This is a genomic window from Chromobacterium sp. ATCC 53434 (assembly GCF_002848345.1).
GTDB lineage: Bacteria > Pseudomonadota > Gammaproteobacteria > Burkholderiales > Chromobacteriaceae > Chromobacterium.
The window spans coordinates 2,299,283-2,352,058 of the sequence record NZ_CP025429.1; the positions used below are offsets into that span (position 1 = coordinate 2,299,283).

68 protein-coding genes and 3 pseudogenes (2 of these 71 only partly in view) are annotated in these 52,776 nt (G+C 60.8%); 12 read left to right on the forward strand and 59 right to left on the reverse strand.

Features of this window, described 5'->3' with window-relative positions; all coding sequences use genetic code 11:
* The 10 genes and pseudogenes from CXB49_RS10435 to CXB49_RS10480 form a co-directional block, all read right to left on the reverse strand.
* A protein-coding gene (locus tag CXB49_RS10435; protein WP_199406826.1) for a toprim domain-containing protein crosses the window boundary here: on the reverse strand, nt 1-270 show its start. It extends 2,535 nt beyond the left edge of the window; only the first 270 of its 2,805 coding nucleotides appear in the window; its start codon is at nt 268-270; its stop codon lies off the left edge, out of view.
* Between the two features lie 11 nt (nt 271-281).
* Complete coding sequence (locus CXB49_RS23445; RefSeq protein WP_158300742.1) at nt 282-671, reverse strand: hypothetical protein; 390 nt, start codon at nt 669-671, stop codon at nt 282-284.
* 16 nt (nt 672-687) lie between these two features.
* Entirely contained in the window at nt 688-1,236 is a 549-nt protein-coding gene (locus CXB49_RS10445) for a phosphohydrolase (protein ID WP_101708334.1), read from the reverse strand.
* 292 nt (nt 1,237-1,528) lie between these two features.
* Nucleotides 1,529-1,721: pseudogene (locus tag CXB49_RS10450) on the reverse strand (helix-turn-helix domain-containing protein); the annotation flags it as partial.
* A gap of 15 nt (nt 1,722-1,736) precedes the next feature.
* Nucleotides 1,737-2,063 (reverse strand): hypothetical protein, encoded by a 327-nt coding sequence (locus CXB49_RS10455; protein ID WP_101708335.1) that lies wholly within the window; start codon nt 2,061-2,063, stop codon nt 1,737-1,739.
* Entirely contained in the window at nt 2,060-2,248 is a 189-nt protein-coding gene (locus tag CXB49_RS10460; protein WP_101708336.1) for a hypothetical protein, read from the reverse strand. Before CXB49_RS10460 ends, CXB49_RS10455 begins: the two co-directional genes overlap by 4 nt.
* Entirely contained in the window at nt 2,248-2,889 is a 642-nt protein-coding gene (locus CXB49_RS10465) for a tyrosine-type recombinase/integrase (RefSeq protein ID WP_101708337.1), read from the reverse strand. The genes CXB49_RS10460 and CXB49_RS10465 overlap by 1 nt, the downstream gene beginning before the upstream one ends.
* 19 nt (nt 2,890-2,908) lie before the next feature.
* Entirely contained in the window at nt 2,909-3,244 is a 336-nt protein-coding gene (locus CXB49_RS10470; protein WP_101708338.1) for a hypothetical protein, read from the reverse strand.
* Nucleotides 3,245-3,374: 130 nt separating this feature from the next.
* A complete protein-coding gene (locus CXB49_RS10475; protein ID WP_101708339.1) occupies nt 3,375-3,899 on the reverse strand; it encodes a phage regulatory CII family protein in 525 nt (174 codons plus the stop codon).
* 123 nt (nt 3,900-4,022) lie between these two features.
* Nucleotides 4,023-4,214: a helix-turn-helix transcriptional regulator gene (locus tag CXB49_RS10480; protein ID WP_158300743.1), complete on the reverse strand. Its 192-nt coding sequence runs from the start codon at nt 4,212-4,214 to the stop codon at nt 4,023-4,025.
* Between the two features lie 112 nt (nt 4,215-4,326).
* On the opposite strand from CXB49_RS10480, the gene CXB49_RS10485 reads away from it, so the two are divergent.
* Both CXB49_RS10485 and CXB49_RS10490 read left to right on the forward strand, forming a co-directional pair.
* A complete protein-coding gene (locus CXB49_RS10485) occupies nt 4,327-4,671 on the forward strand; it encodes a helix-turn-helix domain-containing protein (protein ID WP_158300744.1) in 345 nt (114 codons plus the stop codon).
* On the forward strand, nt 4,668-5,024 hold the full coding sequence (locus tag CXB49_RS10490) for a hypothetical protein (RefSeq protein ID WP_101708342.1): 357 nt from the start codon (nt 4,668-4,670) through the stop codon (nt 5,022-5,024). The genes CXB49_RS10485 and CXB49_RS10490 overlap by 4 nt, the downstream gene beginning before the upstream one ends.
* 111 nt (nt 5,025-5,135) lie before the next feature.
* Here the strand turns inward: CXB49_RS10490 and CXB49_RS10495 are convergent, their stop codons facing one another.
* From CXB49_RS10495 to CXB49_RS10560, 15 genes and pseudogenes are all read right to left on the reverse strand, one after another.
* Nucleotides 5,136-5,858, reverse strand: coding sequence for a LuxR C-terminal-related transcriptional regulator (locus tag CXB49_RS10495; protein ID WP_101708343.1), 723 nt, complete (start codon nt 5,856-5,858; stop codon nt 5,136-5,138).
* A 93-nt stretch (nt 5,859-5,951) separates the two neighbouring features.
* Nucleotides 5,952-6,353, reverse strand: a complete 402-nt coding sequence (locus CXB49_RS10500) for a phage tail assembly chaperone (protein WP_101708344.1) — start codon at nt 6,351-6,353, stop codon at nt 5,952-5,954.
* A 12-nt stretch (nt 6,354-6,365) separates the two neighbouring features.
* Entirely contained in the window at nt 6,366-7,340 is a 975-nt protein-coding gene (locus tag CXB49_RS10505) for a hypothetical protein (protein ID WP_101708345.1), read from the reverse strand.
* Nucleotides 7,337-7,933 (reverse strand): YmfQ family protein, encoded by a 597-nt coding sequence (locus CXB49_RS10510; RefSeq protein WP_101708346.1) that lies wholly within the window; start codon nt 7,931-7,933, stop codon nt 7,337-7,339. The genes CXB49_RS10505 and CXB49_RS10510 overlap by 4 nt, the downstream gene beginning before the upstream one ends.
* Nucleotides 7,924-9,003 carry a baseplate J/gp47 family protein gene (locus CXB49_RS10515; RefSeq protein ID WP_101708347.1) on the reverse strand — a complete coding sequence of 360 codons (1,080 nt, stop codon included), beginning with the start codon at nt 9,001-9,003 and terminating at the stop codon, nt 7,924-7,926. Before CXB49_RS10515 ends, CXB49_RS10510 begins: the two co-directional genes overlap by 10 nt.
* Nucleotides 9,000-9,395 carry a phage GP46 family protein gene (locus tag CXB49_RS10520; protein ID WP_101708348.1) on the reverse strand — a complete coding sequence of 132 codons (396 nt, stop codon included), beginning with the start codon at nt 9,393-9,395 and terminating at the stop codon, nt 9,000-9,002. Before CXB49_RS10520 ends, CXB49_RS10515 begins: the two co-directional genes overlap by 4 nt.
* The gene (locus CXB49_RS10525) at nt 9,392-9,976 is read right to left on the reverse strand and encodes a phage baseplate assembly protein V (RefSeq protein ID WP_101708349.1); all 585 of its coding nucleotides are present in this window, start codon (nt 9,974-9,976) and stop codon (nt 9,392-9,394) included. The genes CXB49_RS10520 and CXB49_RS10525 overlap by 4 nt, the downstream gene beginning before the upstream one ends.
* Nucleotides 9,973-11,100 (reverse strand): phage baseplate assembly protein, encoded by a 1,128-nt coding sequence (locus tag CXB49_RS10530; RefSeq protein WP_101708350.1) that lies wholly within the window; start codon nt 11,098-11,100, stop codon nt 9,973-9,975. Before CXB49_RS10530 ends, CXB49_RS10525 begins: the two co-directional genes overlap by 4 nt.
* Nucleotides 11,093-12,415, reverse strand: a complete 1,323-nt coding sequence (locus CXB49_RS10535; RefSeq protein ID WP_101708351.1) for a DNA circularization protein — start codon at nt 12,413-12,415, stop codon at nt 11,093-11,095. The genes CXB49_RS10530 and CXB49_RS10535 overlap by 8 nt, the downstream gene beginning before the upstream one ends.
* Entirely contained in the window at nt 12,415-14,601 is a 2,187-nt protein-coding gene (locus tag CXB49_RS10540) for a phage tail tape measure protein (protein WP_101708352.1), read from the reverse strand. Before CXB49_RS10540 ends, CXB49_RS10535 begins: the two co-directional genes overlap by 1 nt.
* 138 nt (nt 14,602-14,739) lie before the next feature.
* The gene (locus tag CXB49_RS23450; RefSeq protein WP_158300746.1) at nt 14,740-15,024 is read right to left on the reverse strand and encodes a phage tail assembly protein; all 285 of its coding nucleotides are present in this window, start codon (nt 15,022-15,024) and stop codon (nt 14,740-14,742) included.
* A 357-nt stretch (nt 15,025-15,381) separates the two neighbouring features.
* On the reverse strand, nt 15,382-16,227 hold the full coding sequence (locus CXB49_RS10550; protein WP_101708354.1) for an HNH endonuclease: 846 nt from the start codon (nt 16,225-16,227) through the stop codon (nt 15,382-15,384).
* A 12-nt stretch (nt 16,228-16,239) separates the two neighbouring features.
* The gene (locus CXB49_RS10555; RefSeq protein ID WP_233493041.1) at nt 16,240-17,295 is read right to left on the reverse strand and encodes an AAA family ATPase; all 1,056 of its coding nucleotides are present in this window, start codon (nt 17,293-17,295) and stop codon (nt 16,240-16,242) included.
* A gap of 78 nt (nt 17,296-17,373) precedes the next feature.
* Nucleotides 17,374-17,532, reverse strand: a pseudogene (locus CXB49_RS24435) (AAA family ATPase); the annotation flags it as partial.
* A gap of 188 nt (nt 17,533-17,720) precedes the next feature.
* Nucleotides 17,721-17,876 (reverse strand): phage tail tube protein, encoded by a 156-nt coding sequence (locus CXB49_RS10560; protein ID WP_158300747.1) that lies wholly within the window; start codon nt 17,874-17,876, stop codon nt 17,721-17,723.
* A gap of 59 nt (nt 17,877-17,935) precedes the next feature.
* Here CXB49_RS10560 and CXB49_RS10565 point away from each other — a divergent pair, with 59 nt between their 5' ends.
* Nucleotides 17,936-18,982, forward strand: coding sequence for an IS630 family transposase (locus tag CXB49_RS10565; RefSeq protein WP_101706528.1), 1,047 nt, complete (start codon nt 17,936-17,938; stop codon nt 18,980-18,982).
* Here the strand turns inward: CXB49_RS10565 and CXB49_RS23455 are convergent.
* Genes CXB49_RS23455 through CXB49_RS10620 form a run of 12 tightly spaced genes read right to left on the reverse strand, consistent with a single transcriptional unit; the run spans nt 18,914 to nt 27,159 of the window.
* Nucleotides 18,914-19,198, reverse strand: coding sequence for a phage tail tube protein (locus tag CXB49_RS23455; protein WP_158300748.1), 285 nt, complete (start codon nt 19,196-19,198; stop codon nt 18,914-18,916). The two genes, CXB49_RS10565 and CXB49_RS23455, sit on opposite strands and share 69 nt — an antisense overlap.
* 11 nt (nt 19,199-19,209) lie before the next feature.
* A complete protein-coding gene (locus CXB49_RS10570; RefSeq protein WP_233493045.1) occupies nt 19,210-20,670 on the reverse strand; it encodes a phage tail sheath C-terminal domain-containing protein in 1,461 nt (486 codons plus the stop codon).
* 24 nt (nt 20,671-20,694) lie between these two features.
* On the reverse strand, nt 20,695-20,892 hold the full coding sequence (locus CXB49_RS10575) for a DUF2635 domain-containing protein (protein ID WP_101708357.1): 198 nt from the start codon (nt 20,890-20,892) through the stop codon (nt 20,695-20,697).
* Nucleotides 20,855-21,466, reverse strand: coding sequence for a hypothetical protein (locus CXB49_RS10580; RefSeq protein ID WP_158300749.1), 612 nt, complete (start codon nt 21,464-21,466; stop codon nt 20,855-20,857). The genes CXB49_RS10575 and CXB49_RS10580 overlap by 38 nt, the downstream gene beginning before the upstream one ends.
* Nucleotides 21,463-21,741 carry a hypothetical protein gene (locus CXB49_RS10585; RefSeq protein WP_101708359.1) on the reverse strand — a complete coding sequence of 93 codons (279 nt, stop codon included), beginning with the start codon at nt 21,739-21,741 and terminating at the stop codon, nt 21,463-21,465. Before CXB49_RS10585 ends, CXB49_RS10580 begins: the two co-directional genes overlap by 4 nt.
* Nucleotides 21,731-22,294, reverse strand: coding sequence for a hypothetical protein (locus CXB49_RS10590; RefSeq protein ID WP_101708360.1), 564 nt, complete (start codon nt 22,292-22,294; stop codon nt 21,731-21,733). Before CXB49_RS10590 ends, CXB49_RS10585 begins: the two co-directional genes overlap by 11 nt.
* Nucleotides 22,287-22,487, reverse strand: coding sequence for a hypothetical protein (locus tag CXB49_RS10595; protein ID WP_101708361.1), 201 nt, complete (start codon nt 22,485-22,487; stop codon nt 22,287-22,289). The genes CXB49_RS10590 and CXB49_RS10595 overlap by 8 nt, the downstream gene beginning before the upstream one ends.
* Nucleotides 22,487-22,894, reverse strand: coding sequence for a M15 family metallopeptidase (locus CXB49_RS10600; protein ID WP_101708362.1), 408 nt, complete (start codon nt 22,892-22,894; stop codon nt 22,487-22,489). Before CXB49_RS10600 ends, CXB49_RS10595 begins: the two co-directional genes overlap by 1 nt.
* 1 nt (nt 22,895) lies before the next feature.
* Nucleotides 22,896-23,432 (reverse strand): hypothetical protein, encoded by a 537-nt coding sequence (locus CXB49_RS10605; RefSeq protein WP_101708363.1) that lies wholly within the window; start codon nt 23,430-23,432, stop codon nt 22,896-22,898.
* Nucleotides 23,429-24,058, reverse strand: coding sequence for a hypothetical protein (locus tag CXB49_RS10610; protein ID WP_101708364.1), 630 nt, complete (start codon nt 24,056-24,058; stop codon nt 23,429-23,431). The genes CXB49_RS10605 and CXB49_RS10610 overlap by 4 nt, the downstream gene beginning before the upstream one ends.
* Entirely contained in the window at nt 24,055-24,549 is a 495-nt protein-coding gene (locus tag CXB49_RS10615; RefSeq protein ID WP_101708365.1) for a hypothetical protein, read from the reverse strand. Before CXB49_RS10615 ends, CXB49_RS10610 begins: the two co-directional genes overlap by 4 nt.
* Before the next feature lie 45 nt (nt 24,550-24,594).
* On the reverse strand, nt 24,595-27,159 hold the full coding sequence (locus CXB49_RS10620; RefSeq protein ID WP_101708366.1) for a phage protease: 2,565 nt from the start codon (nt 27,157-27,159) through the stop codon (nt 24,595-24,597).
* A 115-nt stretch (nt 27,160-27,274) separates the two neighbouring features.
* Between CXB49_RS10620 and CXB49_RS10625 the strand changes: the two genes are divergently transcribed.
* Entirely contained in the window at nt 27,275-28,675 is a 1,401-nt protein-coding gene (locus tag CXB49_RS10625; protein WP_158300750.1) for an MrcB family domain-containing protein, read from the forward strand.
* 589 nt (nt 28,676-29,264) lie between these two features.
* Here CXB49_RS10625 and CXB49_RS24440 read toward each other — a convergent pair.
* Nucleotides 29,265-30,411: pseudogene (locus CXB49_RS24440) on the reverse strand (ISAs1 family transposase).
* Between the two features lie 22 nt (nt 30,412-30,433).
* Here CXB49_RS24440 and CXB49_RS23460 point away from each other — a divergent pair.
* The gene (locus CXB49_RS23460) at nt 30,434-30,826 is read left to right on the forward strand and encodes a hypothetical protein (RefSeq protein WP_158300752.1); all 393 of its coding nucleotides are present in this window, start codon (nt 30,434-30,436) and stop codon (nt 30,824-30,826) included.
* A gap of 16 nt (nt 30,827-30,842) precedes the next feature.
* Here the strand turns inward: CXB49_RS23460 and CXB49_RS23465 are convergent, their stop codons facing one another.
* The 10 genes from CXB49_RS23465 to CXB49_RS23475 all read right to left on the reverse strand — a co-directional run bounded on the left by CXB49_RS23465 (nt 30,843) and on the right by CXB49_RS23475 (nt 39,661).
* Nucleotides 30,843-31,391: a hypothetical protein gene (locus CXB49_RS23465; protein ID WP_158300753.1), complete on the reverse strand. Its 549-nt coding sequence runs from the start codon at nt 31,389-31,391 to the stop codon at nt 30,843-30,845.
* A 35-nt stretch (nt 31,392-31,426) separates the two neighbouring features.
* The gene (locus tag CXB49_RS10640) at nt 31,427-32,326 is read right to left on the reverse strand and encodes a hypothetical protein (protein ID WP_101708370.1); all 900 of its coding nucleotides are present in this window, start codon (nt 32,324-32,326) and stop codon (nt 31,427-31,429) included.
* Nucleotides 32,316-33,518, reverse strand: coding sequence for a hypothetical protein (locus CXB49_RS10645; protein WP_233493046.1), 1,203 nt, complete (start codon nt 33,516-33,518; stop codon nt 32,316-32,318). Before CXB49_RS10645 ends, CXB49_RS10640 begins: the two co-directional genes overlap by 11 nt.
* Before the next feature lie 196 nt (nt 33,519-33,714).
* On the reverse strand, nt 33,715-33,942 hold the full coding sequence (locus CXB49_RS10650) for a hypothetical protein (RefSeq protein ID WP_101708372.1): 228 nt from the start codon (nt 33,940-33,942) through the stop codon (nt 33,715-33,717).
* Complete coding sequence (locus tag CXB49_RS10655) at nt 33,939-35,597, reverse strand: hypothetical protein (protein ID WP_233493047.1); 1,659 nt, start codon at nt 35,595-35,597, stop codon at nt 33,939-33,941. The genes CXB49_RS10650 and CXB49_RS10655 overlap by 4 nt, the downstream gene beginning before the upstream one ends.
* Nucleotides 35,594-36,553, reverse strand: a complete 960-nt coding sequence (locus tag CXB49_RS10660; RefSeq protein WP_101708373.1) for a hypothetical protein — start codon at nt 36,551-36,553, stop codon at nt 35,594-35,596. Before CXB49_RS10660 ends, CXB49_RS10655 begins: the two co-directional genes overlap by 4 nt.
* A 63-nt stretch (nt 36,554-36,616) precedes the next feature.
* On the reverse strand, nt 36,617-37,507 hold the full coding sequence (locus tag CXB49_RS23470; RefSeq protein WP_158300754.1) for a hypothetical protein: 891 nt from the start codon (nt 37,505-37,507) through the stop codon (nt 36,617-36,619).
* On the reverse strand, nt 37,464-37,814 hold the full coding sequence (locus CXB49_RS10665; protein ID WP_158300755.1) for a hypothetical protein: 351 nt from the start codon (nt 37,812-37,814) through the stop codon (nt 37,464-37,466). The genes CXB49_RS23470 and CXB49_RS10665 overlap by 44 nt, the downstream gene beginning before the upstream one ends.
* Before the next feature lie 348 nt (nt 37,815-38,162).
* The gene (locus tag CXB49_RS10670; RefSeq protein WP_101708375.1) at nt 38,163-39,167 is read right to left on the reverse strand and encodes a tyrosine-type recombinase/integrase; all 1,005 of its coding nucleotides are present in this window, start codon (nt 39,165-39,167) and stop codon (nt 38,163-38,165) included.
* 14 nt (nt 39,168-39,181) lie between these two features.
* A complete protein-coding gene (locus CXB49_RS23475) occupies nt 39,182-39,661 on the reverse strand; it encodes a hypothetical protein (protein WP_158300756.1) in 480 nt (159 codons plus the stop codon).
* A 407-nt stretch (nt 39,662-40,068) separates the two neighbouring features.
* Here CXB49_RS23475 and CXB49_RS10675 point away from each other — a divergent pair, with 407 nt between their 5' ends.
* The 3 genes from CXB49_RS10675 to CXB49_RS10685 are packed head-to-tail and all read left to right on the forward strand — an operon-like array spanning nt 40,069 to nt 42,170.
* Nucleotides 40,069-41,268: an integrase arm-type DNA-binding domain-containing protein gene (locus CXB49_RS10675; protein ID WP_158300757.1), complete on the forward strand. Its 1,200-nt coding sequence runs from the start codon at nt 40,069-40,071 to the stop codon at nt 41,266-41,268.
* 42 nt (nt 41,269-41,310) lie between these two features.
* Nucleotides 41,311-41,928 carry an AAA family ATPase gene (locus CXB49_RS10680; RefSeq protein WP_101708377.1) on the forward strand — a complete coding sequence of 206 codons (618 nt, stop codon included), beginning with the start codon at nt 41,311-41,313 and terminating at the stop codon, nt 41,926-41,928.
* Nucleotides 41,925-42,170, forward strand: coding sequence for a hypothetical protein (locus CXB49_RS10685; protein ID WP_101708378.1), 246 nt, complete (start codon nt 41,925-41,927; stop codon nt 42,168-42,170). Before CXB49_RS10680 ends, CXB49_RS10685 begins: the two co-directional genes overlap by 4 nt.
* Before the next feature lie 165 nt (nt 42,171-42,335).
* Here CXB49_RS10685 and CXB49_RS10690 read toward each other — a convergent pair whose 3' ends face one another.
* Nucleotides 42,336-43,322 (reverse strand): GNAT family N-acetyltransferase, encoded by a 987-nt coding sequence (locus tag CXB49_RS10690; protein ID WP_101708379.1) that lies wholly within the window; start codon nt 43,320-43,322, stop codon nt 42,336-42,338.
* Nucleotides 43,323-43,825: 503 nt separating this feature from the next.
* Here CXB49_RS10690 and CXB49_RS10695 point away from each other — a divergent pair.
* Together CXB49_RS10695 and CXB49_RS23480 are read left to right on the forward strand one after the other, a co-directional pair.
* Nucleotides 43,826-44,971: an RHS repeat-associated core domain-containing protein gene (locus CXB49_RS10695; protein ID WP_101708380.1), complete on the forward strand. Its 1,146-nt coding sequence runs from the start codon at nt 43,826-43,828 to the stop codon at nt 44,969-44,971.
* 113 nt (nt 44,972-45,084) lie between these two features.
* Nucleotides 45,085-45,309 carry a hypothetical protein gene (locus CXB49_RS23480; RefSeq protein WP_158300758.1) on the forward strand — a complete coding sequence of 75 codons (225 nt, stop codon included), beginning with the start codon at nt 45,085-45,087 and terminating at the stop codon, nt 45,307-45,309.
* A 243-nt stretch (nt 45,310-45,552) separates the two neighbouring features.
* On the opposite strand, the gene CXB49_RS10700 is transcribed toward CXB49_RS23480, so the two are convergent.
* Complete coding sequence (locus CXB49_RS10700) at nt 45,553-46,590, reverse strand: IS5 family transposase (RefSeq protein ID WP_101706533.1); 1,038 nt, start codon at nt 46,588-46,590, stop codon at nt 45,553-45,555.
* On the opposite strand from CXB49_RS10700, the gene CXB49_RS23485 reads away from it, so the two are divergent.
* Both CXB49_RS23485 and CXB49_RS23490 read left to right on the forward strand, forming a co-directional pair.
* Nucleotides 46,571-46,897: a hypothetical protein gene (locus CXB49_RS23485; protein ID WP_158300759.1), complete on the forward strand. Its 327-nt coding sequence runs from the start codon at nt 46,571-46,573 to the stop codon at nt 46,895-46,897. The genes CXB49_RS10700 and CXB49_RS23485 overlap by 20 nt on opposite strands.
* 180 nt (nt 46,898-47,077) lie before the next feature.
* Nucleotides 47,078-47,614 carry a hypothetical protein gene (locus tag CXB49_RS23490; protein ID WP_158300760.1) on the forward strand — a complete coding sequence of 179 codons (537 nt, stop codon included), beginning with the start codon at nt 47,078-47,080 and terminating at the stop codon, nt 47,612-47,614.
* 810 nt (nt 47,615-48,424) lie between these two features.
* On the opposite strand, the gene CXB49_RS10720 is transcribed toward CXB49_RS23490, so the two are convergent.
* The 9 genes from CXB49_RS10720 to CXB49_RS10760 all read right to left on the reverse strand — a co-directional run.
* The gene (locus CXB49_RS10720; RefSeq protein ID WP_199406827.1) at nt 48,425-49,150 is read right to left on the reverse strand and encodes a class I SAM-dependent methyltransferase; all 726 of its coding nucleotides are present in this window, start codon (nt 49,148-49,150) and stop codon (nt 48,425-48,427) included.
* Between the two features lie 362 nt (nt 49,151-49,512).
* Entirely contained in the window at nt 49,513-49,704 is a 192-nt protein-coding gene (locus CXB49_RS23495) for a hypothetical protein (protein ID WP_158300761.1), read from the reverse strand.
* A 74-nt stretch (nt 49,705-49,778) separates the two neighbouring features.
* The gene (locus CXB49_RS10730) at nt 49,779-50,252 is read right to left on the reverse strand and encodes a hypothetical protein (RefSeq protein WP_101708384.1); all 474 of its coding nucleotides are present in this window, start codon (nt 50,250-50,252) and stop codon (nt 49,779-49,781) included.
* 2 nt (nt 50,253-50,254) lie between these two features.
* The gene (locus tag CXB49_RS10735) at nt 50,255-50,494 is read right to left on the reverse strand and encodes a hypothetical protein (RefSeq protein ID WP_043573654.1); all 240 of its coding nucleotides are present in this window, start codon (nt 50,492-50,494) and stop codon (nt 50,255-50,257) included.
* Nucleotides 50,495-50,497: 3 nt separating this feature from the next.
* Entirely contained in the window at nt 50,498-51,115 is a 618-nt protein-coding gene (locus tag CXB49_RS10740) for a lytic murein transglycosylase (protein WP_101708385.1), read from the reverse strand.
* Nucleotides 51,100-51,390 carry a hypothetical protein gene (locus CXB49_RS10745; protein WP_101708386.1) on the reverse strand — a complete coding sequence of 97 codons (291 nt, stop codon included), beginning with the start codon at nt 51,388-51,390 and terminating at the stop codon, nt 51,100-51,102. The genes CXB49_RS10740 and CXB49_RS10745 overlap by 16 nt, the downstream gene beginning before the upstream one ends.
* 17 nt (nt 51,391-51,407) lie before the next feature.
* On the reverse strand, nt 51,408-51,692 hold the full coding sequence (locus tag CXB49_RS10750; protein WP_101708387.1) for a DUF5658 family protein: 285 nt from the start codon (nt 51,690-51,692) through the stop codon (nt 51,408-51,410).
* The gene (locus tag CXB49_RS10755; RefSeq protein ID WP_101708388.1) at nt 51,689-51,973 is read right to left on the reverse strand and encodes a hypothetical protein; all 285 of its coding nucleotides are present in this window, start codon (nt 51,971-51,973) and stop codon (nt 51,689-51,691) included. Before CXB49_RS10755 ends, CXB49_RS10750 begins: the two co-directional genes overlap by 4 nt.
* Nucleotides 51,974-51,980: 7 nt before the next feature.
* Nucleotides 51,981-52,776 carry the 3' portion of a hypothetical protein gene (locus CXB49_RS10760; protein ID WP_101708389.1) on the reverse strand. It continues 113 nt past the right edge of the window, so 796 of the gene's 909 nt are visible here — the last part of the coding sequence; its start codon lies off the right edge, out of view — the gene reads right to left on this strand; its stop codon occupies nt 51,981-51,983.

Sequence of the window (52,776 nt, forward strand, 5' to 3'; positions counted from 1 at the left end):
CGCTTCCATATGATCGCCGGCCAGGCCAGCGTAGATCACTAGATCGATGGTTGTGCCGCCCTGCCCCGTGGTGTGATCCTTCCAGCCTGCTCCGTACCGGCCCTTGTCAGCCCCATGGATCGACAAACTGGGCTGTTTTTCCTTGCGCGCGGGGCTGAAGTAGTTGCCTCGGCCACCGTCCTGCCGCATCCCCAAGCGTGCCGCTACTTCATGCAGATCCAGCTCTTTCAGGCGAGCGAACCACTCCGCCATGCGCGGATTCTGTGCCATGGTGTTCTCGCTTATCGGTAGGCAGGTGTGGCGCCGGCCAGCGCCAGGTCGGCGGCGATCGCCACCCGTAGGCCCGAGTCGTGGGCGAACAGCACCGCGCGCAGCGCCGGCAGCGCCGCCATGCGCCAGCCGGACACTGCGACGGTGGCGAGGCGCGCCACCACGTCAGTGAAGTCCTGATTGTCCAGCTCCACCTCGGCACCGGGCACGTCCGCATCGATCACCGCGCACGCCTCGCCCCATGGCACCGGACATCCGTCCACCAGGCCCAGCAGCGATCCATCCAGCGCATGCAGCGGCGCCACCGCCACGAGGCCCCTCTCGGCCACGATCGCGTGGCCAAAGCTGCGGAAGGCGCGCCGGTCGGCGCTGAACGGAAGTAAGGTTTTGATATTCGCCATTGCCACACCTTTTGTTTCATGCGCCGATCAGATCCAGCTGCGCAGTTTCCTCGAACAACGACACGAAGCGCGCCGCGGCCTGCTCCATCGACATCGGTTTGATAAGCTCCGGCAGGGGAGCCACCCCCGCCAGAATCGGCCACTCCACCCCAGACTGCGGCATCAGGTCGCGCCGCTCGGTGGCCAGCAGCACCAGATCGGCGCGGCGGATAGCCGCCCTGTCCTCCTCGCTCAGCTGCAGGCCGTAGCGCGCCTCCACCGCCGCGGCCACCAGGCCCTCCGTGTACTGATAGCTCGGTAGCACCCGCTTCAGCGGCGTTACCACATCGCCGATGTAGGCTTCTTGCGCATCGTGGAGCAGCCCGGCCCGCATCAGCCGCGGCGGCAGGATGCCCGCCACCCGCACCGAATGCTCGGCCACGCTGTAGAACGGCCGGCAGGCGCCGCCAAAGCGGCAGATATGCGCCAGGTGGTGGGCAATATCCTGGATGTCGATGTCGGCCTGCGACGGATGGAGCAGGTCCACTAGGCGGCCGGAAACGGTTTCGATGATGGCGGTGGTCATTCCGCGCGCCCCAGTTCCATGCCGATCGACGCGCCGCGGATGCGGCCCAGCAGCTGGTTGGCGTCGTGGTCAAAATCGTGGGCTTGCTGTTCCAGGCAGTTTGCGGCCAGCACGCGGTCCGCCTCCGTGCCGTCCGTCTCGCCCCGGATGCGGCCCAACAGCTGACTGGCCTCGCGGTCGAATTCCCGGGCCCGTTGCTCCAGGCGGTTGGCGGCCAGCTGGCACTCCATCAGCTCGGACACGTCAAGGTGGCCAGCGAGCAGCGCGCGCACCGCGGCCGCATTCGCCGACGTGATCAGGCCCAGGTCGATCTGGTGGACGTGGACAACATTCAGCAGGGTGCGCACCGGGCGCGGCATGTTGCGGTCGTTTTCGTAGCGGCTGCCGCCTGACTGGGTAACGCCGATGCGGCTCCAGAACTCTTGTTGGTTCAGGCCGGACAGACGACGGATTTCACGGGGGGTACGGGTCAGTTGGGTTTTCATGTGGATCTCCAGTTTTCAATTGGCCAGCAGCAGCTGGATGGATGGGTGTTCTGCTTCGCCGGCGGGCACCAGCAGCCAGTAGTGGCCTTGTGCCACCAGGCGCAGCGAGTGATCGGCGCAGACCGGAATCAGCACGCCGGCCGGCGGCGGGCGGCTGATGCGGATGAAGGCGCCGCCGCCAGGGTGGTAAACCGGCTCGGCCTGCAGCTCTACCGCTCTCGCGTTGATGTCGGCGGCTACCGTGTCGATGCGGTCAAAATGCTCCTGCTGCCGGTCCAGCGCGGTGAGCGTGGCGAGGTGCTGGCGGACGTGGTGCTGAATCGCGTTGCTGTACAGGCTCATGCGTCCTTCCTCCGGGCCTGCCGAATGGCCATGCGCTCCTCAGCGGCGCGGCGGGCGGCCACGCGCTGGCGGTTGAGCACCGCGAGCTTCATGCGGCCGTTCGGATCGATCGGGCTGGCCAGCAGCGCCAGCGGACGGCGGTCGGTGTTGTCGGGCGTCCAGCAGCGGACGTTGGCGTCACGCATCACCCTGCCCTCCGCTGATAGCGGCTGCGCAGCTGGGCCCGAGTGGTGCGCTGGCCGCCATTGCCGTCCAACGCCTCCAGCTCCCGCTCGATCTCCTCGCGGCTCGGGGCCGCATAGATCGCCGTGCTGTTGAGGCTGGAATGGCCCAGGGTGCTCTTGACGATCAGCAGCGGCTCCTTCGCCTCGCTGTTGCGCACAATGTCCATGGCGCGGGTGTGCCGCATCCAGTGCGGGGACACCGGCAGCGTGATGCCCGCCTCCTCCGCCCAGTGCTTGAACCGCAGCTGTACAGCGCGCGCCGTCAGCGCTTCGCCGAAGCGGCCGGCGATCAGCGGATCGGCGCCGTTCTGCGACGGGTTCATGTTGAGCAGCGCCACCAGGTGCATGCGCAGCGGCTTGGTCAGCAGCACGGAATGGTCTTTTGTGCGGCCCTTGCGGTGTTCGGCCGGGATGTAGAGATAGCCGGTCTTCAGTGCATCCCAGGTATCGGCCAGGGACGCGGCCAGGAACTCGCTGATACGGCAGCCGCTGTAGTACAGCGCGCTCATCAGGTGGTAATCCCGTTGGGCCAAATCGTCGTTGGTTTTGTAGGCGGCGCTGAACAGCTGATGCCGTTCCGCCGGCGTGAGATAGCGTTTCATGTGGTTCTCCTCGAAATCGTCAGGCTGTGGCCGGCATGACGATCAGGGCCAGGTCTGCGCCCACTTCTTCCGCGGCATCCACCACCACCTGGGTGGCCGTTACCGCTTGTATCCACAGCAGGAGGCGCTTGCCGCCCACCATGAGCTGGATCTCTTCCCCGGGCATCACCGGCAGGCGTTGCCGGGGCTGCCCCACCGCCATGTGCTCCACCTCCAGGCCCTGCCCTGCTCGGTGGAAGCTGATTGACGCGATATCGGCCGCGCCGTAGATCACCGCGTCTTCGCCTAGGGCGATGCAGAATCGGCCGCTACGGTTCTGGTGGCCGGGGGTAAATAGTTGAATCAGGTTGCTCATCACCGCTTGCTCCTCAACATGGCCAGCGCGATACGCCTGATGCAGATCGCTAGCGCCGGGTTGTCCATTGCGGATTCGAACGATTGCCGCAGCCTGGCGCGCTTATGCGCCACGCGCAGCGCCTGCTCGGTCAGCTCTGCAGTGCCGGGGTCGAGTGGGAGAGCGAGTTGCCGTCGCATGGCTTCACCACCAGGCTGCCGAACCGATTGCGCAACTCGACGATGGCGGCGATCCACTCCATCGTTTCCCGGTTGAACTCGTTGAACTCGTCCTGGGTGACGATGCCGTCAGCCAGCGCATCGTTCATGCAGCTGTGCACGTCGCCAGCTTCGGCGTGGACCTTGTTCACCAGATCCAGCAACGCCGAGTCCGAGACGTTTGCGAGCCGGGGCAGCTGGTAGCGCGCGCTGTCGAACATCCGGCACAACGCGTCCAGCGGAGACAGGTCGCCGGTGGCGTGCAGCACATGGACAAAGTCGTCCAGCGTGGTTTTATGGTGATGGGCGCCAGGCGCCAGCTTGTTGGTCAGCACGCCGGCGGAGACGCGCAGCAAGTTCGCCAGCTTGGTGATGCCAAAAGTTTTGGCCGAGAGGTGCAGCGCGCCAAACACGTCAGCCGGGGCTGACGGCAGGGTTGCCGCCATGGAAGTGTTCATTTGTGTTAACTCCTGTTGGTTCCCACTTGTCGTGGGTCAAACAGGTGCCGATACTGCAGTTGCCACACCGTAGTAACAGCACCACCCGCGCCGCCTGCACCTAGCCCGTGCCGGCGGCGCACTTCATTTGCTCGGGTACAACACGTTGAGCACCGGGATATCCAGCGCAGCAGCAATCCGTCGTGCGAGCTCTGGCGAGGCTTTCCCATTGCCGTTTTCCAGTTGGGCGATGCGCCCCTGGCTGCACCCACATTTCCCCGCCAGCTGCTTTTGGCTCAGCTTCAAAAGCTGGCGAGCCTCTCGTACCGTGTTCATCTGCGCTCTCATGGTTGCCAATGCCATAATTATTAGCGCAGCTAATATACGTAGTCAACAGCAATGCTTATTTTTTTATTTATTAGTCCGCTAATAAAATGAGCTAATGAACATGGGACAACGCATCAAAATGGCCCGTCGGGCACGCAAACGCTCACAAGACTGGCTTGGCGCCGAAGTGGGCGTGAACCAGTCCTCTGTCAGCCAGTGGGAGCACGGCCAGACTGAACCGACGTCGGAAAACCTTTCCCGCATCGCGGACGTACTGCGCATCAGCTACGAATGGCTGGCAACCGGTCGTGGGGAAATGGAACTGAGTTTTTCACCAGTGGAGCTGCACATAGCGGAACCGCTGCTTGACGATGATCAGCGCGAGTTGCTGGCGCTGTTCGAGCAGCTCCCTCGCGGCAAGCGCTCCATCCTGATGCAGTTCATGCGGGACTGGATCAACAAGTGAATTCGGCCGCCCTTTCCCTCCTTGCCCTCTTCATCGCCCTGCCAGCCACAGCGGCGCCGCGGGACGATGCACGCGCGCTGCTGGACTGGCTGCACGTCGCCCGAGACGAGATCAACCGGGCGGGGGAAGCAAAGGATCTGGTGGCTCTGCAGCGGTTGCGGCGCGACACCGAACAACAGCTGAATGCGTGGCCGTCCAGCGCGGGTTTTCCTGACTGCCGCGCCGCGCTGGTGAACATGGTGGATTTCCTGAACGCCTATCAACGCAAGGACTACGCCGGGCGGGACCGGAAGGGCGCGCACTTCCGGCAGGATTTGGCCGACTGCGAGCGAGCAGTGGCCGGTCGTTGGTAAGGTGCTGTATAGCTGGCTCATCACGGTGCCCTCTTGTTATGCCAGCTAATTTTTACCCTCGTTTACGTTCCAGACAATCGCACAACTGACATCATATTTTGCATTTTCTATCTATGCAGATGTCAAATCTGTACTGATATTGAATAGCCTCCCGACCAGTTCCACCCTATTTCTCGCGGAGTGCAACATCCTGATTTTATTCAGCCTATCCCGTACCGTACGTACAGAAACACCCACGGCGCCGGCGATATCCGCATCAGCCAGGCCCTCCAGCATGTGCTGCAGGATGTGACAATCACGTTTATCTAGGCCCGAGAGATCTGGCTGCCGATACCGCAGTCTCAAGGTGACGGCCATCACGGCCGGCGCCAGGGCCTCCATCAGATGCAGTGACAGCGGATCTCGCTCGACCGCGGCGCCGGCGAACGACAGCACCAGCCTCACATCGCCGTGCTGCTCCATCCAGCTGACGCCGTTCAGCATGTTGTTGTTGGCGGCGGCCTGGATGAACCGGCGTAGCGTCGGATCGCTGCTGCCGGCGAGCAGCTTGGACCACAGCAGCAGCTGGCCAGGCTGGCCATGCCATACCGGGTCCAGCTCCTGGGCGCCAATGCGAGCGTAGCCGGCCAGCCACTGCTCATCCCAGCCCACGTTTGCCAGAATGAGGACCGTGCCACCCCGCTCAATGGCCAGAACGGCACGCGTACCGTCAGGCAACACCCGGCCCCACTCGGCAACAAACTGCCGCAGGCCTGCCATGTCATCGACCCACACGAGCTTTTCCAGCAAGGCCATCAGGTGCTCGGTGAGGCGTCCGATTTGTGATATCTGCATAGTGGTTCATCGTGGTTCATAACTCAGTTCTAGTTAAAACTACGTATAAAAAAACCCGCTCGGGAGCGGGTCGGGACAAAAATACATACAGCATCACGCCGGCGCGCGCGGCCAGTCGATTTGCGTAGGGAACTGGCCCTGTTGCGGCACGTCACGCAGCCCTTGTACATAGACGGCCCACTGCTGGGCCTGCTCGTCGGTCAAGGTCGGCGACAGCCCATACCGTTTCTGCTGTTCATGCCGATCCAGAACCGCCAGCGCGGAGTTCAACAGCCCATCCCGCTGCTGCCTGGCCAACGCCGCGAGCTCATCGGCGGTCGCCGCCGGCCGCGGCCGCGCCACCGGTTGGCCTTTGTCGTCCACGCAGATCTCCGCCCCGGCCGTTTGGGCGTTCATCAGAGCCACATACATGGCCTGCGGTATTTCGATTGCATCACTCGGCCGGCACGTGCTCTCGCGATCATAGCAACCACATGTCGAAGCTGAAAAATACATGCCCCTTCCCTCCTACAGCTTGCCAAACGCATAGATGTAAATCGTCCCGGCATCAGGTGGTCCACCATAGACGCCGCGTGTACGCAGTGTGCAGCCCGTTGATGTTGGCGGGGCGGCGAGTAGCGCCATTACTTCCCCCTCCGCATCGAGAACCGATGGCCAGACGCCGTACACCTCGGCCATCGCGGTCGGGAACACTACACTGATCAGCTCGTCCCGCCTGCTGAACGGCACCGAGAACCACTGTTCGACCAGGCCGCCCGGCCGTTTCTGGTAGGGCCGTCCGCCGTCGAACATTGTGACGTCTACCTTGCTGGCCAGCTGCCGGCTCATCGTGGCGCTGAAGGCTGGATCGTTGCCCAATGCCGCCGCCAGCTTCTGCAGATTGTTCATCGCCGCCGGCGCGCCGGCCACCACATTTTGCAGATCGGCCTTGGCCGCAAACTTCTCATGCAGCAAACCATATTGGCGGGCGTACAGCGCCCCATCGTTGGTGATGGCCAGCTGCTCTACGTTGTCGATCTTCAGCATCAGCTTGACCGTCCCGCGGCCGGGCTCGCTTCCTTTCGTGGCAAACAATCCAGTGTCGCCATCGACATCAAACGCGAACCCGACCGGTGCCCCATCGCCACCCAAATCCGCCGGGTCGCCTTTGTTCGCGCGGAATGCGGCGCCCCAGACGCGCCGCTCGGGATCTCGCCACGCGGCATCGGTGATGCCGTAGCCTGCCAAGGTGGTCGGCCGGCTCACAACGCCGCCCCAGGCGATCTGTTGAATCGCCTGCAGCAGCTGGTTGCTCTGCTCGGGCTTCAGCGCGAACCCCGCGCCCTCCACCACGCTGGCCATTTCCTCCTGCCAGCTGTCGAAAAGCTCATAGCCCGGCGTGGTGGCCGGCTGGCCGGTTTGCGGATTGCCAGGGCCGAACCCGTGTTTGCCCTGGCCGAACTTATCCCGCACCGGGTTGCGGTTATCGCCTACTCGCCTCATTGCTCGCCTCCATATGCAATCAAAACCGTGCTGACGGCCGGCGTTTCGCGCCGGATCACGCACTCCATCAACGTATCGCCCCACGTCCGCAGCGGCTCGTCCGCTCCCGACTCCGTCGTCGCCTCCACCACCCGCGTGCCGGCCGGCACATTGAGCCTCCAGGTATGCCGCCAGCCGATATCCTGCAGCGCATCCTCGCAGCTCATTTCGCAGGTGTGGTAACGGAACCGGGTGATGGTGGCGCCGGGATAGCCCAGCCGCGCCGCCAGCTGCAGGAAGCGCGGCACGCGCGCGCCGCCGGCATCGGTGAGTGTGGCCACCACCGCTTGCTGGCGCGCCAGCAGTGTCTGCTCGCCCACGGTGCACGCGTCCGGCAGGCCCAGGCTGGTCTCCCACTCCGGCAGCAGCGCCACCGCGCGGCGTGGGTCGGACTCCTGCAGCAGTAGCTGGGCGCGGGCGTCCGCATCGGCCAGCCTGGCGGCCAGCGCCGCCAACAGCGTGGCCAGCTCGCTGCCGTCCTCCGCCATCAGCGCCAGGCCGGGCGGCAGCAACGCCGCCAGCTGCTGCTGGTAATGCCGCGCCGTCACAGCCATTCCACGCTCCCCATCACCGCCAGCTCGCCCACCCCGCACACCACGTCCGCCGCCGGCGCCAGCAGCTGGTGGTCGTACTCGCCCGGCGCGCCGGATATCTGCTCCGTCAGGTGGCTGCGGGGAATGGTGACGGGTGTGGTGGTGCCGCTTTGCACCGGCGCGGCCTCGCGGGCCAGCAGCGCCGCCAGCGCGTCCGCTACCGCCTGTCGAGTGGCGGGCGTGTCCGGAGTGAGCCGGATTCGGAAATTTACCGGCCGCCGGGCCGGGGCCAGCGCGTAGATCTCGCTGAACGGCGTGCCGGTCTGTTCCAGATGAGCCTGCACCGCGGCCAGCTCGGCGGCGTCCGGGATCAGGTCCGGATCGCCATCACGGACGAAATACACCCCGATCGAGCCCTGCCCCAGCAGCTTGGGCGCCGCCCAGGCGCGCGTCACGCCCGGCACTTCACGCGCCCACAGCTCCCAGTCCTGGGCGCGGCCCACCTGGCCGCTGTTGTAGCGCGCCTCCATCACCCGGGCGCGCAGCTCGTCGATCGACTCCATGTCGGCGCCGCCGGACAGCCCCGGCGTCAGCACCTCCAGTTCGCCGTTGATGCCCGGCACCGGATTGACCAGTCGCAGTCGTGCCCCTGGCTCGGTGTTGCCGGCGGCGCCCGGCTGGATGCAGATCAGCCGCACCGTGGCGGCAGCCGCGCCGGTGTCCGGCAGCGTCACGCCGTCCACGACGGCGAACAGCGCGCCATCGGCCCGCGCCAGTTGTTCGCCGGCGGGCAGTGGCGCCTTGTTGGCGCCGGTGGCGCGCGCGCTGCCGCTGGCGGCGGCCGGCGGCTTGCGCCCTGCCGGCAGCCAGATGGCGGCGTGGACGGAAATCAGCACGTCCTCGTCGCACTCCATCGGGTGGATCTGGCGGGCGATCCAATCCTGATGGCCGTACAGGCCATGCACCGCGCCGGCCAGCGCGCGCGCCAGCGGAGTGAACAGATTGCGCCTCAACGGGTCGCTTGCCGTCTGCAGCGTCAGCTCCGCCTCCACGCGGCGGGCGATCTCGGCCAGGGTTTGGCGGGGAATCACGTGGTCACCTCCAGATTGATGGCGCTGCCGTCCAGGGCGATGGTCAACAGCAGGGTTTCATCGCCGGCGGCGCGGGCGGACACGTCCAGGCTGCGCGCCACGCCGTCGTCCACCATCCACTGCAGCGCCTCCCGGGCATAGTGGGCGGCGTCGCGCAGCGTCTGCGGCGTGTTCTTGGCGCGCTGCGCCAGCAACCACAGGCGAGAGCCCCAGCGGTCATATGGCACGTCGGCCAGCACGTCGCCCCACCAGCCGCGCGGATCGGCCTGCCGGTCGTCCGGCAGCGCGCGGGCATCGCAGAACAGCGACAGCACGATGGCGCTGTCGATCGGGTCGGCAAACAGCGCCAGCGGCAGCGGCGCGGACAGGTCTATCACCAGGCGGCGGCTCATACCGGCAGGCCTGACATGTCGCCGCCCTTTTGCACGCCGCCGTGGGCGTGGCTGTGCAGGGTGATGCCGTTGGAAGTGAAGCCGCCGCCGCTGTGGGTGAAGCCGCCGCTGAATGTACCGGCGCCGGTACCGTTGATGCCCGCTGTGTAGGTGAGTAGCCCGCCTACCGTCACCGCCTGGCTGAAGGTCGCCAGCGGCGTCGTCACCGCCACGCCGTCGCTGGCGTTGACGATGAAGCGGCGGCACGTCAGCGTGGCGTTGCCCTGGTCGTCAAACAGGAACAGCACGCCGGCGGCGTTGTAGGTGGCGCTTTCGCCTGCCTTCAGCCCCTTGGGCCGGTGCTCCTCGTTGTCCACGGCCACCGCCACCAGGTGGTCGCGGCTGCCGCCCACCGCCACCATCACCGGCACGCTGCCGGCTGGCGGGTGGCTGGTGGCGCCGAAGTTTTGCGCCCTCTCAACCTCGTCGCGGGTTTCGCCGTCCAGCGCGGAGATCTGCAGCAGCTGCAGGCCGCCGGCGTCGTTCACCAGATTGACGATGCCCCGCGCCACCATCAGCCGCATTTTTTGTAACGGATTCATAGGCTGCCCCAATCGTCATCGTCTTTTTTCTTCTTGCCGTGCTTGTCGCCCTTGCCGCTGGCCAGGCCGTGCTTGCTGGTGCCGTGCGAGCTCATCTTGGCCGTGCGCACGCCGGACAACAGGTCGAAGGCTCGCGGGTCGGCGATCTCCAGGTCGCACACCGTGCCGTCATTGGCGTTTTTCAGGTAGGTCACGCTGACAATCAGCGCCTCGGCGCGGAGGCGCAGCCGCGGCGCGTTCACCGTCACCCGCAGACCGGGTGCCCATAGCGGCCCAGCGTCGCCGGCCTGCCGCCAGCTCTGCACCCGGATGGTGGCGCGGTTGGCGCGCCCGCGGCGCACCGTGCATTCCCATTGCGCGCGCTCGGCGGCGCTGGGGCCGTGGGCGTTGTCTTCCGCCAGCACGATCAGCGGCCGGTGGCGGGTGACGCTGGCGTCCGTGGCTTTGCCCTTCACCGCGTGTTGGGCGTGGCCGCGCGCCTGGCCTTTGACGATGTATTCGCTGTAGCGCTCGCGCCAGCTGAACCGGCCGTCGGCCCGCAGGATGTTGTCGCCCTCGTTGAGCGCGGTCTGGGCGTGGTCGGTGCCGGGCAGATCGATCACCAGCCGGCCGCGGCCGTCGGTCCACATCATCAGCGCCTGCTGCCGCGCCGCGCGCTCCATGCAGTCGAACACCGTTTCCCCCTCCTCGATGTTGAACGAAGGGATGGCCTGGTTCGCCGCGCCGGCGCGCGCGCCCACCGCCACTTCCACGCCAAACGGCGCCAGCAGGTCGCGGGCGATGCGGGCCAGGCTGGCACCCTTCCACTGGCCGGTTTTGTGGATGGCGCTGCTGTCCACCAGATCCGCCGTTTTGTCCCGGCCGGAAACGTGGAACCAGGTGTTGGACGCGTCGTAGCCCGGGTTGCATTCGTCCACGTAGCCGGTCACCACCGGCTCGCCGTCTATGGTCAGCACCGCGCGCTGCCCAGGCACGATCGGCCGCGGCTGCTCCTGCCCTGGCCATCGCTCCGTCACCTGCAGGCTGAACTGGCCGGCCAGCTGCTCAAGCCCGCGCTGGATCTCGATATCGGTCCAGCCGCCATAAATCTGCCCGCCTACCCGCAGCTCGCACACGTCAGCCATCGCGCAGCACCTCCAGCCGCCCGGCCGGCACAAATCCGGGATGGCGCACGCCGTTGCGCGCCACCAGGTCCTCCGCCACATCCACGCCGCCGGTGGCCTGATAGGCCACCACCAGCGCCGGCAGCGTGGCGTGGGTGGTGATGATGTCCAGCTCCGCCAGCGTCGGCGCCCGCGCCGTCAAGCTGCGCGCCACCGCCTGGCGCAGCGCCTGCATGGCCGGATACAACGTGTCCGGCGCCGCCTGCAGCTCTACGTTCAGCGCGTCCAGGATCACTTCCCGCGCCTGCTGCAGTTCGGCCTTGCTCTCGAACTGCGCGCGTGGAATGGAGCGCGCCGCCTCGATCACCAGCACCCGGCGCACGTAGTCGGTAAGCGAGGGCGGCATCAGCGGCAAGGTCTGCGGGAGGCTGGATTGGCCGGCGCCGCGGCCGGCAGCCGGCATTCCGCCGGAAGATGCGCCGCCGCCAGCGCGCTGCTGGCTGGCGATGCGCTGGGCGGCAGCCACCGCCCAGCCTGGGCGGGAACTGGCCGCGGACGGCGCATCGGCTGGCCGCCGGCCGCGGTTGGGCTCCAGCGTCTGGTACGGGTGCAGCACGTCGCCGCGCAGCAGCTTGCGCCAGCTGGACAGCCCGGAAAACGGATTGCGCAGCCGGCCGATCAGCGACTGAATGCGGCCCTGAATTCGCCCCACCAGCGCCAGCGGCGCGTTGATGATGCGTTGCACGGCGTTGATGATGCGGTCCACCGCAGCCAGCGCCTGGTCCAGCGGCGCCAGGAAACTCTCCAGTGTGGCGCATACCTGCTCCACCACGGCTGCGGCTTCCTCAGCCAGCCCGGCGATGTCGTCCAACCAGCTGCTGGACAGCTCGTCCGCGCTGGTCGCCAGCGCCTCGTCCGCCGCCTCGTCCAGCTGGGCGTCGGTATCGTCCGTAGCGGCCGGCTCCAGGTTCTGGCCGGCCTCCACGAACACCATTTCCACCTCGGTGGCGCCGCCGACAAAATCCGGATCGCGCACCGTCGCCTTGCTCTGCAGCTGGCACAGCAGCCGGCCGTGGTAAGGGTGATCCAGCTCGCCCGGGCCTGGCGCTTCCAGGTCGTCCAGCAGCAGCTGCAGATCCTGCTTGGCCGTGGGGCCGATGAACAACGCGGTGACGCGGTACACCCGCGCCGCGCGGCCCAGATCCTCACCGTAGGGGATGTCCCGGTACGGGTATTCGTGCAGCACGTTGCGCCGGCCGACCTCCGCGCCGGCGCTCTTGAAGTAGAACGGCCGGCCGCGCCAGCTGCCATAGATCGGGTCCGGTTTGGCCGCCATCAGTTGGCCCCCTGCATGGTGCGGCCCACGTTCATGGTGGTGGTCGGGCCCAGCGGCTTGGTGCGGGTTTCCACCTGCAACCCTGGCGGCGCGTGGATCACCACATCCACCGTGCCGCCTATCTTGGTCTGCTTCACCTGGTTCAGCAGCGCCTCGGTCACTTGCTGGTTCTGGCCGAACACCTGGGCCAGATTGTCGCCGCCGACCGGCAGCTGCGGCCCCGGGGTCTTGAGACCAGCAAGCCAGGCCTCATTGCTCTTGCCCTGCTGCTGATCCATCAGGTACTTGCGCACCCATTGCTCTTCTTCGTTGTCAAAGCTGCCCAGTTGGTACCACGGCTTGTAACGGTTCCGTGCAGCCTCCACCAGACCTTTCCCGTATCGCTTCTCCAGGTCCGTGCGCACCTGTGCGCCCTTGTGCAGCTCGTCTTTTTCGTCCTGCGGGGTGTACAGCAAAGCGATCATCGTTTGAATGGCCGCCAGCCAGCCGGCGGCCTTGGCTCCGGCCAATGTCTCGGCCTTCGCGACTGGTTTGACTCCCAGTTGCTCCAGCAGCCCGGGCTTGCGGGCGATGGCTTGCTCCACCGCTGAAGCACCCGCGCCACCTGGAAGTGGCGTGCCCCCCTTCCCTCCCCGCCCTCCAGTGAAAAAAGACAACAGTCCACCACCTACTACTGCCGTACCCAAGACTTGAATGGCAGTAGCTGCTCCATCAGCTGCCGTCGTCAACGTCGGGAACGTGCGTGCATATGGAATTATCTTGTCGACCAGGTCGCCAAACGCCTTGTTCAATGGCGACATAGCATCCTGATTCGCCATGGTCTTCTCGTTTTTCAGCTGATCCGCTTTGAAATCGGGCGTGGCGGCGATCAGGTCGTAATTGGTCTGCCCGGTGCCGGCAGCCTTGGGCAGCTTGGCCTCGATGTCCTTCACGTACTTGCGGTTGTTGATCAGCGCCAATAGCGCCATCATCGCCTGCCGGTCCTGAACCAGCTTGCCCACGATGGAGCCTTGCCGCAGGTTCTGCAGACTCTCCCACACCGCGTCTTGGTCTTCGCCCTTGGCCTTGGCCTGCTGCATCCGCGCGGCGATCTTCTTGGACACCGGGTCCTTCTGCATCAGTCTGTCGATGATGGCGGCGAAAGCATCCACGCCATCCATGCCCTTTTTCAAACGGGCTTGCGCCAGCTCCTTGGGCAGGTTGATGCCGATCTTTTTGGCATCGTGAACCGTGTCCTGGCTATTGATCTTCTGCAGCAGGTTCACCAGGTTATTGCCGGCTTCGTCCTTGGTGCCGGCGGTGATCACCGCCGCCTGGTTGAGCGCCAGCAACTTGCCCAGGCCCGCCATGCCGGACAGGCCGATGGAGCGCCCGGCCGCCATCTGCTGCGGCAGCCATTTGGACATGTCCTTGAGTTCGAAACCGCCTTCCTGGCCGGCCTTGATCGCCATATCCAGCGCCAGCGGCATCTGGTCTTCCTTGATGCCGAAGCTCTGCAACGAGCGGATGGCGATGTTGCCCAGCTCTTTGGAATCCGCGCCGCTAGCTGTCGAGTACTTTTGCAGCGTGGGCAGCAGCTTCATGGCCGTGGCCTGGCTCACTGCTCCGGACGCCAGCAGGTTGTCCAGCGTCTCCGCCGCGCCATCTATCGTGCCGCCACCAACCCGCACCGCGCCGCGAATGGCTTTGTCCAGCTCGCCCATACCTTTCTGGCGGCCAGCCAGATTACGCTCCGCAAACGCCGTATTGGCCATGCCCGCCAGCCGGCGCTCATAACTCATGGTCTCCTTCATCGGCCCGCTCAACGCGTATCCGCCGACAGCCATGCCCACCGCCAAACCGCCCGCCTTGCGCAGCCGCTCGGTGGTTTTTTCCAGCGTGGAAAGCTGGCGCCACGCCTCCCGGCTTTCGCGCCGTACCTTGGAGAGGTCGCCCAGCAATCGGCCGAAATAGCTGCCGCGGCCAAGCTCCGCCATGGCCTGGCCAGCCTGGCGCATGGCGCGGCCAATCGCGCTACCCTGCAGCGTGGCCTCGCGTCCCACCCCGTGCAGCGAGCGGTTCACATTGGCCAGGCTGCGGCCGATGGTGTCGCTGTTGCGACCGGTGGCAGACGTTGCCTGCGCCAGCGCCTTCTCATAGGCGCTGGGGTCGGCAGCGATGCGGACTTTCAGTTCCAAGCTATCCATCGTCGTTTTCTTGAGTCAGCCGTGACAGGTAATGGCGGTAACGCCACTCGGGGAGCGCCAGGATTTCGGACTCGGTCATGCTGGTGCGGGTGAGCAGCAGCAGCACGCCGTCCCAAAACCCGACCCGACGCTCCCCGCTTATTCCCCCGCTTTCTGCAGCGTGTTCAGGCCGTCAGTAAGCAGGTTGAAGTCCTCGGGCTCAAGGTCGCGCAACATGCCCAGGCTGAACGGGCCGGTGAATTCGTCGGCGCTCACGGCCACCTGGGCGATCAGCGCCGTGCGGAACGCAAACAGGTTGCTGGCCGGCGCGTCCTGCTCCGCGTCGATCAGGTCGCCCAACTTCGGCGCGCGCAAGGTAATGGACTTATAGGTGTGCTGGCCGACTTTCAGGCCGTGCTTCAGGGGAATGGTTTTGGTGCTCATGCCAGCTCCGGAAAAGGAAAAGAACAGGCGCGGACGCGCCATGCTGGCATTGTGGGTGGGGTTGGCAGGTGGGATAAGGGGTGGATTTAGACGAAGAAAAGCCCCGCGGATGCGGGGCTCTATGCTGGTACGGCGGGCGTATTCCCCTTGCGGGTATTGTATTAGCCGCACACCCGGCCATAGGGCGCGCATTGTCCCACCGAATGGGCCAATGACAAACTATAGACGTAAAAATACCGCAAAGCTGACGGGTGCGGTATCCGCTGTTTGATTCTTAGGTGTTTTGAGCACCAAGTATAACGATAGCCCGCGTTGGCGGACTATATCAAGTGAGAGTATAGCAGAGAGTCACAAACCTCAGATCGGAACATCCATTAGCTCAGGCGCCTGATTAAAAAGCTGATCAATTTCTGGGAAAAAACGCCTCTGCAAACGCATCTGCCCAAATACAAAGCAGTGCGGACTCCTTCTCAAACTGTCAACCATCTTAAAACGACGTACATTGCTTATATTTTCAATATTTCTAATACGAACATACTCATTCAACCTTGCCATAAAACCATCAAAAGCATTAGCTCGCGCATGCAAGAGCAAATCTCTATTTAGATCAACCGCCCTGATAGTAAACTCCGCTCGAGCAAGGGTAGTTCCAGCTACGCCATACTTGGGAACCACCTCAAAAGTACCCGGTAAAAAATGGCCATTTAAAACCCCACCAATATCCAACTCCAAATACGATGCAGGATCATCCACTCTAGGGTTAATAAAAACCGAATTCGAGAACGGGGGAGGAATCACCGGATCATTGCGTCCCCGATGAAACTCCACGCTATTATTATCATTATCAAAATACGCATACTTATTACCCTTCCTAACATTACACACCCCGCAAGAGAATATATAGTTACTCCAATCAAATGCTAGGTCGGGGAAATAATTTTTGGGATCAACATGTTCAATTTCGTCAGCCGCAGAGTCCCCACAGTACCCGCATCGAACAATTCCCGTGCTCATTATAGATAGTTGGCTTCTCACACTCGAAAAAGCCTTTTTCCAAGCGACCCTATCATTCTTTGCATCCCACAATTGAGATGCTCTTGCAACACGCCGGGAATAATCAAGCTCGGATGCCACCAGTTCACTCAATTGATTCAACGCATCAACTGCATGTGGCGGCAATGGCAAGGCCGTCAGTCTTAACATATAAGTACCTTACTAGCCTGCCACAGTTGAAGACGCTGTTGGCAGAGCCGTGCTCAGCTCAAGCAGACGCTTTTGCTCTTCCTCAGAAAGTTCACCCCTCAATGACTTTCTATTTAATACCGCCAATTCTTGCAACATTTCTTTTGACGCTTCAGACCGTGTAACATTTACACCAAAAAATTCTGTCCCATAAGCATCCATTATCGATCCATAAACAAGTCGACTCAGCTCAGTGCCTTGAATTCTACGTGACAGTTCATTCGAGCCAGGATTGGGAAGGTACCAAACCGAGTCAGCCCCCTGGCAGATTATTGGGCTATGGGTTGAAACAATAAATTGTATTCTCGGAAAACAACTCTTAAACCAAAGGCCAATTTTTTTCTGCCACGATGGGTGCAAATGAGTATCTACCTCATCAATTGCAACCACACCATCCAGCTCCAGGCATTTGTCATGAACATTCAACGAGCTGATTACCTTCTCCATTCCGTACGACTTTGTCATTAATCTAAATATTTCAAATATCATCGACAAGACAGAACGATACCCATCACTCATTTGATCAACACGAACCAATGCACCCGACGCATCTAATATACGAACTGCATCACTAGTCACTTCACTTACTGTTGAGCCATGAGGCAACAGTTTCGAACCATTCAAGAACTCAATAAGTTTATCCAGCAGCCTTCCTTCAATTGCATAATTATTCTCAAGCTGCCTAACTTTCAGATCACTCAACCAACGCAACCCCTCAGTCAATGCGACATCCTCCCCAAAAGCAGAGAGGTGAGGAGCAAGTTTAGGATTTGAATAAAACAATCGATCAAGTGAAGCATCTCCACCTGAAAATCTTCTAAATGGCCCAAAAGATGCAGAGAACCAACCGGGGTTCGTCCCCCATATTGATCGCTCACCAACAATCTTACCCGCCCCACCTGAAACAACCTCAGCGATATCACCGCCAAAACTACGTTCTACTTTCCTAATCTCAATATCAATATCAATTCGACTATTTGCACGCCCCTTTCCAGTGTAAATATCATTCACACCGGCAACCAATTGCAAATTGATCTTCGCTTGATCATGTCCGCGCGGCAACCAATTCTGCCAATCCTGTCGCAAAGCAACAGACTCTCGCGGACCAGCGAAAGCTAAAGCTAACGACCTAATAATGCTTGACTTGCCCGCTCCATTGGCACCAAGAATTACATGCCACCCTGCACATTCCTCATTGAAATTGACCCGAAATTCGAAACTTCGAATAGATCTTACATTTGTCACTGCCAAGCGCCGAACATACATAGGCACCACCTACTTTAAGTTGTGTATATGCGAAGTATTTCATACTTTAAGTTGCATGCCAAAAGAAGAAACCCCAGCCACAAGGCCAGGGTTCAGGTCGGTTGCCACACCGTAGCACTACAAGAGGAGAACGCCATGAAGCGCAGGGTCAGTATGGCCGGCGCCTGGCGGTGCAAACAGGGGTGGAGTCAGATCAGTTCCGCCGGGTCTCCAGCCATGGTCATATCCACCTTGTTGCCCTTCAGCTCCACCTCACCCACCGTGCCGGCATTGGCCACCAGGTAGCGCTGGCCGCTGTCAGTTTCAAAAATCAGCGTCACGTCCTCCAACTGCTGCAACGCCACCACATCCTCGTCACTATTAATCCGGCAGTAATAATCCGTACAGATTGTATACTTCCGGCATGGAAAAAATCGATGTGCGCAAGCTTGAACTGGCCGCCCGTGAGCAGCTGAGGCGTACCGCTATCCGGATGTACAAGCGAGGCCGGTCTCAAGCCAGTATTGCCGAAGAACTCGGGCTGCGCCGCCCCACCATTTCCGCCTGGGTGGTGCGTGAGGCAGCACTAGGTGCGCAGGGATTCAAAGAACAGAAGCGCGGTCGCGCCGAAGGCACCGGCCGTCGGCTGACCGAGGCGCAGGAAGCCCGGATCAAGCAGGACATCGTGGATCGCACGCCAGACCAGATGAAGCTGAGGTTTGCCCTGTGGAGTGCTCAGGCGGTCAAGGCTGTAATCAAGCAGATGTTTCTGATCGATCTGCCGATCCGTACTGTCCGTCTGTACTTGGCCCGCTGGGGCTTTACGCCGCAGCGCCCGCTCAAACGCGCTTATGAGCAGCGACCGGCAGCAGTCGAGAAATGGCTCAAGGAGGAATACCCGGCTATCGTCGCGCGTGCCAAAGCGGAAATGGCTGAAATCAGCTGGGGCGACGAATCGGCGGTGTCGAGTGTTGAGCACTTTCCGCGTGGCTACGCCCCAAAAGGCCAAACCCCAGTTCTGGTGTTATCCCAATCGAAAAGAGCGCGCATCAACTTGATTTCGGCCATTACCAACCAAGGCAAGATGCGCTTCATGCTGTACCGGGAGACCTTGACGGCCCGGGTGCTGATCAAGTTTCTGATGCGGCTGATCCGTGATGCTGGCGGCAAGAAGGTGTTCTTGATCCTCGACAACTTGCGCGTGCATCACAGCAAGCTGGTGCAAGCATGGTTGGAGGAGGAAGAGAACAAGAAGGCGATTGAGTTGTTCTTCCTGCCCAGCTACTCACCGGAACTGAACCCGGATGAATACTTGAACGGCGACCTGAAGGCCAGAATGAGCGCAGGTGAGCCGGTTCGATCAGACGGTCAACTTCAAGGGAAAGTGCTGTCCCATTTACGCTCATTGCAGAAGCAGCCGGCCAGAATCCGGTCGTACTTCCGGCATGAAAAAATCCGCTACGCGGCATGAGCTTTCTGTACGGTATTTGACTGCCGGATTAATAGCATGGCGCAGCGAAAATTTCACCTCTCCGCCGATCACCTCCTTGGTGGCCAGACCGCAGGGGCCGTTGGCGTCCTTGATCTGCTCGCGGATCTTGCCGCCCACCTTCAGGCTGGCGTCGCCCTCGCTACGTTTTTTCTGGCCATTGAGCGTGATGTACACCACGCCGGTCATGCGTGCCATATCGGGTTCCTTTACAGACGGTACTGCACGGAGGCCGCGAAGGTGACGAACTGGTTGACCAGATTGGGCGGCAGCACGGCGTTGACGCGGTCCACGTCGGCGTCGCTGCGCATCACGATCAGGTCCTTCTTGAACTGCTCGGTGTCCTCCACGATGCCGGCGAATTCCAGCTCGCGGTGCAGGGCGATCAGTTCGGCGCGGATGATGGACGGCGTAACCAGGGCCTGGCCGGGGGAAACGTTGATGCCGTCGTTGGCCAGCTTGTGGCGCGGGAAACGCAGGGCGATGCGGCTGCGCACGGCGTAGCGGTAGTAGTCGGCCGTCCACTTGGTTTCCAGGCGCAGCAGGCTTTCGTCATCCACGCCGAAGGGCGATTTCTGGTAAGTGGTGATCACCCGTTCCAGGATGATTTTGCCGCCGCTGTCCACCACGGTGGAGCTGATGCCGTCGCGCAGCAGCAGCTCGCGCTCGTTGCGGCCGAATCGGTCTTTCAACCGCGGCGCCAGCACGCCGGGCACCTCCACCGCGCGCAGCGGCAGCGCGGGATCGATCGCGCCGTGGAATTCGCACACGCAGGCCCAGGCGGCGGCGCGCACCGGCGCCCAGGTGGGGCAGCCCTTCAGGCCCCAGGCGCTGACGTGGGGGCTATTACGTGCCGCGCCCCAGGTCGTGAGCTGGGCGTGGGTGCCGTCCCGCGCGGTGAACACGTGGCCGGTGCGCATGTTCATGCCACTCCAGCGGCCATCCATGTCCGCCTCCAGCGCGGCCAGGCTGGCGCCGTCGCTGTAGGGGCTGACGATGCTGTAAAACCAGTCCTCCGCCACAGCGGCCAGCGCCGCGCCCACATCCGGACTGCCGGCGCCGCCGGCGAGGTTGGCGCAGACGGCGGTGATGCCGTCCGGCAGCACGTCCTCGTCGTAGTAGGCCACGGCCAGTTCCATGCCGTTGCCGGCGTCGCCCTTGTGCCGGCAGGCCACCGATACCACGCCGGCGGCGGCGCTGGCGGTCACGGGCAGATCCGCGTTGGCGTTGATGGCGTCGGCCAGCTTGGCGGCCAGCGCGGCGTTGGTGTCGCCGATGCTGGCGGCCGCACGCACCCGCTCGCCGCCAATCCAGGCAGTGAGCACGCCGGGCGTGGTGACGGCGCCGGTCAGGGTGATGGTTCCGCTGGCGGCCACGCCGGCGGGCAGATCCTCCAGCGCCACGGCGTAAACATCGATCAGGCCATAGCGGGCCTTCACCGCATCAAGGCCGCGCGCCATGGCGTGCAGCATGGAGCCGCGGCCGTACTTGGTGGCGGCGTCGTCGGCGTTGAGGATGCGGGACGGGACCAGCGCCGCGGTCTTGCCGGCAGGCAGGCGCTGGCCCAGAACCAGCAGCTTGCGCTCCATCTGCGGCAGGCCGCGCACGGCCTTGGTGTGGTCGATCTCCACATAGACGCCGCCGGTGCGGACGCCCACGGGGATAGACATGTAGGTGATGTTGTCGGGCATGGCTTATGCCTCCGCTTTCTGTCTCGCCGGCTTGGCCGGTTCGGGCTGAACTTCCATCGCGTCGCCATCGGCGATGCGGCGGCGGTAATAGGCGGTGAGCGGCACGGGCTGGCCAGCGGCCGGCAGGTAGCCGCTGCCGTCCTCCAGCCGTACCAGCAGGCCGTCAGCCGCCGGTTTCAGGTTGATCATGATCGGGTCCATGCTGCTGGGTCTCCAAGGTAAGTTCCGGCCGGCTGGCGCTGTAGTCGCCGTTCAGCCATTTGATGTGCTCGTCGCGGGTTTCGTGGGGCGCCAGATCCACGTCCATGTGGGCGCGCAGTAGGCGGCCGGGCTGCTGGTTGGGCGGATAGGTTTCGCTGTCCGGCGCGTCGGCCTCGTCCAGCGGGCCCATATTCAGCTCCAGCGCCACCCAGCCATAGGGGAATTCCAGCTGGGAACTGAAGCGGGCGCTGCGCAGCGTCAGCCGCGGCACGGCCGGGCCAGGATTGCACAGCCAGGCCCGCAGCTGGCCGTACAGCACCAGCTCGGCCGCTTCCACATCCCGCGGCTGGCTGACATGCTTGCGCACCTGCAGCTGGCCAACCACGCGCAGCCGCAACGTGCTGTCCCAGTCGCCGGGTTCGATCTCCGGCAGCAGCGCCGTCACCACGCCCCGCTCCAGTTCGGCCGGCTGGCGCTGGGGGTGATCCACCAGGGACGCGGAGTGAATGCGATCGGGCAGCGCGGCGGCCAGGCTGGCGCGCAGAGCGCCCATTGCGCGGGCGATGGCGGTCACTTGGCCCGCCCTTGCTGGTACAGCCGCTCCAGCATCTGCGCCAGCTTGGCGTCAATGTCCTTCAAGGTTCCGCGCACCTCTGACAGGCGTTCGTCCTGCTGGCGATCAATCAGCGCTTGCTGCACCTGTTTTTCTTCCAGCACGGTGAGCCGGCGGTCCAGCGTGAGCATGAAGCCCGCCAGGGTGCCCACCAGCGCCAGGGTGGTCAGCACGTCACCCAGGTTGATGCGGCGGTCAAATTGCCAGCCTTGAGGGCGATTGGTATCAGCGGCCATCTTGGGTCCTTTCCAATTTGATCAGCGCGTCACGGCCGGCGGCGACGGACTGGCACCAGGCGCCATAGTCGCGGGCATGGGCGAGGAGGTCCGCGCGTGATACCCCGCTGTCAGCTGGGGTGGCGGCGGCATCGTTCGCGTCAGGTTGTCCGGCAGCCGGGGCGCTGGCGTCGGCGCGCAGACCGAGGGCGTCGTTGTAGACCCGCAGGCCGTCAACAGAGAGCAGGCCAGGATTGTCAGCGCCGGCACGCGGCGCAGGGAGTTGAGCGGCACGGGGTATCCTCCGGGTGAACTGCTCGCGCGCGGCGTCCAGCGCGGTCAGGGTGACATCCAGCTGTCCGGACACGTCGGCCAGCTGGCGGGTTTGCTCGTGGTAGCGTTGCAGGGCGGCGGCGCCGTCGATGCGCCGCTGCTCCGCCACCTGGGCGCGGTAGGTGGCCAGTTCGGTTCTGCCGGAGGCGCGGCCCATCTGAAACGCCCAGCACCCCGCGATTGCCCCAGACGCCAGTCCCACCAGCAAGGGCCACGTCAGGCGCTGAAGAAAATCAGCCATCGCCGTCTCCCTTCCCATCCGGCAATACCGCTCCGACCAACCCCGCCAACGCCAGACCGGCGGTAACGATGGCCTCTTGCTGCTCCGGTGACAGCGCCAGTCCGCAGGCGGTGGCAACCAACACCACGCCGCGCCAGGTAGACGGTTCGCCGGCCCGCGCCAGCAGGTATCGCTTCAGGTTCTGCCAAGCCATCACTGGTAGCCCTTTGCCAGTTCGAAATGGGGAAACTCCCGGAATGGCGCGCCAGGCCGGCCGTACCAGTTCAAACCCAGCGCCATGCCGATCTGGCCGGCGGTTTGCCATGCGGGGTGCGTGTCGTTCCACATGGGCTTGCCGTTCACCAGCGGCACGATGTCGAAGGCGCGCGCCGCCGGTTTGCCGGCGATAGTGGCGTTGTGCGCGCTTTGCCCGGCCCGGGCGTTGGTTACCCGTAGCCCGGGCTGGGTGCGGCCCTGGGCATATAGCGCGTCCTGCTCGGCGCCGCTGCGCCAAGTGCAGGTGATGAGCACGTCCAGGCCGGCGGCCTTGCAGCGGTCCAGAAACTGGCGCGCCAGCGGCTGGAGATCGGGGTGGAGATCATCAATTCTTCTGCTGGGCATATCAGCCTCCATCACTGCCGGTGAATGCATAGTGGCCGCCCACGCCTGTCACAGCGCGCACGCCGGCCTCCGCGCCCTCGCGCAGAATGGCAAACAGCCGGGATTGGGATTCGTCGTATGCGGGTTTGAAAAACGGCGCCGCCTGGGTGCCGTGGTCGCGGAAGTACCGCGCCAGGCCACCGGCGCGGCGGCGGGCTTGCTTCTCGTCCAGCCCGTGCTTGATGCGCAGCCACTCGGCCAGCGGACGGATGGGCGGCAGCCCCCGGTAGCCCGGGGCGGTGCCGTCTTCCACAAAACGGGCGTAGCGCACGCCGGCCACCACGTCGCGCGCCATGGCAAACGGGCGTTGAACGTGAATGGCGTTCATCAGCGTGGTGAAGCCCATGCTGCGGTTGCTGCGCAGCTTCTGGCGCACGGCGCGGTTCAGGTATTGGCCGGCGCGCTCCACCCGCAGCTCCATCGCCCTCGCCATGGCCTGCGGCGCCCGCTCAAACGCGGCGCGCACCACGTCGTCGTTGACGTATACGTTGCCGATCACAGGCAGATCCTCCGCTCGAATTCCTCCATCAGCACCGTGTGCATATAGGATGGCGTGCCGTTGCGCGGGGTGGCGCTGATGCCGTCGTGTACCTGATAAGGCGTGGTAGTGTTGGAGATGGACAGCTCGCGCATGGCCTCGGCCTGGGCGCGCAGCAGCACCAGCGGCTCGTCGCCGGCCGGGATGGTGCTACCCTCCTCGTCCAACGTATGGCGAGCGCGGTAGCGGTAGCTGGCGGCGCTACCCAGCAGGCCGATCTGGCGCGCGGACGGCGCCGGCATCAGGTACAGCACGCGGCGATCGCCATCGCGGCTGACGCGCATGTCCGGCAGGCGACCAGGCCATCCATCCGCCCACACCGGCAGCCGCGCCTTGTCCGCCCGGCCCCAGTCAAACGCCTGCACCGCCACCAGGTCAGCCGGGCAGTCGTACACCACGCGCTCGGCCTCCAGCTGCAGGCGGCCCAGCACGATCAGCGGCCGGCGCCGGCTGTAGTCGTCCAGCGCCACCTGCAGCAGGCGCTGGAACTCCGCCAGACTGCCCCGCTCCGGTTCGCGGTCGAACTCCTCCGCGGCGCCTAGCATGCTGGCGCGCAGGTTCTGGGCCAGGGCGGACAGGGTGGTCACTTTTGCTTGCCCTTGGTGGCCTTGGGCTCAACTACCAGCGCGCCGGCATCGCTCGCCAGGACATTGACGGTCGCGGTATCCGATTCGCCAGCGGCCAGATCCAGGCCCTGGGTCTCGTCAACCTCACCGCCTTCACCCTCCAGTGGAGGCCGGCTTTCGCCCGGCGCGCCCAGCGACTCGCTGGCCAGGGTGAGCAGCCGTTCGGACACGGCCGCCAGCACGTCCTTGCGGCGGCCCTCGGCCTGTTCGCGCTCGCCCAACTGCTCCAGGTCCTCGCGCGCCAGCACCGGAATGGCGGACAACAGCTCGGAAAACGGCCCGGCAAGCAGCGCGTCCACGATATGGACCGGGGCGTCTTCGTCCAGGGCGAGATCTGCCGCGGCATAGTCGGGCAGCATGCTGGCGTCGACTTCGCGGGTTTCGCCAGGCGGCACCAGCATGGTGCCGACCGTCTTGTAATGTTCGGTGTCGTTGTAGTACGGGATTTTCATCTGTCGCATCCGGTGATGCGGCTCGCCGGCGGCGGGCCGGCTGGGTTACAGCGCCGCGCGGGCGGTGCTGGAGTACACGATTACGCTGGTGAAGCGGTTGCGCACCGGACGCGGCACGGCGATGGCGTTGTACTCCTCGCCATAGGCGGCTTTCTTGCCGATCGGATGGCCATCCGGCCCCGTCAGCTCGAACGGCTCACCCGTCACGAACGGCTTGGCGATGGTGTAGCCCAGCACATTGCGCTGGCCCATCAGAATGCGCTCGTCGCCCAAGTCCACGCCTGGCGCGTTGGTGCCGTATGCCGGGATGTCCTTGATCGCCTCCAGGTCGCCCTGGGCGTTGGTGTCGCTTCCGTTGCGCTTTTGGCTCGCCACGAACTGCTCGGCGTTGGTGGCGGTGTCGTTCAAGGTCGGCGACATCAACAGGAATTCCGGCGCCACATAACGCTGGCTGTTCATCATCGCCTTGCGGCTGCCCACCTTTTGAATCAGGCCGTTCAGCCACTTCTCCGTCGTCACGCCGCCCTGCGGATCCAGGTCAAACTTGGTGACGTTCGTCGCCGCGGCGTAGCTGATGGCGTTGGTGCCGGTGGCGGCCGGGGCCACGGGCTGGCCGGCCTGGTCCACGAACTGCAGCGTGCCCAGGTTGAAGCTGAGCACGCGCCAGTAGGTGCCGGCTACCTGCTTGCCGCTGCCGTCCCATTGCTTGATCTGCACGCTATTCAACGTGACGGTGATCGGGTTTTCCGGCAGGCCCACGGCGCTGCCCTGCATGTCCCGCGCCTGGAAGGGACGCACCACCGGCCACTGCGCCAATTTGACCAGCGATTTGCCGCTGCCCAGCTGGGAGGTGAGGTTTTCATTGTTCACCGGCACGGCCAGATAGCTGTCCGATGCGCGCTGCAGCTCGTTGCAGATCCGGCGCGCCACCAGCTCGCGCAGTACGCGGGCGTTACTCTCGATATTGCGGCCCATCGCGTCCCAGTTCAGCGCGGAGGCGCGGGTGAAGAACTGCACCTCGTTGGTGATCGACAGCGCCAGCTTCATCGGGGTGACGGACACCGTATCCATTGCCTGGGTGATGCCGGCAAACGGGATCGACTGGCCCTCGTAGACCACGCCATCGTTCATCACCTGGCTGACGTCGCGCAGTTCATACGGGATCTGCGTGGTCGCGGCGCCGGAGAAGTCGGTCAGGGTCTGCACCAGGGACAGCACGTTGAGGTCCGAAAGTGCTTCGCGGATCACCTCGCGCTGCACGCCCAGCGGCAGCGCGGTGTTGCCCATGTCCAGCGTGCCCTGCCCCTGCGCCAGCACGCGGTATTCCGCGTCCAGCCGCGGCGCGTGGATGCGGTCGTATTCGGCCAGCACGCGCTGGCAGAACGGTGGCAGCGTCTGCTTGGCATCCAGGTGCAGCTGGCCGGCGGCGGACGACTTGGCCAGGTTCTCGCGGAAGAACTCGCTGAGCTTCTTCACGCCGTCGGCGATCACGGTGATCTGCGGCGAGCCGGCAGGGCCGTAACCCAGCTGGGCCAGCTGCCGGGCGGCGGCCACCTCGTTGGCGTTCTTGATCTGCATCTCGGCCAGCGCTCGCACCTGGTCGTCGGTGGTGTCGGCGGTGATCACGCCGGCGGCGGCCTCGGCCAGCGCCTTCTTGGTGGCATCGTCCAGACCTGCGGCGGCGGCGATGGTTTCGGCCAGCAGCTTGCGCTTGCCTTCGGTGGTTTCGGCCAGCTGCTTGGCGGCGGTGTCCCGCTCGGCCAGCGCCTTGGCCACGGCCGCGCCGACGTCGGCCTGGTTCACGCCGCCGACGGACAGCTGGATCACCGGCGCCGGGCCATTCGCCGGCAGCTTGGAAAGCTGCTCGGACAGCTGAATGGCCGCCTGCTCCAGCTGCTCGCACAGCTGCTTGGCCTGGGCTTCGTCGGTGATGCCTTCCAGTTGGGCCTCGGCCAGCGTTTTGACGGCGGCCACCGCCTGCTCGGACAGTTTGCGCGCGGCTAGGGCCTCCAGCAGCGCCTTCAGATACTTGTTCATCGTGGTTTTCGCCTCGGAAAGGAGAGTTCGCGCCAGCTCCGGGTGGAGCAGCAATGGGATGTCCGCGCCGGAATCGCACGACAGCGTGACGGGGTCCAAGCGCTTGATCACCGGACGCACGGTGAGGCCTGCACCCAACAGGACGGGGCCATGGAGCCGGCCCTGTTCGTTGTCCTGCCAGTTTTCGGAGAATTCAGCGGAGAGATAGCGGAAGCCGCGGCCCTTGACCGCATCGCGGCCAAAGTCGGTCCACTCCACCAGCGCGCGCAGCCGGCCGCCCTCCACCGCCAGCCGTAGGATCTTGGCGGCGGCGCCGTCGCCAGGCTGGTGGTTCACGTCCAGGAAGATATCGGTGCCCACCACGCCGGCGTCGAAATTGCGGACCATGGCTAGCAGCATGTCGCGGGAGATATCGAAGCGCCCATAGCGCGGATCGGTAAACGAACCCTCCCGGGTGAGCGTCACCCAGCTGGTGGGCTTGGCGTCCGGCACGTCGGCCATACCGGCCAGCAGGCGGACTACCTGGCTGGGCTGGGTGTTTTCAGAGAGTTGGAAGTGTCGGGGTACTTGCATCGCCTACCTGCCAGAAACGCGCGGATGCGCGGTTTCTAGCAGGGTAAGCATGGGGGGATGGTGGGATAAGGGGGGGATTTGGAGGTATGATGTTTCAATTTTCATGGCTGCTAACATGCCAATCATCGCAGAGCTGCTTTCCTTGCTTGATCGCCAACAAGTGCTTCAAGCCATTCATCGACTGGATGAGGGGACGCTAACTCGCTTTGCCGACTCCACCGCATTTGACCTGCTCTACCAGGGCAAGCGTTATGCGCCCAAAGCCGTCGCGGGTCTAGCGCTGGAGATTGCATACCAGCGCGAGTTTCGGCCATCGGACTTCAAGGGCGGAGAAGGCTCCAGCGCATTTCTCGCGCTGCGCCGCTGCGGTTTCACCATCATCCCCAAGATGGAGAGAAACTTGACCACATCGCTGACAACCACCATTGCAGACATACTCCGCCTGCAGACTCAATATTCCTCCGAAAACAGCAAACCAATGCAAGAGCGCGGAGTATTGGTGCGCACAATATTTCGGGACATTCTCTATTCCCGAATGGAGCAGTTCGAACCACTATTCTCGGAAAAAGGCTATGAGTGCATGGTGGAAGGCCGAGATGGCATCGGCCGTAAAACCATCTCCCCTTGGATCCGCCTTTATGACCCGAAGATGTCCCCGTCTGCCACTCAGGGCTGGTATATCGTAATCCACTTCTCTAGCAAAGGGGATGTCTTCTATCTGACGATTGGCTGCGGCTCCACCATCATCAAAGGCAGCGCCATTATCCATGTAGATTCGGACGTGCTTAAAGAGAAAATCAAGTGGGCAAAAAGCTGCTTCGCCAAAAAACCGCGAGAGTCGAGGTCCTTTTCAAACAAAATTGAATTGCACGGCAACAATCTCTCTGACCAGTTTGAAAAAGCGACCGCATTCGCAAAGCGCTACCCAATCCAAAGTTTCAATGAAAGTGAGTTCTGGCAAGATTTGCAGACCCTTTGCGGCATGTTGGTCACCATTTATGAAGCGGAGCGGCTTGGAAAATCGCCACACTCGGAATCACCGGAAGCGTACGAGCACCAGTTCCAGCTTGCCGAAACCATTAGGCCAAGGAAAAGCGCCAGTCCAGGACAAGGACGGTTCCTCAAACAAGCGGAGAAGAAGGCCGTGGAACTCCATGCCATGGAAGCTGTGCGCACGGCCCTGCCCGACCATGGGTTTACCGACATCCATGACACGTCGGCCAAAGAGTCCTACGACTTCTCAGCGCGCAAGGATGGAAATGACTGGTTTATTGAGGTAAAAGGCACCACCAGCGCCAAGGCCGACTCGTTCCTGTTGACCGCCAACGAGCTAACGCTTCACAGGCAGCACCAAGGCAGAACAGTGCTGGCCATCGTTTACGATATCGATCTGGATCACAGCGCTGATACACCAAAGGCGAGCGGGGGCATGCTGTCTCTAAGCATCCCGTGGGATCCAGAGCAGTGGGACTTCATCCCCACTGTCTATTCCGCATCAAAAAAAATCGCCAATTAAGTCCGTATTTCTTTTGTGATAGGGGGGGGCGGATTACCTTGCCCCAACATACCAAATGAAAGTCGGCGCGTAAGAATAAGCTAGAAAATATGACTAACCGAGACTATGTACTCTCCATGGACAAGATAAAAAATATACTAGAATTTCTTGCCAAAATCGGCCTCCCCATGGGCGCAGCATTTATATGGCTCTATGCAATAAAAATTAATTACTTCCCTAAAGGGATAACTATTGGCGATAGTTTATCCCTTTTAATTCTTGCGCTTACTACTTCAGCCCTACTGCTTGCATATGCTACAGCAACAATCATCGGGTCACTCTCAGCAATCCAACTATTCTCTTTTGCCACCGAAAATTACAAAAAAGGAAAGAGTATTTTTTCAATATTCAAACCTCCCTTATCAATAAATGTCTACGACCCCTTTCTCATAACCACTCTATCCTACGCTGGAATATATAGCCTGTGCGCAGGAGATATCATTGCATTTATTCTGACAGTCACCATTGGAATAACCACCTCCATTCTTATCCAAAAGAAATACTTATCCAACCCTGACTCCATTGGAAATCAGGGCCATTCAACGCTATCTCATGACAGCTTGCATAGCACCAGCAACGGGTCTGGTGACCAAGCCAGCTGCTCGCGTGCCGCTTTGATATTGCGGTGGCCTGCCCAACGCAAGCTGTTCAGTGCCCAGCTACGCAGCTGAGCAAACACGCCAGCATTCACGCTGATCTGACTGGCATCTTCGTTCAAGGTCACGTCGCGAACGTAGTGGCAGCGGTTCTCTATGCCCCAATGATCGCGAACCAACTGACTGGCTTGCTCCGCCGTCAACTCCCGAGTGCAGACATACCAGGCTGTATCCTGGCTTGACCGCCATTGCTGATGTCCAACGTCGAAGCGCTCTACTTTGCGCCCCACGCCAATCAGCGTACGCAGCAAGGTCCAGTCTTCCGGCAGGGTGCCCTCCGCTAGGCGCCAGATACGTGTCTCGCGTCGTTCTATTCGGTTGCGGTGGCCTACATCCTGCGTGGCGCACAGCTCCGCTGCCGCATGTGAGGCAGCGAATTCCAACAACTGCTCGTGAAGCTTGGGCTGGTTGCGCTTGACCTGCACCAGCACGTCACTGCCTATTTTTTTAGCAACTTGCAGCGTTTTTTTGACAGTGCAAGGCATCCAGCGTGTATAGCTGGCCGGACAGCCCCAATTCTTCAATCAGCTGCTGTGCCGCCGCGATTTCGTTGTTCTTGTCGCCATCGCGCCAATGGATCTGCCCCAGCACCAGGTGATCGAGATGGCGGAAGGCGGAGAGCCATTGCAGTGCCGGCGTTTGCGCCGCCTGGTCAAGGCTGCCACGCAGGGTCTTGCCGTCCAAGGCAATGGCGCTGATGCCCTCGTTCTGGGTGAGTTCTGTCAGTTGCGCGGCTTGCTGGCGCAGTGCCTGCTCCAGCGCGGCGGCATCGATGCCGCGCAAAATGGTGTAAAGCGCGGTGTAGCATGGCTTGCGCCGCCAGTTGAGGCCCGTATGTTGGCGAAGCCAGTCCCAGCGGACCTCGATGAAGCGATAGACCGAGCGATAGCTATCCGCGCCGGCGAGTACGGCCAGAATGCTGCACAGAAGCACGTGCGGCAGGTCGAACAAGCGACCTTGACCGCGCCGATGGTCGGGGATAGTGGAGAGGATGGCGAGGGTCAGCATGTGGCATATCGCAAATGAATACGGACCGTTCATTTGCCTACAAGTTCAGCGTTGAATGGCCCTGATTGGAAATGTTGAATTAGACAAGAAGAAAAATGATTCCGCACATATAAATTTCCTAATTTTACTTGTTATAATTTCCGCATACTTCTCCACGAGATCAGACGCCTTCTTTCACTTACTAAAATATGGGACGAAAATCATTCACCTTCGAGAAGAAGCCGCTACCATTTACACAAAAACACCCTATAGCGACATTCTTTCCAAACATATCAAACCAACCAGTGAAATTGGCGAATTCAAAGAATTCAAAAATATCATAGTTCTGTTCAATGGCATTGGATCCATGACCGTCATATCCTTAGACAATAAAGATGGTGGCGCAATACTGGAAATACCAAAGGAACAAATCATCATATCAAACACAGTCACAGGAAAAATAAAATAACCAAACCACTTATAGATCACTCATTAAGACTTGCCAAAAAATCCCACTCCCCAAAATCAAACTTTGGGGTTTTCAAAAAAAGCCTTTCTCTTATTTCAGCTGCAACCCCCCAAGAGTAGCCCCCTCTTTTCTTCAACTGCCTTATTGACTCGTCCATTCCCTCAAAGGGCTCACCCCCGTCACCATAGTAAGCATATGATATCAAGCCATTACTATAATGAACATTTGCTTCAATGCACTGAACTTTCGAATTAATATCAACCCCAAGCAAAACCCAATCAATATCACCTGGAATCTGAAGATCAGGCACTCTTACGAACTTAGCGTACTCATAAGAGGCATACCTGCCAGCTTGATCCTTAGCTTCTATGACATCTCCAATCAAGTGTGCACATGCAATTGCATGTGCTTCAAGACGAGCTGCCAACATTATGGCATCACCCTTTTTTTTCTTTTCATTTTGCTGAGATTTTGAATACCAGTCCTTTCCGATTACCACAATCTGATTCAATGCCGCCCCAAGCAAACCTCCACCTAAAAATTTAAGCCAATCCTCGTAACCCATAGCTAATCACTTCGCAATAGTTTTAACAATCAGCACTATATCCCATCTGCAAATACCAATTCCACATAGCTAAGCGTATTCGGATGCGCCGGCCACGGACAAGCCTCGCGGCTGGGGTACACGCCAGGCCCCAGCCCGTAACGGTCGGCGGTCGCGTGGGTGTCGCACACGTCGCGGACGCGGTGGTTGGGCGACAGCCGAAACCTCACCCCAGCCACGCCATCGACTTGGAAGGCCGCGCCCATATAGGCCTCGCCGTGGGCGCGGTTGATCTCGCTGCGAAACACCCGCTCCGCCTGGTACACCACGCCCTTGCCGTTGACCGGGTCCGCCTCCCCCGTCATCAGGCTGCGCACCCGCCGGCCCAGGTTGCCGCCGCGGGCGCCGTTGTAGGCGCTGGCGATGTCGGCCGGCACGCCCGCCCCGCGGCCCATGCTGCGCAACATCGCCTGGTGGGCGCTCTCGCCGTTGATTACGGCGAACTGGATATGGTCGGTCAGTACCTGGGCGGCGTTGCGGTTCAGCCGCCACAGGCGATCCGACAGCTGTAGGCCGTCGGCAGCGGTGAAGGAACGGACGAATGCGACAGCGGAGTGATTGACGGCGAACAGGGTGGACTCCGGCAGCGCGCCGGCGAACACGCCCGCCCCGACGCATGCGGACTGCTCGATGCGGCGGTACAGCTGGCCGTCTCGCCGCTCTTGCAGCCGGCGCAGCTCCTCGCGGACATGGGACAGCACGTTCTGTAGTTGCTCCAGGCCCACCCTGTCGCCCTGCCCGGCCGCGCGCTCGATATGCTGCACGATCAGGTCGCCGGCGTCGTCGTAGGTCTCGATCAGCTCGTCCACCGCCGTGTCGTTCAACCGGTTCCGCTGTTCTACAGCCGCCAAGGTGGCGGCGCGAATGGTGGCGGCGCGGTCCAGGTTAGTGGGCATGGTCTAGATCCGTGGCCGACTCCCCTTTGCGACCGTTGCCAGGGGTGATTTTGACCGTAGGCGCGGCGCCATCCTCGGGATATGGGTCGTAGTGGGCGGCGTCGCTCTCGCGGCGGGCCTCCACCGTGGCCGGGTTGTAGCCCACCTCCTCCCAAACCATCGATTTCGGCAGGCCCAGCGCAGACAGTTTGAGGGCGCGGTCTACCGTTTGGCTGGCTGTTTCGGTGCGGCGCTCGGCGAAGGTGACTTTGAATTCCTCCGCGTCCGGGTTGATGCCCCGGAGCAGCAGCTGCAGGCGGAATCCGAACTCGTACACCCAGGCCAGCGTGTCCTGCAGCTGGTCCACTTCGTCGTAATAGTCCCGCTTCAGGTCCTCAAGGATGTCCCGCGCCATGCCGTCGGTGTAGCCCATCAAGCCCTTGGGCAGCGGGGTGCCGGCGAAGAACGAATCCAGCAGGTACAGCACGTCCTGGATCTCGCCTAGGGCGGCATCGCCCTGCACAGCGCTGACGGAACCTTTCTTGTTCAGGTAGAAATCGGTCTGGATCAGCTCGGCGTTCGCCTCCACCCGGTCCTGGTAGGCCTGCAACTCCGCCTCCGTGGCCCCTTCCAGCACGTGGGACAGGCGCAGCGGCGCGCGGTGTTTGCGGCGGATCACCATGTCGGTGTCGGTCATTCGCAACTTGCGCCAGATCTCGCGGCTGGCGTCCAGGAACGGCCGGCCCAGCGCGCCCATGTCATCGAAATTTTCCGGGTCCAGTCTGGCCAGGGTGAGCTGCCACAGCGGAAAAGTGGCCAGCTCCAGGCCGTTGGCCAGGTCCATCTGGGTGTAGGCGGCGCGCGGGTCCAGGAACTGGCCGTTGATGCCGACATTGGGCCGCATGGTCTCGGTGGGCATGCGCACGGCAGACACAACGTTGCCGGCGGCATCCAGTACCCACTGCATGGGGAGGTTGCCCTCTTTCAACAGGCCACGGGCGTCGCTTTTCAGCTTCTCCGCCCGGTTCAGTTGCAAGCGGCTGACGAAGCGGCCCCACTCTGCGCGCAGCGGGCTGGTGGGGTCGGTCTGCAGCAGCACCAGCCCGCCGCGGGTGACGTCCCGCGCCACCCTCACATGGATACGTTTCACCCGGCCGTCCGCCAGGTCCATCTGGCGGATGTCCAGGATGGTGGCGCGTAGGTCGTGGTCCACATAGAACTGCCGGTACATGGCCCGGATCTGGTTCTCCGGCGTTGAGCGGCGGCCGCTTTCGCTGGTGACGCCAGCGGGCTCGCCGGGGAGCGTAGGCGTTGAACTTTCCGGGTCCGTCCGTGGCGGCGCTGCAGGCGGAGCGGACTGGCTGGTGGCGGGCGGTGTCTGGCGGCGGCCAAAACGGGCCAGCAGAGAATCAAGAAGCGGCATTGTCGGGAGCCTCGATTGGGGTAACAGACACGACATCGCGCCAGCCGTTGATCATGCCGGCGTCCAGTAGGTCGCGGATCAGTTGGTCGTCGCCAAATGCCTCGCGCCAGGCGTCGCGCATCTGGGCTGCGCGCTGGCGCTGCGCCGGGGTGAGCGGCGGAGGCGGCGGCAAGGTTTCATCCGGGTGGGCCCTCTTGTATTTGCCGTAGCTCATCGCATCCTCAGAAGTTGGTCCGCGGTCATGCCGCGGCTGGTGATCACCGTCGGGGTGTAGCTGGCCACGCCGCGGGTGAGCAGCGCCCAGACGCCGGCGCTGGCGGCGTCGAAAAGGTCGTCGCCAATCTTCGGGTTCGCCATTTTGTAGCTGTTGTAGCTGGCGCCCTGGACGGCCTTCGATTTGATATTGCCCAGCTGGCGAATGAAGCGGCCCCAGTCGCTGGCGTCGGCCTGTACCTGGTCCAGCGCGGACGGGCCCCAGTTTGTGTTGGCGCCGTTCTTGGCGCGCAGCGCGTCGATGCCGTCGTCAACGTAGGGAATGGCGGCCTGGCCGTTGTGGAAGGCGGCGCGCAGCGCGCTGGCCATGCTGTGCTTGGTCATGCCCTCGAATCGGATCGGCGCGAACGGCCAGTGCTGCCAGGTGCTGGCAGTGGACTGGCCCTCGCCGATGCTGCGGCGGTCCACCTCGGTGAGGCCCAGGGCAAACAGGCGGTCATTCAGGCTGGTGAGCATGCCCAGGCCGTAGGCGTCGCCCATGGCGTAGTCGGGGCGGAAGTATTCCCACAGGCCCGCCAGATCGCGCTCCACCACCGCGTCGTCGGTGCCGGCCGGCCAGGTTTTCACATAGGGGAATGTGATGAAGTTGCCCACTTGCTCGCACACCACCAGCGCGGAGCATGAAGCGTGGGCGCTTTCGCCGTGGCCGCTGTGGTCATAGCCGAATGAGAGCAGCCCATTTTTGCGGTAGCGCTGGCCGGGCAGAGGGCCGGCGGCCTGCAGGCCGGCTTGCAGCCCCACCGCCATGGCGCGGCGGATGTATTTTTCCCAGATCCAATTCTGCGCGGCGGCGTTGATGCAAAGGAACTGACGGATGTATTCCGCCTCCGGCAGCTGGCTCTGCATCTCCAGCACGAACGCCTCACTCAGGATGCCCAGCTCGATGCCCAGGTACACGTCCACCGGCGGCAGAATGTGGTAGCCACCGGTTTCGATCAGGTGGCTGAGGACGTCCGCGCCCTTGTGGACGCCGGTAATGCGGATTTGAGGCTTGAAGCTGATGCCCTGGTCCACCCCCAGCCGGCGCGCGGAGCCCAGCATGGGCAGGAACCGGGAAAACAGCCGCTCGGCCGGCATGTCATCGGTTTCTTCCAGGCTGGCGAAGCTGATGCCGTCGCCGTCGATCTGGCTCATGATGCCGTAGCAGCTGGCCTTGCTGCCGTTGGCGAACTGGTATTTCAGATCGGCAATCTGGCGCCGGCCGGACTTGTAGGCGATCCAGCCGGCCAGGATCTCGGAACGGCGGATGGCGTCGAGGTGATAGGTGATGTTGGTTTGGCTCTGCTGCAGCCGCGGCGCGACGATGCCCTCTTCCTGGAATGGCGTCGTGGCCAGGAATTCCAGCGCGTACATCTCTTTGACGGCCGTCTTGCCCGTCCGCCGGCAGCTGAAATCCACCGTGTTGGGGTTGGCGTCCATCTCCAGCATTTTCAGCACCTGCATCGGGTCCAGATCCACGTTGTGAACGTGCTTGGCCCATAACGCATGCGGCCGGATGCCGGTTGCCGGGTCCGGCCGGGCGTAGCGCATCACCTCGGCCTCGGCTCGGTGCTGGATTTTGATGCGCTGGGCGGCGCCGATACGCTCGCCACTCACTGCCCGCTCCCGTTCTGCTGCTGGTATTCGATCAGCACCGGGTCGCGCTGCTTGCGGGCGTTGGCGCGGTCGGCGAGCACACGCAGTGCCTCCAGGCTTGCGGCCTGTTTGGCGGCGTAGTCCTCCAGCAAGATCACCGGCGGCCCGTCTCCGCCTTGCCCCAGCCTGCCCATCTGCTGCTCTTCCTGCTCGATCGCCTTCGGCGTCATGCCCATGTCGGACAGCGCCAGGTTGTTGCGGCTGAGGAATTCCTGCAGCGGCTTGAGCAGCGGGTGCGCCTTCGTCTCCATGATGATGCGCTTTTCGCCGGTATCGAAATCGCTGTACTCGCCGATCACGATGTCACCCTCGCGCGTCACCGCCCAGGCCGGATGCTCGAGCTTCACGCCGTCGGCGATGATGGTCTGCAGGATCTGCTGGATGATGGCGGTGATGCTGGCCTGGATGGACGAATAGATGGGCGTCAGGTGCTTGGGGTTGCGCTGCTCAAACGCCGCGTGATGCACCATAAAAAGCTGGGTTTGCCGAATGCAGGCCGGCTGCGACGCGCAATAGCCGTGGTCCACGTCACAGCTTGAACACGCCGGATATTTCCCCGGCCGGGCCGGGAAGTACTGCGCCGTCTCCGCCGTCATGCCATGTTTCAGGGCGTTGAATCGGGTTCGCAGCGCCTCCTCCGGTGTGGGGTGGCCCTCCAGGTTCTTGGCGCTTGCGGCTTTGCCGGCAGCCGTGCGCGGCCCGGTGGCGCTCGCCCAGGCCTTCACCAGCGACTTGTGGAACGGCGCCTGCGCCGCCTCTTCGCCGCAACGGGAGCAGTTCGCGAAATAGGCGAATGGGTGGTGAGCAAGGTCTGGCTCGTCTTCCACGCGCGTCGGAGCGGCGTCAAACGTGCTCCCGCACGCCGGGCAGCGGAAGGTCAGGGATTCGAGCTGTTTGGAAAGGTCGCGCTTGGCCATGCTGTCATTTCACAGCATGGCCGGTGGTGGAATAAGGGGGGGATTTAGTGATATTGAAAAATATCAATGACCGTATGGGCGATCAAACCACTTGTCAATATTTTTAAATTTTTTATTATCAATATAATAGCGCACCTCCATCAAATCCTCCTCCATGCTCCTTAAAAATTCATCCTTTTCCTCCTCGTGGGAAGATGGAAGATTTCTCACCCAGCGAGTAAAGATACCAACAAAATCTGAATAGTCCACACTATTAAATTCTTCATTCACTTTCTTGATATAGCTAGACAATTCTTTTAACTCATTAATTCTATCCAAATACCCAGGCACAAGATCAATACCTCCCGCATGCCCATAATTTCTCCTCACCAATTCATTTACCTCCTGATTACACACTTGCTCCCGCGCATAAACAAATCCTCTAAGAATTAAAAGGCAGTGATGAGATAGGTCTGATAAATTCATATTATGAAGCGGCTTCATTAATATAGCAATCTCAGCGGCATCCACCTTAAGTACACTCAAAATACTTAACACTTCCTCTGTCAACGCCTCAGTCTCCCGCTTTGGAATTGGTCCATTCATCCTTCCAATCCTCGCCATAAGCTGAGTTGACAAGTGTGAGAAAATTTTCGTCACTCTTACCAATCTACCCATCAACTCATCAGCCTCTTCAATCTTCCTCTCTAACACCCTAGACTTTGCCTCAAACCCAAAACCTTTAATAAATTCAAATTTATCCATACTAAACAGCATCAACATTAAAATCCCCGCTGAAAAACAAGTCACAGCGGAGGATGTCATATCTCTAACTGATAAATATATTCCAGTGCAAAATGAAATTACACCAATCAGCTTTGCAACAGAACCAATTTGAAAAATATTTGCCATCACCCCCCCAAAAAAAGCTCTATTTAATGATTTGCACCACTCGACTCTTTTCCAACCGCTCATCGAACGCCCACTCTAAGCGCAAAGCAATAGTCTTTGCATCACATCCCATACTCGCAAGCTGCTTGATATATGCATTCCGTTGAAACATTCGATACGAACGATAACGCCTCAAAGTTATTTCTAACCCTCCCTTTGAATGATGCCACTGCTCTTCCGCATCTAGGATACGCCACATGACCAAAAAAGCATCCATCCCAATCTCAGTCGCCACCTTCTGCCAGCAATGATGCATGCCCATCGCGCGCAACTCATCCAGCCGCGGATCTCGCACACGATTTCTTTTGGCCTCATCGGGAAGTTTAGACACAGGGTAGACATCCAGGTACCCGCCCCCCCTGCCCGGGCCAGCCATCTGCCCTTGCCTACCCCCCACCCCATAGACTGTCCTACTCGCAATAGAGTCAGCCTGTGCAATTCCCGTGGTTTGACTTCGCTTTTCCATATCGCCACACCCTCCGCACACCGCATGCAACCGTCCAGCCACTTCGCACTTTGTTAGAAGGCGAAGTGGTAGCCCCTGGACAGCCTCCACGCTTTGATTTCGATTTAGCCCGTTTTGAAGGCCACTTTGAGAATCTGCTGCAACCCTCTCGGCACGGCCCTCTCACCTCACAGCCAGTTACCGCCACCCTGGCTTGTAAGAATCAAATCCGCCTCAACGCGCGCCCGTTGGTTTGCGCGTCATCTCGCCCAGCAGCTGGCTGACAGGGGTCGCAATCTTGCCCAGCGGATTCGCCTTGTCCACGCTGCCCGTCAGCTTACGGATTGCCAAGTGGGTGTAGATGCTCGTCGACTTCGGGTCCGCGTGTCCCATCAGCTGCTGGCGCTCCAAGACGTCCACAGCGTCCTCGGCCAGCTCGGTGCCGTAGAGGTGGCGCACAGCGTGGGGGTGCAGTTGCTCCGCAGGAATCCCCGCCGCCAGGCCGTGGCGCCGGAGCATGGCGAACGCTCCACGCGTGGAAAAGCGCCTGCGCTCGCCGTAGTACTCATGCGCCGGGCAGCGCCGGTTCCTTGTGGTCACGAACAGCACCTTGTCGCCGTCCTCGGTGGCGCGATCGATCTCGGCCAGGCCGGGGTGCTCCAGGTACACGCGCAGCAGCAGATCCGCTTCCCGCGGGACGGGAATCAGGCGCTCCTTGTCACCCTTCTCCGTCGGCCGGATCGCCATCCGGGTCTCGCCGTCGATGGTCTGCGTTGTCAGATGCCCCTCGTTCAACCGCACTAGGCCGCTGATCCGGACGCCGCAGCCGATCAGTACCGCCAGCATGGCCGCGTCGCGCACACCCTCGAAACGGTTGAAATCTGGCGCCCACATCAGCCGCTCGGCGTTGCTCAACTCCATCGCAGCCGGCAGCTTGCGCGGCCGGCGCGGATACGGGATCGAGGCCGCGGGATCTCGCGGGAGCAGCCGGCGCACCGACCAGAGGTAGCGATACAGCTCGCGGATGCAGGCGACGTATGGGGTACGGCTCACCGGCGCCAGCTTCAACGCCTTGTGCAGGTATGGCCCGGTGAAGGCCAGCAGCTCGTCGCCGTTGACGGCCAGCAGATCGCGGCCGGCCAGCCATACCTCGAACCGCAGCAGGATGTCGCGGTAAGCCCTGACAGAGCGATCGGAAAGACCGCCATTTTCAGCTTTGAAGAGAAGGAACTCTTCCATCAATCGGATCAATCTCAGCTCCCAAAAAAGGGACCACAGGCAAAATAACCCGTGGAATTGTGGATCGCCGCCAGAATCCGGCCAAAACCCTGTCCAATCAACATTTTACCATTCCACAGAATCCACCAGAACAGGGTTTTTCTGGTTTTGAAACTGTGGGTCAAAAAATAGGCAGCCCTCCGAAACCGTGGATTGCCCTCACCTCCCTTTTTCTCCGCTTTCTTTCTCTTTCTCTTTGATTTTTTAAAAGAAAAAAGAAATAAAACCAAGGACACCGGAAATTGCATTGTGGAGAAATTGGCAATTCCGTGGAATAGAAAATGAAACCGTGGATTAAAAACTGAAACCGTGGGCACAGACTTCAGCAAAATCAAATACTTGCATGAAGCACATGGCCAAATCCACGGAATTTTCTCGATTGCATGGGCCGGATTTTCTTGCCCTAGCCCCGGCGTCTCCAGCCCCTCCTCGCTCACCGGCCAGGGCCCTCCCATGACTGGCATTACCAGGTGACACCGGGCAAATACGCCCACAGAAAAGCGAACTCGATGAGAGGGGAAATCATTTCCGCATTGAAGAATGCGATGCAGCAGTGATAAGGGTTACAGCGGGGAGGAAATTGGCAGGATGCGGAAATGAAATTGAGATAACATATTGAAAAGCTGGATTTTTGGCGTAGACTTGAAAACTGCCGACGGGCAACCGTCCGTGGGTTCGAATCCCACAGCCTCCGCCAAATAGTAGTAAGAAGCCGTCAGCAGTAGTAAGCAAAACCATTGATTTTGCTTGCTATGACTGGCGGCTTTTTCATTTCCCGTAAGCGGCAATCAGCACACATCAATCTGTTTTGATGGTAGCCTTGTTGGTATGACCTTGCGCCGTGATGGTACGGGATTCAAACATGCCCAAACTCGTAGCTCCACTTACCACAACCAGGATTAACGCGGCCAAACCCGGCCTTACCGTCATCAAGCTTTCCGATGGCGGCGGGTTGGCTTTGTGGGTGATGCCCACTGGCAAGAAAGTGTGGCGCCTACAGTACCGCCGACCGGCAGACGGCAAGCAAGATACCGTCACAATCGGAAATTACCCGGAAGTCTCACTTGCATCTGCAAGAGAAAGGCGCGAAGCACTTCGGGCTGACTTGGCGGCCAAGAGAGACCCGAAGCTGGAGGATCGCCGCAGAGAGATGGAGCGGCAATGCTCGGACGCTCTTACCTTCCAGCACGTCTCGCAAGAATGGTGGGACCGCTGGAAAGAGTCTGTCACGGCCGGCTATGCGGATCAGGTCTGGCGCGTCCTTGAGACGAATGTGCTCCAAACCCTGGGCAGCATGCCTGTAGGCGACATTCGGCCGCCACACATCGTGTGGGCATTGTCGCCAATGGAGGCGCGCGGGGCGCTGGTCTACCTCCGGCGCGCTCACAAAACTCTGTCGATGATCTTCGCTTTTGCCATAGCTCGCGGCCTTTTGGAGTACAACCCTGCGTCAGACCTGAATGGCGCGTTCAAGTCGCCCGAAACATCCAACTTCCGCGCCTTGAAGCCTGATCAGCTTGGCCTGCTGCTTTCCGCCTTACACAAGGATGACATCAACTTTCAAACGCGATGCCTTATCAAGTGGCAACTCCTGACGATGTCGCGCCCAAGGGAGGCTGCGTCGACTCGCTGGGATGAGATAGAGGGAGACATCTGGACGATCCCGGCATCCAAGATGAAGCGCCGGCGAGATCACATGGTGCCGCTGTCTCGGCAATCATTGGCGCTTCTTGAAGAAATGCGCCCGCTGAGCGGTCATCTAGAATATGTGTTCCCCCACCGCAACGCCCCGCGCGCGCATGCAAATGAGGGATCAGCGAATGTAGCCCTCAAGCGCCTAGCAGTGCCAACCACGGCGCATGGCCTGCGCGCCCTCGCATCCACCACGCTAAACGAGGAAGGATTTGACAGCCGGGTGGTTGAGATGGCCTTAGCCCATGCCGACCAGAACACCACACGAGCTGCGTACAACCGCGCCGAATATTTAACCCAGCGCCGCGAGATGCTTCAGTGGTGGGCAGATCGAATAGACGACATAGACAAAGAGGCCAACCCTCAATAACCAAACCCGCCACCGGCGGGTTTTTTCATGCCCAGAGGAAACATGAAAACTATCGCCACATTCTCGCAAAAAGGAGGCTCGGGTAAGTCCACCCTTGCTGTCCACCTTGGCGTCGCCGCCGAAGAGGACTCCACCTCCGTAATCATCTTCGACCGAGACGACGCTCAGGCATCCAGCTCGCGCTGGGCCGGCAGCCGCTCTGCCGAATCCCCGGTCGTTCTCCAAACGCCGCCCTCGCAGCTGCAAGCCGCGCTCAAGGCCGGCAGCACCAAGGGATTCGGCCTGGCCATCATCGACGGGCCGCCACACTCCTCTCCCGACTCAGCTGCCATTGCGCGGGTCGCCGACCTCATCCTGATCCCCGTTCGGCCGACAGCATTCGACCTGGCCGCGGTCGGCAACGCGGTGAAGATCGTCACGGCAGCCGGGCGCGCGCCGCTGTTCGTCCTGTCCGCCTGCCCTCCTCGCGTGCCGGAGGTGGCTGACGCGCGCCAGGCGCTGGCCGACTTCGGCGAAGTAGCGCCAGTAGAGATCGGTGAGCGCATCGCATTCTCGCGCGCCATCGCCACCGGCCAGTCGGTGACGGAGTTTGACTCGCGCAGTAAGGCGGCGGCCGAGATCCGCGCGCTATGGCAGTGGATCAAGGAGAAGACGCGATGAGCAAGACCAGTCTGAAGGATTTCTTGGGCGGCGGCGAGGCGGAAGCACCGACCAAGGAAGAAAAGCCGCTGCCGGACTATGTGTGCATCAAGGTCAAAGTCCACCCCGACGATCACCGCCGGCTCTCCGACCTCGCCAAGGCGGAACGCCCGTCCAGCCTGCAAAACCTGGGTGTCGAGGGCTTCAACCGTGTGCTTGCAGAACGTGGTCTGCCACCGCTGCGGCCTTACAAAGAGGGGTAAATGCTCATTTGCGCATTTGCCCTTTTTCTCACCTGCTCATTTTCGCACATGCGCAATTGCTCATTGAATCGGAGAAACCAATGATCAACATCGACGCGAAAACCAGGGCCATTTGCAAGATATCGCAGATGGCCCAGTCTCAGAGAGAGGCAAGGCCCCGGCGTCTTACTTCAGATCGTCGGCGGAAGGCTCCAGCAGTGGCGACAAACGAGTCAACAGCCAGTTCAGCAGTTTTGACTGATGGCGGAAGTAGTTCCAGGTCGGCGCTTGCTCCGCACCCAGGATGCGTTTGAACTCATAACAGGTGGAGCCCAGCTCAATCTCGGCGCAGCCCCTCTGCTGGGCCACCTCCACCGAGCGGATCAGCATGGCGAAGTAGAGCCCATATTCATAAGTATGCTGGTAGTCCAGCCCGGCGAAGGCGCTCATCATCAACTGGTCCTTGCGTAGCAATTGGGTGAAGCCGATCAGTTCGCCCTGCAGATAAAACAGCATGTAGATGCTGCCGTCGCTGGTACGAGTAAAGTAATCGGGACCAAGTCGGCCGAATTTGATCGGCGCTTTCTCCCAGGTCTGCAGATAAAGCGCGTACATCCTGTCCAGCAGATCGGCAGGCAATCCGTCTACCACTTCGTAGCTCAAACCATCCGCTTTCCTCAGTTTGCTCTTGAGCTGGCGGCGGCGGCGGCCTCGCAGAGAAGCGTAGTAATCGCCGTCCAAGCGGATGACGGGAACCGGCAACCCACGCACTCTGGCGTAGCCGTCCAGCGGAAGGCCTTCACCGAATCCCTTCCAGGCGATCAGCCTTCCCTTCTGGCTCAGCCGCCGGGTCACCTCCTCGGCAATTTCGGGTGTCAGCTCCCCCTCGACGCGCCCCAAGTCCGTCACCGGGTTGCCCACGCAAGCCATCTGGATACTCAATTTGGGCAGCAAGGCGAACAACCGTCCCCTGGGCAGCAGGATGTTCAGCTCCAGATCTGTGACGAAGTAAGGAATGCAGCATACGCGTCGCCCGTCCTGTCCAGCGACGAAAAAGCCCTGCTGAAACCCTGGCATGCAGCCATCGGCGAAGGCTCTGTAGAAATTCGTGTCATCGGGATTGTCGCTGGAGAAATCAGCCGGCGGATAAGGCAAATCTGTTATCAATAGCATAACGATCTTAAACCATTGATTTTACTGGACTCATGAATTTTTCCAGCTATTTGACACCCCCATTTGTCCCCCTTTAGCCCCAGAACTCCGTTGTTCATTGCCTTCCCTTCCTCGCACAGTGGAAAGGGTCGCAGTATGTTGCTTTATCAGCATTGCCTTGACCAAGAGCGTGCTGAATAGGAAAATTCCTATTTAGAGCCATCAACAGGGAGCTGCAGCCCAAGCTGCGGGTAAGGAAGCGCCGGCGAAAACGCTGCTTTGATCGGGCGGGGCCTGACGGTGATTTGATCACGCGGGACGCTAGACTTCGCCTGCTCCAGCCCGGCCTGCACATCGGACTAACACACCCATCCGCGCCGCGCAAACTCCAGCCCAACCTACGCTCTCCCCTCTCCCAAATACCGCGGCAGAGGAGTTTTCCTAATTCTGGGCGCCCTTGTTCAGGGCAATGCTGATAAAGCAACATACTGCGACCCTTTCCACTGTGCGAGGAAGGGAAGGCAATGAACAACGGAGTTCTGGGATTCAATGGAGAGCGCCTCGACCCCGTCAGTGGCGCTTTTCATCTGGGCAATGGCTACCGGACCTACAATCCGGCGCTGATGCGCTTCCATTGTCCGGACAATCTGAGTCCGTTTGGTGCCGGCGGAATCAACCTGTACGCCTACTGTGCCGGAGATTCGATCAACCGAGCCGACCCGTCCGGGCATCTAAGCTGGCAGGCCTGGACATCAATAGGCCTGGGAGTGGCCGGCCTGGCGCTGGCGGCGTTTACCGCCGGGACGTCAATTATTGCCTCCGGTGGGGTCATCGCCGCACTGGAAAGCGCCTCGGCCGTCTCGCTGGTGGTGGGCGGAGCCGCCGTGCTGGCCGATGTGACAGCGATCGCTAGCGGAGCGACCGAAGAGAACAATCCGGCGGCGTCGGCGATACTGGGCTGGGCTTCGATTGCTCTGGGCATTTCAGGCGTAGGGGGCAAGTTTGTCCGGACCACGTATAGCGTTGCAGCTTCCATTGGCAATCGCTTGATGAAATCGTTTGCCAGAGGATTAAGCCCCACCGGAAGAAGCGTTTGCATCAATACGCGTCGGTTGATGGCTCTGGATGCTGGGCTTGATACTGCCCCATCGAGGGGATGGATTGCGTTGGATTATTTTACGTCTGAGCAGCGTGCCTATCTGGATTCCCAGCATGTTGGCACGGGAGCGTATCAAGGCCGCTTGTATCGCGGCGATAGCCGGCCACCTCAATACATCTTCAAATATGGTTTCCTGCCCAAAGGAAGTAATCGCGATATGGCTAATCATTTCGCGGGGTTGCCGGACAGCGCGTTTGTGTCTTTTACCAAAAGAAAAGAAGTGGCGGCAAATTTTGCCGGTTTCAGGGCGCTTGATACAAGCGCCGGCCGTATTGGTTTTATTTATAAACTGGACAAGCTGGATTATGCGGCAGATCTCACAGCATCTAGCTTGCGCGTGAACGATTACGCAGAAGTTGTTGCCCTTTCGCCTGTGCCAGGTGACCGTGTGAAAGGCGCTTATATAGTGCGATTTGAAAGTCGATCGAGCGCCTCATATGAGTTTGTCGACTATATCAAGAATCCTGAGTTCGATGAAAACCGTCAGCGATGGTTGTTCTGTTTCTTCTGAGATGTCGAGGTTCAGGTTTGATCTGAAGCACCCCGGGTTTCGCGGAGACTCCCTCACTTGAGAGAATGGCGCCATGAGCAAATCCACCAAGTTTTCCCCAGAAGTCCGCGAGCGTGCTGTACGCATGGTCTTTGACCGCCGCGCCGGCAACTGGTAAGGAATCCTTGCGAGTTCAAGCGGTGCCAGAAAGCGTAGTTGAGGAGGCTGCCAAAAAGCTGGCGGCTGATTTTGATTACCCATGGGAGCACATGCCACAGGCCGGCAAGGATGACTTCAGGCACAAGGTGCGGCGCGTCGCCGCCCTACTCGCCGTCGCCCGTCGCCCGTCGCCCAATTGATACACAACCCACACACAAAATACTTTAAATTTGCGTAATTCACGCACCGTTGCCATGCTAATTGCAAATCAAAGGAGCAATCAGCCATGCGCCTCTACCTCTCCGCCGACCGCTACTACGGGGCATCTCGAATAACCCAAGCTTTTCAGCAAGCCTAACAACAGCATGACGCTTGCGGCCATATTCGGATCGTTTTCTGCAACGGATCACCGCTCAACGCAGCGATTCAGCCCATTTCGGGCGTCAGAAGGCCACGATTCCGGCTTTCCGGAGGAACACCAAGCGCTTTAGGTTGTAACAGGTCGCCATCATCGTCAGCGCAAAGTTCGCGCGCGGTTGGCCAATTGTGCGGACCAACTTGCCTCCCATCTGATCAATCATGGCGAACACGTGTTCGACACGGGCACGAACCTTGGCGATGCGGTGGTTGCGCTGCTGCTGGCACTCGGACAGCGGCTTGTTGGCGTGCCCCTTTCGCTGAATCCGATTCCGAAATCTGTCTTGGGCAAGCTGCGCTCCACGGGCCTCGGACGGATAGCCTCGGTCGGCGTAAACATCCCGGCTTGTATTGCTGGTATCGAAGACGTTGTCGAAATGCTGGCTGTCATGCGTACTGGCCGTATCAGTTTTGAACTTGCGGATCAGCTTGTATTTGTTGTCGACGTTCACCGACAGTTTGTAGCCAAAGTAGGATTTGCCGTGCTTTTTGGTCCAGCTGGCATCCTGGTCCTTCTGGCGCCGCTTCGCGGGTTTCCAATCGGCCGGCGTTGCGCCCTGATCGAGCAGCATCTTCTCGTCGCTGCTGTTGTGCTGCTTCGGCGCTGGCACCAACGTCGCGTCGATGATTTGGCCGCCGCGCGCGATATAGCCTTGCTTGAGCAATTGTGCTGACACGCCATCGAACAGTGCACGGGCCCCGGTTTCGCCGATCCGATTCTCGAAGGTCCAAATCGTGGTGCGGTCAGGGATGTTGACCGCCTGGCCCAGCCCACAGAAACGCTGATAACTCATCCGGTCGAGCAGTTGATACTCCATTTGTTCATCGGACAGGTTGTACAGCCGCTTGAGGACCAGAATCCGCACCATCGTTTCGGTCGGAAACGGCGGGCGGCCGCCCTGCTGGCTGACTGGCCGAGGCGCGACCCGATCGACCTCGGCCGCCAAGGCGGCAAAGTTGATGTGCTTCTCGATCTCGACCAGAGGGTCGCCCAGGTGGTCGATCTTCTGCCGGTGGTGGTCGGCGGCGAACAGGTCTTTCTTGATGGCGTTGCGTGGTTTCATCGGGCTCAAGCTCGGCAAGAGTCTGGACGGTATAATTTTACCAGCTGAGGGCACCCCGGGGTTTTTCGAGGTGCCCTACGCTATCGCCATCCAGCTGGACCTGTTCAACAGGCCGGTGATCGTGCGCGCCTGGGGCGGCCGCGGGAGTCGGCGCGGCGGCATGGCGACTGAGCCGTTCAGCACGGCGCGGCTGAAGGATATTGACCGCCGCCGGCGTCAGCACGGCTACCAACTACTACAAAATCATGTCGATCGACGGCCGGCAAGGGGATCGGAGCGATGCGAAAAGGACGCCGGCAGATTATAATCAGCTAGGAGTAAACTGTTACATTCGGGATGTAAACCTCGCGGGGGTAACGCAGCTCTCCAGGCTCGTCTTAAACGCGGCGATCAATAACCTTTCGATCCTCGACCTCTCCGAGCCAAAATAGAATGGGACTGCCCTGTTGGCGTTGCCTGCCCCAAAACGGAATTAAGGGAAAAAGGCGTGAAGCGTTGGATGATGATGTTGATAGGAGCCACATCAGCGCAGGGAGTTTTTGCGGACCCATCTGCGTATATCTGCACGGTGGAGAAAAGTGCAGGGCTTCACTACGATGGCCAAACTAAGGCGTGGTGGCCTAGAGCTTTTGCACCAGGCAAGCAATATATGCTGCGCAAGCTAACCGAAGAAAACTTGAAAGAACACAAGCACAGAATGTTGCAAAATCTCGACCTGACTAAGCCAAATTGGGCATTTTGGGACAGCAAATTGCTAGTGGCTAGTTGCATTGAAGACACTTCAATCGTTAAGTTCAGCGAACTAATGTGTCGGCCAATTATTGCGATGGTCGATTTTGACAAGGATTCTCGCCGATTTGAGGTTTCCCATCACGGAGCTTATGTCGAGCAAGGATTCTGGCGACAGCTACAGCTGGAAGATTCTGAGCAATATAAACAGGGTCTCATCAATAAACATGGGGGCGATGCTGATCATCCTGACGATGTGTTTGTTGAGGTAGGCACGTGCAGCCCGGATCGTTGACCCTCAATGAGAGCAATGAAAATATAATAAAAATGAGCGGCAGAATTTCTCCCACCATACCCATTAGGGAAGGTCTGAACAATCTGCCGAGCAAATAGAAATGCAATTTCTCTCCGTGCAACGGAAGCCGCTCGTGGAGTTGTTTGAGACCGCCAAGCCTTGCATAAAGTTGACCGGATCTCCGGCGCAATAGGCGTAAGAATTGACGCCGCCGGCGCCGAACGGACTCAGGCTATCCGGACAGTGAAAACGCATCAAGGCGGGTCTGTGCCCGGTAGCCATGGCCCAGATACGTCGCGCAGCTGACGGGGTCGAGACTCTCTCCGTTAAACCCCAGAACACTGTTGTTCATTGCTTTCCCTTTTTGCATGGCAGGCCAGGCAATGCTGCTTTTTTGCGTTGCCCAAGACCAGCCTTGCGTCCGGATATTAGGAAAACTCCTCATGATCACATGCGGTGCCAAATATCGTCTGGTATCGTAGGCCTCAGTGATGGGACGGGTATGGCGTGCTCTTGCCGGAATATTTCGCCAAGATGCGCATTGGGAGGGATGATGTGCTTGAGGCTTATGTATTCCCGATCGGCTCCGCGAAATTTATTGCTCAGCGCGATGGGGAGATAGGACATTATCCGGCGATACGCAGAGCCTATCGCGGATTCGGTATATCCAAGCATTGGCAGCCGTTCGCTGAGTTGCCAGAGGGCGATCCTCATAGATGTTCTGCTGGTCAGCCCCGGCAGTGCTCAGGGCGTTGTGTTGCAGGCCGAAGGACTGAGACCCATCAGCATTGGCAATGCGCCTATAGCCAATTAGCATTTTTTCCATTCCATGATCATGGAAAATGGCATCGCGAGATACCTTTGTACTCTGTCTTGTGGCCCACCGGATGGTCTAGGTTCGTCGAAGAATGTCAGTTTCAGGCCTTCACCAATCAATACAGACATGTAAGTGCTCAGGGGGCGATGCCAGTTTCGCACTCTCAAACCATCCCATTCCAACCACTCTGCCTGTTCACTAAAATAGTTTCCAAGAGGACGGTAAGCGCGACCGTCTTCGCCTTTTATCCACCCAATTGTGCCATTGGAAGTGAAGAAACTAGTGAGGTTTGCGATCAGAATTCTTCCGCCGGGTTTGAGAATGCGAGTGGCTTCTCGAACCGCTGCGTGCATGTCGTCAATGTCGATAAGGCTTAGATAGAAGACTGCAAGGTCGAACTCTCCATTATTGAAAGGCAAATTTTCAGCAAAAGCATTGAGATATTTACCAGCTGGATCGTGGTTTCGAGCTCTTTCAATAAATGGTTCGATTGGATCAACTCCGACAGCATCGATGCCTATCTTCTTTGCCATACGGCAAAACCTCCCTTCGCCGCAGCCTATATCCAACATTTTTGCAGCGGCTGACAATTCGGATCGCTCCAGCATCGGCTTGTCGAGGATGAATTCGCGAGCGAAATCGCCCGCATCTGGCATTCTGTCGATCCAGGCTTGAGAAGAACTAAGCCACCCGTTCTCATCCGGGTCACGTTGGTTCATTGCCTAATACTCCCTGTTTCACAAACGATGGTTTGAGGCAGCTGGACTACCCCGGCTCCTGTAGGCATTCCTGCCTTATGATACGATTCAAGACCTCGGCAGCACTACGGTACCAGAATCTATCGACAATACTCCCTAAAATCGCCGCGCGCGTTCATGGTTATGAAGCGCACACCGGGCGGCAGATGGCGCTTTGGCACGAAGCCATAAGTCGCCACCTGCAACCCGTCGCGGGTGATGATCGGCGCAGCGTAGTTCTGCCAGCAATCAGGCTTCCAGAGACCGTCTTCGACCTCATAGCCAAAGTGCTAGCGGATCTGCTGCGCCGCGGGCGGGGCGAAATTTATGCACATAAAACGAAGCTACTGCACGATTTCCGTGGAAAGAATCCGTTTATGGCCATCGAGCCGTTCAGAATCCACGCTCACTCCTTCTCCAACAGGGTTTGCGCAAAATGATTCAATAGCTTCTTTCGTTGCATGATATTTAGATCTAATGGCTTGGTCTGATACGATGTCGTATTTCTCAAATTGAAACACCGTTACCTCTTCCATCTCAACCTCCTCAAGCCAAAAATGATGAGCATTATATAAACTAGACGCCCCCTCCCTAAGATCAATCAGTAAATCTACTCTATTCTGCTATTTTTAATTACCGCCTGGCAGGCTCTGAGCTGCCGGACAACGTCGTCTGCCTCGCCGGCGAGTCGGAGAGCATCCTCTCCATGCGCTGCAAGAAAGTCGGCTGGCGCGGACGCATCACGTCGGCCGGCGCCGGTGGCAGCTGCGGGCAGATCGCCGCGCCCAGCGGCGGGTTGCTGCTCGCGCAGCCGGAGAGCAGCAGCATGGCGAGCCAAAGCAGCCTGAAGTTCCAATTTCCCATCTTCCAGATCCTTCTCATATGCGGCCGATGTGGCCGCGTCATCTGCTGCCGCCTGGTGCTCGCGCGCCCGGGCGGCCTGGGTGGCCGCTACCTGCTGCTGGGCCAGGCTGGCACGCACCACTGCGGCGTCGCGCTGGGCGATAACGGCCCGCATCTCCCAGCCCAGAAAAGCCAAGGCCGCCACGGCGGCGGCCAGCACGATCTCCCTCCACAGCTGCATGTTCACCCTCCTTTTGCCTTAGCCAGCACTACGATGCCGGCCCAGATCGCGCCCAGCAGGCCAATCACAATGCCGCCGGCCAACGCCTTCAGCACAGCATCCGCTACGCCATCTACTCTCTTGGCCAGCTTCACCGCATCAGCCACTCCAGCCTCGTCCAGCGCCTGGCGCGCGCCGGCCTTGGCCGCCGCCTCCAACAGTGCCCGGAACTCTTCCCGCGGCAGCACGACTTCATCACCCATCCCCTACTCCCCAAAGTAAGCGCGATACTTGCCCCTCCGCACGACCATCACGTTCCTGACGTGCGTATTGGTGATGTCCGCAAACGACTGCCCATAGCCGGCATGCCGCGCTTTCGACTGCGCGCTGCTGTGTTCAAGATTGCCGAACCAGACGCCAGGCTGACAGCCTGACGTGTTGGCGCACTTCCGCCGGCGCTGGATCACCCCCCCGAGACCAGAGTTGTAGGCCGCGTCCATCATGGCCAGCCGGTCTGCATCAGCAGCCGCCCAGCGGATCAGCTGGTAATTGCCACGGTTCTTCAGCACAACAGCCGTCAGCTGGTAGCGTGGGTCGTAAGCATTGCCCCAACTCCAGCCCCGCAGTTCGGGATGTGCAACCACCATCTCTCGAATCGCATCGAAACGCACCGAACCATCTGCCTTGTACGCCTTGGTGAACTGCCCCAGGCCGGCACCCAGCTCGCGCGAAGTCTGCAGCTTTGCGTTGACGCGCCAGCCGCTTTCTTGCTCAACCTGAGCCGCCAGCACCGACCGCGACGGCATATCGGGCCAGTACTGGCCGATGGCCGCCGATAACGCAGGCAGCAACGCCAACGCGCCGGCGCTCAGCCCCGCAGCCATAACACACCGCCAATCACCACAGCAGCCATGAACAGCCGGTCGGCCAGCACCACGAGGGCGGCGCCCGTTGGCGCATGCATGGCGATGTCTGCAGCGGCGGACACGTCGACATGGAACAGCGCTTTGCGCATCAGCAATGCCACACCCAGGAGCACCGGGAGCGCCAGACCGAGCTGCAGCCAGGTTTGAGCAACAACGGAGTCGATCCAGAACAGCGCCAGCGCGGCCGGAATGATCAGCAGGTAGATGCGATAGTCGTGCAGATTTTTCAGCATGGTGTCTCCAGGAATGATTAAGGCCGGTTGTCCCGGCCCTTATTGATTGCCCGCAGGTTGCTGAGCAGGATGAACGCGTAGAACACGCACAGCAGCTGATAGGCCAAAGGCGGCGGCTTGAGCAGACAGCAGGCTAGGAACAAAAGCGCCTTGACCGCCACCAACGCAGGCAGGATGCCAGCGCGCTCGATCAGGCGCCTGACGAACGGGTTCAGCTCCCTGCCACCCAGGTAGGTCAGCGCATAGAAGGTGCTGGCGATGTCCGCCGCTTGGAGCAAAACGAGCAGTGCAATCCAAATCATTTCGCCCCTCCCTGCAATGCAGCCAGTTTGTTCTGCGCATCGGCCAGCTGTAACTGCAAGGCCTGGTTTTGCGTAAGCGCCACCGCCGCCGCTTGGCCCAGCACATCGGCAAGCTTCAGACCGGCCTGGCCATCCGCGACACTCAAGGACTGCGGATCGCTGATATAGGTCTGCAGTTGCTGGCTCAGCGGGTTGGGCTGGTCCGCGGCGAATCGCACGGACGCGCCGGCGATGCCGGCGGCAGACAACCGAATCAGGATTTCATAGGGGTATTGATTCATGTAGACCTCAGACAGGATTTCCGGATCTGACGCTGATCCAGGCGTTTCCGTTTGACCACGCCAGCGCGGCACCGCCGACAGCATCCGTGATGTAGACCGATGCGCCTGCAAACGCTGAAGCGGCCGGCGCGGTTGCTCTGGTGTACGCCGGGGCCGGCGTCGGCGTAGTGTTGAATCCACTGACGGTTAGAACGCTCTGCGGCTGCACGGTCAGGAGATTGCCGGCCGGCAGCCGGCTGCCGGTATTCACCACGTTGGCCACCCAGCCGCCATTCGACGTATCACCAAATGCGCTGCAGCTGCCGGCGCCGGACCATGCCTGCAACTGGACGAACACCGTGTAGGACGTCGGGCTGTTTTGGGAGACCAGAAAGGTGCAGCCCGTGTTGCCGAACACCATGGCGGATGCAGCACCGAAAAATGGACCGCTGGAGCCTGGTTGCTGTGCTCCACCGTTGCTGGTGCAGAACAACAATGTCGCTATGCCCAACTGATTATTGAGGGCGTTGTAGCCATTGCCGAACAAAACATTGAGTGCCAGCTTGGCCCCGTTCTGTCCGCAATTGAACGTCCCCAGCTGCACGTAGGACGCGGTGTCCTTGGTATCAGGAATGCCATCTTGTCGTACCGGCGGATAGCCAAGACCGGCTGCAACCTGCGCCCCCGTCACATTGCTGACCGTGCCGGCGTTACCCGTCACAGAAATTGGCCAGGTTCCGCTGCTATTGGATCCGTCGGAGCGCAGCACGTTACCTGCAGCCGGCACTGTGCGCGTGCTGCCGGTCGCATCCGTCAACGTCACC

Excerpts from the sequence above, each read along its gene's own strand:
- CXB49_RS23445 (WP_158300742.1), bottom strand. The coding sequence starts at position 671 with ATGGCGAATATCAAAACCTTACTTCCGTTCAGCGCCGACCGGCGCGCC.
- CXB49_RS10445 (WP_101708334.1), bottom strand. The coding sequence starts at position 1,236 with ATGACCACCGCCATCATCGAAACCGTTTCCGGCCGCCTAGTGGACCTG.
- CXB49_RS10455 (WP_101708335.1), bottom strand. The coding sequence starts at position 2,063 with ATGAGCCTGTACAGCAACGCGATTCAGCACCACGTCCGCCAGCACCTC.
- CXB49_RS10460 (WP_101708336.1), bottom strand. The coding sequence starts at position 2,248 with ATGCGTGACGCCAACGTCCGCTGCTGGACGCCCGACAACACCGACCGC.
- CXB49_RS10465 (WP_101708337.1), bottom strand. The coding sequence starts at position 2,889 with ATGAAACGCTATCTCACGCCGGCGGAACGGCATCAGCTGTTCAGCGCC.
- CXB49_RS10470 (WP_101708338.1), bottom strand. The coding sequence starts at position 3,244 with ATGAGCAACCTGATTCAACTATTTACCCCCGGCCACCAGAACCGTAGC.
- CXB49_RS10475 (WP_101708339.1), bottom strand. The coding sequence starts at position 3,899 with ATGAACACTTCCATGGCGGCAACCCTGCCGTCAGCCCCGGCTGACGTG.
- CXB49_RS10480 (WP_158300743.1), bottom strand. The coding sequence starts at position 4,214 with ATGAACACGGTACGAGAGGCTCGCCAGCTTTTGAAGCTGAGCCAAAAG.
- CXB49_RS10485 (WP_158300744.1), top strand. The coding sequence starts at position 4,327 with ATGGGACAACGCATCAAAATGGCCCGTCGGGCACGCAAACGCTCACAA.
- CXB49_RS10495 (WP_101708343.1), bottom strand. The coding sequence starts at position 5,858 with ATGCAGATATCACAAATCGGACGCCTCACCGAGCACCTGATGGCCTTG.
- CXB49_RS10500 (WP_101708344.1), bottom strand. The coding sequence starts at position 6,353 with ATGTATTTTTCAGCTTCGACATGTGGTTGCTATGATCGCGAGAGCACG.
- CXB49_RS10505 (WP_101708345.1), bottom strand. The coding sequence starts at position 7,340 with ATGAGGCGAGTAGGCGATAACCGCAACCCGGTGCGGGATAAGTTCGGC.
- CXB49_RS10510 (WP_101708346.1), bottom strand. The coding sequence starts at position 7,933 with ATGGCTGTGACGGCGCGGCATTACCAGCAGCAGCTGGCGGCGTTGCTG.
- CXB49_RS10520 (WP_101708348.1), bottom strand. The coding sequence starts at position 9,395 with ATGAGCCGCCGCCTGGTGATAGACCTGTCCGCGCCGCTGCCGCTGGCG.
- CXB49_RS10525 (WP_101708349.1), bottom strand. The coding sequence starts at position 9,976 with ATGAATCCGTTACAAAAAATGCGGCTGATGGTGGCGCGGGGCATCGTC.
- CXB49_RS10530 (WP_101708350.1), bottom strand. The coding sequence starts at position 11,100 with ATGGCTGACGTGTGCGAGCTGCGGGTAGGCGGGCAGATTTATGGCGGC.
- CXB49_RS10535 (WP_101708351.1), bottom strand. The coding sequence starts at position 12,415 with ATGGCGGCCAAACCGGACCCGATCTATGGCAGCTGGCGCGGCCGGCCG.
- CXB49_RS10540 (WP_101708352.1), bottom strand. The coding sequence starts at position 14,601 with ATGGATAGCTTGGAACTGAAAGTCCGCATCGCTGCCGACCCCAGCGCC.
- CXB49_RS23450 (WP_158300746.1), bottom strand. The coding sequence starts at position 15,024 with ATGAGCACCAAAACCATTCCCCTGAAGCACGGCCTGAAAGTCGGCCAG.
- CXB49_RS10550 (WP_101708354.1), bottom strand. The coding sequence starts at position 16,227 with ATGTTAAGACTGACGGCCTTGCCATTGCCGCCACATGCAGTTGATGCG.
- CXB49_RS10565 (WP_101706528.1), top strand. The coding sequence starts at position 17,936 with ATGGAAAAAATCGATGTGCGCAAGCTTGAACTGGCCGCCCGTGAGCAG.
- CXB49_RS23455 (WP_158300748.1), bottom strand. The coding sequence starts at position 19,198 with ATGGCACGCATGACCGGCGTGGTGTACATCACGCTCAATGGCCAGAAA.
- CXB49_RS10570 (WP_233493045.1), bottom strand. The coding sequence starts at position 20,670 with ATGTCTATCCCCGTGGGCGTCCGCACCGGCGGCGTCTATGTGGAGATC.
- CXB49_RS10575 (WP_101708357.1), bottom strand. The coding sequence starts at position 20,892 with ATGGACCCGATCATGATCAACCTGAAACCGGCGGCTGACGGCCTGCTG.
- CXB49_RS10585 (WP_101708359.1), bottom strand. The coding sequence starts at position 21,741 with ATGGCCGCTGATACCAATCGCCCTCAAGGCTGGCAATTTGACCGCCGC.
- CXB49_RS10590 (WP_101708360.1), bottom strand. The coding sequence starts at position 22,294 with ATGGCTGATTTTCTTCAGCGCCTGACGTGGCCCTTGCTGGTGGGACTG.
- CXB49_RS10595 (WP_101708361.1), bottom strand. The coding sequence starts at position 22,487 with ATGGCTTGGCAGAACCTGAAGCGATACCTGCTGGCGCGGGCCGGCGAA.
- CXB49_RS10600 (WP_101708362.1), bottom strand. The coding sequence starts at position 22,894 with ATGCCCAGCAGAAGAATTGATGATCTCCACCCCGATCTCCAGCCGCTG.
- CXB49_RS10615 (WP_101708365.1), bottom strand. The coding sequence starts at position 24,549 with ATGAAAATCCCGTACTACAACGACACCGAACATTACAAGACGGTCGGC.
- CXB49_RS10620 (WP_101708366.1), bottom strand. The coding sequence starts at position 27,159 with ATGCAAGTACCCCGACACTTCCAACTCTCTGAAAACACCCAGCCCAGC.
- CXB49_RS10625 (WP_158300750.1), top strand. The coding sequence starts at position 27,275 with ATGCCAATCATCGCAGAGCTGCTTTCCTTGCTTGATCGCCAACAAGTG.
- CXB49_RS23460 (WP_158300752.1), top strand. The coding sequence starts at position 30,434 with ATGGCCCTGATTGGAAATGTTGAATTAGACAAGAAGAAAAATGATTCC.
- CXB49_RS23465 (WP_158300753.1), bottom strand. The coding sequence starts at position 31,391 with ATGGGTTACGAGGATTGGCTTAAATTTTTAGGTGGAGGTTTGCTTGGG.
- CXB49_RS10640 (WP_101708370.1), bottom strand. The coding sequence starts at position 32,326 with ATGCCCACTAACCTGGACCGCGCCGCCACCATTCGCGCCGCCACCTTG.
- CXB49_RS10650 (WP_101708372.1), bottom strand. The coding sequence starts at position 33,942 with ATGAGCTACGGCAAATACAAGAGGGCCCACCCGGATGAAACCTTGCCG.
- CXB49_RS10660 (WP_101708373.1), bottom strand. The coding sequence starts at position 36,553 with ATGGCCAAGCGCGACCTTTCCAAACAGCTCGAATCCCTGACCTTCCGC.
- CXB49_RS23470 (WP_158300754.1), bottom strand. The coding sequence starts at position 37,507 with ATGAGCGGTTGGAAAAGAGTCGAGTGGTGCAAATCATTAAATAGAGCT.
- CXB49_RS10670 (WP_101708375.1), bottom strand. The coding sequence starts at position 39,167 with ATGGAAGAGTTCCTTCTCTTCAAAGCTGAAAATGGCGGTCTTTCCGAT.
- CXB49_RS23475 (WP_158300756.1), bottom strand. The coding sequence starts at position 39,661 with ATGGGAGGGCCCTGGCCGGTGAGCGAGGAGGGGCTGGAGACGCCGGGG.
- CXB49_RS10675 (WP_158300757.1), top strand. The coding sequence starts at position 40,069 with ATGCCCAAACTCGTAGCTCCACTTACCACAACCAGGATTAACGCGGCC.
- CXB49_RS10680 (WP_101708377.1), top strand. The coding sequence starts at position 41,311 with ATGAAAACTATCGCCACATTCTCGCAAAAAGGAGGCTCGGGTAAGTCC.
- CXB49_RS10685 (WP_101708378.1), top strand. The coding sequence starts at position 41,925 with ATGAGCAAGACCAGTCTGAAGGATTTCTTGGGCGGCGGCGAGGCGGAA.
- CXB49_RS10690 (WP_101708379.1), bottom strand. The coding sequence starts at position 43,322 with ATGCTATTGATAACAGATTTGCCTTATCCGCCGGCTGATTTCTCCAGC.
- CXB49_RS10695 (WP_101708380.1), top strand. The coding sequence starts at position 43,826 with ATGAACAACGGAGTTCTGGGATTCAATGGAGAGCGCCTCGACCCCGTC.
- CXB49_RS23485 (WP_158300759.1), top strand. The coding sequence starts at position 46,571 with ATGGCGTTGCGTGGTTTCATCGGGCTCAAGCTCGGCAAGAGTCTGGAC.
- CXB49_RS10700 (WP_101706533.1), bottom strand. The coding sequence starts at position 46,590 with ATGAAACCACGCAACGCCATCAAGAAAGACCTGTTCGCCGCCGACCAC.
- CXB49_RS10720 (WP_199406827.1), bottom strand. The coding sequence starts at position 49,150 with ATGAACCAACGTGACCCGGATGAGAACGGGTGGCTTAGTTCTTCTCAA.
- CXB49_RS23495 (WP_158300761.1), bottom strand. The coding sequence starts at position 49,704 with ATGGAAGAGGTAACGGTGTTTCAATTTGAGAAATACGACATCGTATCA.
- CXB49_RS10730 (WP_101708384.1), bottom strand. The coding sequence starts at position 50,252 with ATGCAGCTGTGGAGGGAGATCGTGCTGGCCGCCGCCGTGGCGGCCTTG.
- CXB49_RS10735 (WP_043573654.1), bottom strand. The coding sequence starts at position 50,494 with ATGGGTGATGAAGTCGTGCTGCCGCGGGAAGAGTTCCGGGCACTGTTG.
- CXB49_RS10740 (WP_101708385.1), bottom strand. The coding sequence starts at position 51,115 with ATGGCTGCGGGGCTGAGCGCCGGCGCGTTGGCGTTGCTGCCTGCGTTA.
- CXB49_RS10745 (WP_101708386.1), bottom strand. The coding sequence starts at position 51,390 with ATGCTGAAAAATCTGCACGACTATCGCATCTACCTGCTGATCATTCCG.
- CXB49_RS10750 (WP_101708387.1), bottom strand. The coding sequence starts at position 51,692 with ATGATTTGGATTGCACTGCTCGTTTTGCTCCAAGCGGCGGACATCGCC.
- CXB49_RS10755 (WP_101708388.1), bottom strand. The coding sequence starts at position 51,973 with ATGAATCAATACCCCTATGAAATCCTGATTCGGTTGTCTGCCGCCGGC.